General features: G+C 64.8%; 56 protein-coding genes and 1 pseudogene. 38 read left to right on the forward strand and 19 right to left on the reverse strand.

Annotated elements, in window-relative coordinates; genetic code table 11:
* The first annotated feature begins 120 nt into the window (after nucleotides 1-120).
* Nucleotides 121-1,308 (forward strand): amidohydrolase family protein, encoded by a 1,188-nt coding sequence (locus CEX88_RS04900; protein WP_094292609.1) that lies wholly within the window; start codon nucleotides 121-123, stop codon nucleotides 1,306-1,308.
* A gap of 73 nt (nucleotides 1,309-1,381) precedes the next feature.
* Here CEX88_RS04900 and CEX88_RS04905 read toward each other — a convergent pair whose 3' ends face one another.
* The 4 genes from CEX88_RS04905 to CEX88_RS04920 are packed head-to-tail and all read right to left on the reverse strand — an operon-like array spanning nucleotide 1,382 to nucleotide 5,289.
* On the reverse strand, nucleotides 1,382-2,206 hold the full coding sequence (locus CEX88_RS04905; protein ID WP_066847812.1) for an enoyl-CoA hydratase/isomerase family protein: 825 nt from the start codon (nucleotides 2,204-2,206) through the stop codon (nucleotides 1,382-1,384).
* A 1-nt stretch (nucleotide 2,207) separates the two neighbouring features.
* Nucleotides 2,208-3,281, reverse strand: coding sequence for a hydroxyacid dehydrogenase (locus CEX88_RS04910; RefSeq protein WP_094292610.1), 1,074 nt, complete (start codon nucleotides 3,279-3,281; stop codon nucleotides 2,208-2,210).
* Nucleotides 3,278-4,393: a TauD/TfdA family dioxygenase gene (locus CEX88_RS04915; protein ID WP_066847818.1), complete on the reverse strand. Its 1,116-nt coding sequence runs from the start codon at nucleotides 4,391-4,393 to the stop codon at nucleotides 3,278-3,280. Before CEX88_RS04915 ends, CEX88_RS04910 begins: the two co-directional genes overlap by 4 nt.
* Before the next feature lie 32 nt (nucleotides 4,394-4,425).
* Entirely contained in the window at nucleotides 4,426-5,289 is an 864-nt protein-coding gene (locus tag CEX88_RS04920) for an HpcH/HpaI aldolase family protein (protein ID WP_202931375.1), read from the reverse strand.
* Between the two features lie 5 nt (nucleotides 5,290-5,294).
* Between CEX88_RS04920 and CEX88_RS04925 the strand changes: the two genes are divergently transcribed.
* Together CEX88_RS04925 and CEX88_RS04930 are read left to right on the forward strand one after the other, a co-directional pair.
* Nucleotides 5,295-6,440, forward strand: coding sequence for an acetyl-CoA acetyltransferase (locus CEX88_RS04925; RefSeq protein ID WP_094292612.1), 1,146 nt, complete (start codon nucleotides 5,295-5,297; stop codon nucleotides 6,438-6,440).
* Nucleotides 6,440-6,841, forward strand: coding sequence for a Zn-ribbon domain-containing OB-fold protein (locus CEX88_RS04930; protein ID WP_094292613.1), 402 nt, complete (start codon nucleotides 6,440-6,442; stop codon nucleotides 6,839-6,841). Before CEX88_RS04925 ends, CEX88_RS04930 begins: the two co-directional genes overlap by 1 nt.
* A gap of 75 nt (nucleotides 6,842-6,916) precedes the next feature.
* Here CEX88_RS04930 and CEX88_RS04935 read toward each other — a convergent pair whose 3' ends face one another.
* Nucleotides 6,917-8,476, reverse strand: a complete 1,560-nt coding sequence (locus CEX88_RS04935; protein WP_094292614.1) for a class I adenylate-forming enzyme family protein — start codon at nucleotides 8,474-8,476, stop codon at nucleotides 6,917-6,919.
* Between the two features lie 55 nt (nucleotides 8,477-8,531).
* On the opposite strand from CEX88_RS04935, the gene CEX88_RS04940 reads away from it, so the two are divergent.
* The gene (locus tag CEX88_RS04940) at nucleotides 8,532-9,398 is read left to right on the forward strand and encodes an SDR family NAD(P)-dependent oxidoreductase (RefSeq protein WP_094292615.1); all 867 of its coding nucleotides are present in this window, start codon (nucleotides 8,532-8,534) and stop codon (nucleotides 9,396-9,398) included.
* Nucleotides 9,399-9,401: 3 nt separating this feature from the next.
* Here the strand turns inward: CEX88_RS04940 and CEX88_RS04945 are convergent, their stop codons facing one another.
* Nucleotides 9,402-10,220: an enoyl-CoA hydratase/isomerase family protein gene (locus tag CEX88_RS04945; protein WP_094292616.1), complete on the reverse strand. Its 819-nt coding sequence runs from the start codon at nucleotides 10,218-10,220 to the stop codon at nucleotides 9,402-9,404.
* A gap of 105 nt (nucleotides 10,221-10,325) precedes the next feature.
* On the opposite strand from CEX88_RS04945, the gene CEX88_RS04950 reads away from it, so the two are divergent.
* The 10 genes from CEX88_RS04950 (at nucleotide 10,326) to CEX88_RS04995 (ending at nucleotide 19,551) form a co-directional block, all read left to right on the forward strand.
* Nucleotides 10,326-11,585: a hotdog family protein gene (locus CEX88_RS04950; RefSeq protein ID WP_238381949.1), complete on the forward strand. Its 1,260-nt coding sequence runs from the start codon at nucleotides 10,326-10,328 to the stop codon at nucleotides 11,583-11,585.
* A gap of 7 nt (nucleotides 11,586-11,592) precedes the next feature.
* Complete coding sequence (locus CEX88_RS04955) at nucleotides 11,593-12,399, forward strand: enoyl-CoA hydratase/isomerase family protein (RefSeq protein WP_094292618.1); 807 nt, start codon at nucleotides 11,593-11,595, stop codon at nucleotides 12,397-12,399.
* A gap of 7 nt (nucleotides 12,400-12,406) precedes the next feature.
* Entirely contained in the window at nucleotides 12,407-13,654 is a 1,248-nt protein-coding gene (locus CEX88_RS04960) for an acyl-CoA dehydrogenase family protein (RefSeq protein WP_094292619.1), read from the forward strand.
* Nucleotides 13,651-14,463, forward strand: a complete 813-nt coding sequence (locus tag CEX88_RS04965) for an enoyl-CoA hydratase/isomerase family protein (protein ID WP_094292620.1) — start codon at nucleotides 13,651-13,653, stop codon at nucleotides 14,461-14,463. Before CEX88_RS04960 ends, CEX88_RS04965 begins: the two co-directional genes overlap by 4 nt.
* On the forward strand, nucleotides 14,460-15,260 hold the full coding sequence (locus tag CEX88_RS04970) for an enoyl-CoA hydratase/isomerase family protein (RefSeq protein ID WP_094292621.1): 801 nt from the start codon (nucleotides 14,460-14,462) through the stop codon (nucleotides 15,258-15,260). Before CEX88_RS04965 ends, CEX88_RS04970 begins: the two co-directional genes overlap by 4 nt.
* Nucleotides 15,257-16,702 carry a class I adenylate-forming enzyme family protein gene (locus CEX88_RS04975; protein WP_094292622.1) on the forward strand — a complete coding sequence of 482 codons (1,446 nt, stop codon included), beginning with the start codon at nucleotides 15,257-15,259 and terminating at the stop codon, nucleotides 16,700-16,702. Before CEX88_RS04970 ends, CEX88_RS04975 begins: the two co-directional genes overlap by 4 nt.
* 397 nt (nucleotides 16,703-17,099) lie before the next feature.
* Nucleotides 17,100-17,759, forward strand: coding sequence for a hypothetical protein (locus tag CEX88_RS04980; protein WP_094292623.1), 660 nt, complete (start codon nucleotides 17,100-17,102; stop codon nucleotides 17,757-17,759).
* A 94-nt stretch (nucleotides 17,760-17,853) separates the two neighbouring features.
* A complete protein-coding gene (locus CEX88_RS04985) occupies nucleotides 17,854-18,198 on the forward strand; it encodes a hypothetical protein (RefSeq protein ID WP_420799193.1) in 345 nt (114 codons plus the stop codon).
* A 1-nt stretch (nucleotide 18,199) separates the two neighbouring features.
* On the forward strand, nucleotides 18,200-18,796 hold the full coding sequence (locus CEX88_RS04990; RefSeq protein WP_094292624.1) for an SDR family oxidoreductase: 597 nt from the start codon (nucleotides 18,200-18,202) through the stop codon (nucleotides 18,794-18,796).
* On the forward strand, nucleotides 18,793-19,551 hold the full coding sequence (locus CEX88_RS04995) for an SDR family NAD(P)-dependent oxidoreductase (RefSeq protein WP_094292625.1): 759 nt from the start codon (nucleotides 18,793-18,795) through the stop codon (nucleotides 19,549-19,551). Before CEX88_RS04990 ends, CEX88_RS04995 begins: the two co-directional genes overlap by 4 nt.
* A 252-nt stretch (nucleotides 19,552-19,803) precedes the next feature.
* Here the strand turns inward: CEX88_RS04995 and CEX88_RS05000 are convergent, their stop codons facing one another.
* Both CEX88_RS05000 and CEX88_RS05005 read right to left on the reverse strand, forming a co-directional pair.
* Nucleotides 19,804-20,448: a TetR/AcrR family transcriptional regulator gene (locus tag CEX88_RS05000; RefSeq protein WP_238381951.1), complete on the reverse strand. Its 645-nt coding sequence runs from the start codon at nucleotides 20,446-20,448 to the stop codon at nucleotides 19,804-19,806.
* Nucleotides 20,445-20,741, reverse strand: a pseudogene (locus CEX88_RS05005) (SDR family NAD(P)-dependent oxidoreductase); the annotation flags it as partial. The gene CEX88_RS05000 and the pseudogene CEX88_RS05005, both read right to left, overlap by 4 nt.
* A 179-nt stretch (nucleotides 20,742-20,920) precedes the next feature.
* On the opposite strand from CEX88_RS05005, the gene CEX88_RS05010 reads away from it, so the two are divergent.
* The 9 genes from CEX88_RS05010 (at nucleotide 20,921) to CEX88_RS05050 (ending at nucleotide 29,029) form a co-directional block, all read left to right on the forward strand.
* Nucleotides 20,921-21,148, forward strand: coding sequence for a hypothetical protein (locus tag CEX88_RS05010; RefSeq protein WP_238381952.1), 228 nt, complete (start codon nucleotides 20,921-20,923; stop codon nucleotides 21,146-21,148).
* A gap of 1 nt (nucleotide 21,149) precedes the next feature.
* Nucleotides 21,150-21,914 carry an SDR family NAD(P)-dependent oxidoreductase gene (locus CEX88_RS05015; RefSeq protein WP_094292628.1) on the forward strand — a complete coding sequence of 255 codons (765 nt, stop codon included), beginning with the start codon at nucleotides 21,150-21,152 and terminating at the stop codon, nucleotides 21,912-21,914.
* 25 nt (nucleotides 21,915-21,939) lie between these two features.
* Nucleotides 21,940-22,752: a sugar phosphate isomerase/epimerase family protein gene (locus CEX88_RS05020; protein ID WP_094292629.1), complete on the forward strand. Its 813-nt coding sequence runs from the start codon at nucleotides 21,940-21,942 to the stop codon at nucleotides 22,750-22,752.
* Between the two features lie 58 nt (nucleotides 22,753-22,810).
* Nucleotides 22,811-23,296 (forward strand): VOC family protein, encoded by a 486-nt coding sequence (locus tag CEX88_RS05025; protein WP_094292630.1) that lies wholly within the window; start codon nucleotides 22,811-22,813, stop codon nucleotides 23,294-23,296.
* The gene (locus tag CEX88_RS05030) at nucleotides 23,293-24,303 is read left to right on the forward strand and encodes a zinc-dependent alcohol dehydrogenase (RefSeq protein ID WP_094292631.1); all 1,011 of its coding nucleotides are present in this window, start codon (nucleotides 23,293-23,295) and stop codon (nucleotides 24,301-24,303) included. The genes CEX88_RS05025 and CEX88_RS05030 overlap by 4 nt, the downstream gene beginning before the upstream one ends.
* A 136-nt stretch (nucleotides 24,304-24,439) precedes the next feature.
* Nucleotides 24,440-25,684 (forward strand): alkyl sulfatase dimerization domain-containing protein, encoded by a 1,245-nt coding sequence (locus CEX88_RS05035; RefSeq protein ID WP_094292632.1) that lies wholly within the window; start codon nucleotides 24,440-24,442, stop codon nucleotides 25,682-25,684.
* On the forward strand, nucleotides 25,681-26,430 hold the full coding sequence (locus CEX88_RS05040; protein ID WP_094292633.1) for an SDR family NAD(P)-dependent oxidoreductase: 750 nt from the start codon (nucleotides 25,681-25,683) through the stop codon (nucleotides 26,428-26,430). Before CEX88_RS05035 ends, CEX88_RS05040 begins: the two co-directional genes overlap by 4 nt.
* An 11-nt stretch (nucleotides 26,431-26,441) precedes the next feature.
* The gene (locus CEX88_RS05045; protein WP_094292634.1) at nucleotides 26,442-27,626 is read left to right on the forward strand and encodes a sulfotransferase family protein; all 1,185 of its coding nucleotides are present in this window, start codon (nucleotides 26,442-26,444) and stop codon (nucleotides 27,624-27,626) included.
* A 224-nt stretch (nucleotides 27,627-27,850) separates the two neighbouring features.
* Nucleotides 27,851-29,029: an amidohydrolase family protein gene (locus CEX88_RS05050; RefSeq protein ID WP_420799186.1), complete on the forward strand. Its 1,179-nt coding sequence runs from the start codon at nucleotides 27,851-27,853 to the stop codon at nucleotides 29,027-29,029.
* Nucleotides 29,030-29,160: 131 nt separating this feature from the next.
* On the opposite strand, the gene CEX88_RS05055 is transcribed toward CEX88_RS05050, so the two are convergent.
* The 4 genes from CEX88_RS05055 to CEX88_RS05070 are packed head-to-tail and all read right to left on the reverse strand — an operon-like array spanning nucleotide 29,161 to nucleotide 34,078.
* Nucleotides 29,161-30,696, reverse strand: a complete 1,536-nt coding sequence (locus CEX88_RS05055; protein WP_094292636.1) for a class I adenylate-forming enzyme family protein — start codon at nucleotides 30,694-30,696, stop codon at nucleotides 29,161-29,163.
* Nucleotides 30,696-31,895, reverse strand: a complete 1,200-nt coding sequence (locus CEX88_RS05060) for an acyl-CoA dehydrogenase family protein (RefSeq protein WP_094292637.1) — start codon at nucleotides 31,893-31,895, stop codon at nucleotides 30,696-30,698. Before CEX88_RS05060 ends, CEX88_RS05055 begins: the two co-directional genes overlap by 1 nt.
* Complete coding sequence (locus CEX88_RS05065; RefSeq protein ID WP_094292638.1) at nucleotides 31,892-32,878, reverse strand: acyl-CoA dehydrogenase family protein; 987 nt, start codon at nucleotides 32,876-32,878, stop codon at nucleotides 31,892-31,894. The genes CEX88_RS05060 and CEX88_RS05065 overlap by 4 nt, the downstream gene beginning before the upstream one ends.
* Before the next feature lie 6 nt (nucleotides 32,879-32,884).
* A complete protein-coding gene (locus CEX88_RS05070) occupies nucleotides 32,885-34,078 on the reverse strand; it encodes an amidohydrolase family protein (RefSeq protein ID WP_066847891.1) in 1,194 nt (397 codons plus the stop codon).
* Between the two features lie 197 nt (nucleotides 34,079-34,275).
* Between CEX88_RS05070 and CEX88_RS05075 the strand changes: the two genes are divergently transcribed.
* Nucleotides 34,276-35,394, forward strand: a complete 1,119-nt coding sequence (locus tag CEX88_RS05075) for an acyl-CoA dehydrogenase family protein (RefSeq protein WP_094292639.1) — start codon at nucleotides 34,276-34,278, stop codon at nucleotides 35,392-35,394.
* Between the two features lie 14 nt (nucleotides 35,395-35,408).
* On the forward strand, nucleotides 35,409-36,305 hold the full coding sequence (locus CEX88_RS05080; RefSeq protein ID WP_094292640.1) for a TIGR03619 family F420-dependent LLM class oxidoreductase: 897 nt from the start codon (nucleotides 35,409-35,411) through the stop codon (nucleotides 36,303-36,305).
* Here CEX88_RS05080 and CEX88_RS05085 read toward each other — a convergent pair.
* The gene (locus tag CEX88_RS05085; protein ID WP_094292641.1) at nucleotides 36,295-36,732 is read right to left on the reverse strand and encodes a nuclear transport factor 2 family protein; all 438 of its coding nucleotides are present in this window, start codon (nucleotides 36,730-36,732) and stop codon (nucleotides 36,295-36,297) included. The two genes, CEX88_RS05080 and CEX88_RS05085, sit on opposite strands and share 11 nt — an antisense overlap.
* 50 nt (nucleotides 36,733-36,782) lie before the next feature.
* Here CEX88_RS05085 and CEX88_RS05090 point away from each other — a divergent pair, with 50 nt between their 5' ends.
* From CEX88_RS05090 to CEX88_RS05100, 3 genes are all read left to right on the forward strand, one after another.
* On the forward strand, nucleotides 36,783-37,415 hold the full coding sequence (locus tag CEX88_RS05090; protein WP_068192729.1) for a cysteine hydrolase family protein: 633 nt from the start codon (nucleotides 36,783-36,785) through the stop codon (nucleotides 37,413-37,415).
* Between the two features lie 89 nt (nucleotides 37,416-37,504).
* Nucleotides 37,505-38,701: an amidohydrolase family protein gene (locus tag CEX88_RS05095; protein ID WP_066847906.1), complete on the forward strand. Its 1,197-nt coding sequence runs from the start codon at nucleotides 37,505-37,507 to the stop codon at nucleotides 38,699-38,701.
* Nucleotides 38,698-39,171 (forward strand): MaoC family dehydratase, encoded by a 474-nt coding sequence (locus tag CEX88_RS05100; protein WP_094292642.1) that lies wholly within the window; start codon nucleotides 38,698-38,700, stop codon nucleotides 39,169-39,171. Before CEX88_RS05095 ends, CEX88_RS05100 begins: the two co-directional genes overlap by 4 nt.
* Nucleotides 39,172-39,283: 112 nt before the next feature.
* Here CEX88_RS05100 and CEX88_RS05105 read toward each other — a convergent pair whose 3' ends face one another.
* Together CEX88_RS05105 and CEX88_RS05110 are read right to left on the reverse strand one after the other, a co-directional pair.
* On the reverse strand, nucleotides 39,284-41,650 hold the full coding sequence (locus CEX88_RS05105; protein ID WP_094292643.1) for a CaiB/BaiF CoA transferase family protein: 2,367 nt from the start codon (nucleotides 41,648-41,650) through the stop codon (nucleotides 39,284-39,286).
* On the reverse strand, nucleotides 41,647-43,104 hold the full coding sequence (locus CEX88_RS05110; RefSeq protein ID WP_094292644.1) for an aldehyde dehydrogenase family protein: 1,458 nt from the start codon (nucleotides 43,102-43,104) through the stop codon (nucleotides 41,647-41,649). The genes CEX88_RS05105 and CEX88_RS05110 overlap by 4 nt, the downstream gene beginning before the upstream one ends.
* Before the next feature lie 278 nt (nucleotides 43,105-43,382).
* Between CEX88_RS05110 and CEX88_RS05115 the strand changes: the two genes are divergently transcribed.
* From CEX88_RS05115 to CEX88_RS05155, 9 genes are all read left to right on the forward strand, one after another.
* Nucleotides 43,383-44,555 (forward strand): cytochrome P450, encoded by a 1,173-nt coding sequence (locus tag CEX88_RS05115; RefSeq protein WP_094292823.1) that lies wholly within the window; start codon nucleotides 43,383-43,385, stop codon nucleotides 44,553-44,555.
* Nucleotides 44,555-45,736 (forward strand): acyl-CoA dehydrogenase family protein, encoded by a 1,182-nt coding sequence (locus tag CEX88_RS05120; RefSeq protein WP_094292645.1) that lies wholly within the window; start codon nucleotides 44,555-44,557, stop codon nucleotides 45,734-45,736. Before CEX88_RS05115 ends, CEX88_RS05120 begins: the two co-directional genes overlap by 1 nt.
* Before the next feature lie 15 nt (nucleotides 45,737-45,751).
* On the forward strand, nucleotides 45,752-46,309 hold the full coding sequence (locus CEX88_RS05125) for an FAS1-like dehydratase domain-containing protein (protein ID WP_094292646.1): 558 nt from the start codon (nucleotides 45,752-45,754) through the stop codon (nucleotides 46,307-46,309).
* 3 nt (nucleotides 46,310-46,312) lie between these two features.
* Entirely contained in the window at nucleotides 46,313-46,726 is a 414-nt protein-coding gene (locus CEX88_RS05130; protein WP_094292647.1) for a Zn-ribbon domain-containing OB-fold protein, read from the forward strand.
* 17 nt (nucleotides 46,727-46,743) lie between these two features.
* On the forward strand, nucleotides 46,744-47,856 hold the full coding sequence (locus CEX88_RS05135) for an acyl-CoA dehydrogenase family protein (protein ID WP_094292648.1): 1,113 nt from the start codon (nucleotides 46,744-46,746) through the stop codon (nucleotides 47,854-47,856).
* A complete protein-coding gene (locus CEX88_RS05140; RefSeq protein WP_094287179.1) occupies nucleotides 47,853-48,302 on the forward strand; it encodes a MaoC family dehydratase in 450 nt (149 codons plus the stop codon). Before CEX88_RS05135 ends, CEX88_RS05140 begins: the two co-directional genes overlap by 4 nt.
* Nucleotides 48,299-49,468, forward strand: coding sequence for a lipid-transfer protein (locus CEX88_RS05145; RefSeq protein ID WP_094292649.1), 1,170 nt, complete (start codon nucleotides 48,299-48,301; stop codon nucleotides 49,466-49,468). Before CEX88_RS05140 ends, CEX88_RS05145 begins: the two co-directional genes overlap by 4 nt.
* A gap of 29 nt (nucleotides 49,469-49,497) precedes the next feature.
* Nucleotides 49,498-50,100 (forward strand): TetR/AcrR family transcriptional regulator, encoded by a 603-nt coding sequence (locus CEX88_RS05150; protein ID WP_066848347.1) that lies wholly within the window; start codon nucleotides 49,498-49,500, stop codon nucleotides 50,098-50,100.
* A 116-nt stretch (nucleotides 50,101-50,216) separates the two neighbouring features.
* Nucleotides 50,217-50,771: a hypothetical protein gene (locus tag CEX88_RS05155; RefSeq protein ID WP_126315909.1), complete on the forward strand. Its 555-nt coding sequence runs from the start codon at nucleotides 50,217-50,219 to the stop codon at nucleotides 50,769-50,771.
* A 9-nt stretch (nucleotides 50,772-50,780) separates the two neighbouring features.
* Here the strand turns inward: CEX88_RS05155 and CEX88_RS05160 are convergent, their stop codons facing one another.
* From CEX88_RS05160 to CEX88_RS05170, 3 genes are all read right to left on the reverse strand, one after another.
* Nucleotides 50,781-52,010 carry a cytochrome P450 gene (locus CEX88_RS05160; RefSeq protein WP_094292650.1) on the reverse strand — a complete coding sequence of 410 codons (1,230 nt, stop codon included), beginning with the start codon at nucleotides 52,008-52,010 and terminating at the stop codon, nucleotides 50,781-50,783.
* Nucleotides 52,007-53,227 (reverse strand): CaiB/BaiF CoA transferase family protein, encoded by a 1,221-nt coding sequence (locus tag CEX88_RS05165; protein ID WP_094292651.1) that lies wholly within the window; start codon nucleotides 53,225-53,227, stop codon nucleotides 52,007-52,009. Before CEX88_RS05165 ends, CEX88_RS05160 begins: the two co-directional genes overlap by 4 nt.
* A gap of 72 nt (nucleotides 53,228-53,299) precedes the next feature.
* On the reverse strand, nucleotides 53,300-53,830 hold the full coding sequence (locus CEX88_RS05170; RefSeq protein WP_082961811.1) for a nuclear transport factor 2 family protein: 531 nt from the start codon (nucleotides 53,828-53,830) through the stop codon (nucleotides 53,300-53,302).
* Nucleotides 53,831-53,966: 136 nt separating this feature from the next.
* Between CEX88_RS05170 and CEX88_RS05175 the strand changes: the two genes are divergently transcribed.
* Nucleotides 53,967-55,577, forward strand: a complete 1,611-nt coding sequence (locus CEX88_RS05175) for a class I adenylate-forming enzyme family protein (protein WP_094292652.1) — start codon at nucleotides 53,967-53,969, stop codon at nucleotides 55,575-55,577.
* A 27-nt stretch (nucleotides 55,578-55,604) separates the two neighbouring features.
* Here CEX88_RS05175 and CEX88_RS05180 read toward each other — a convergent pair whose 3' ends face one another.
* Nucleotides 55,605-56,702: a dihydrodipicolinate reductase gene (locus CEX88_RS05180; protein WP_202931377.1), complete on the reverse strand. Its 1,098-nt coding sequence runs from the start codon at nucleotides 56,700-56,702 to the stop codon at nucleotides 55,605-55,607.
* Nucleotides 56,703-56,731 lie beyond the last annotated feature (29 nt).

Consider the following 56,731-nt stretch of genomic DNA (forward strand, 5'->3'; position numbering starts at 1 on the left):
CGGTCCGACGGTCTCGGCGTGCCGAGCGGGGCCTGTACAGTATTGTGGAAATATCGATTCTCGATTGCGAAAACAAGGGTTTCGCGATTGTGCCGCAAGCCGTTCCTAAGGAGTGCAGCGTTGACCGCAGACATCCTGATCGTCTCACCCGACGACCATCTGGTGGAACCGGCCGATCTGTGGACCAGCCGGTTACCCGAGCGTTATCGCGATGTCGGACCACGGATCGTCCGGCACCGGGGACGCATGGACCCGTCGATCACCTCCGACGTCGCGTTCATCGAGGATGACGACGGCCGCGACGCCGACATCTGGCACTACGAGGATTCGATCATCCCGATTCCGCTCATCAGCGCCGCTGCCGGTTACGAACTCGACGAACTCTCCACCGACCCGATCACCTACGACGAGATGCGACCCGGCTGCTATCGACCGGCCGACCGCCTCGCGGACATGGACCTCGCCGGCATCGAGGCCTCGGCTTGCTTCCCCAACACGCTGGTCCGGTTTTGCGGTCAGCGATTCCTCTACGCCAAGGACAAAGAGCTCGCGTTGCTCTGCGTGCAGGCCTACAACGACTTCCAGATCGACGAGTGGGGCGGCGGCTCGAACGGCAGGCTTATTCCGCTGGGCATCATCCCGCTGTGGGACGTCGAGCTCGCCGTCAAGGAGGTCGAACGGGTAGCGGCCAAGGGCATGCCTGCGGTGTGCTTCTCGGAGCTGCCTGCGCGACTGGACCTGCCGTCCATCCACAGCGGTTACTGGGACCCGTTCTTCGCCGCGTGCGAGAGCAACAATGTCGGGATCATGCTGCACATCGGGTCGAGTTCGTCGTTGACGAAGTCCTCCCCCGACTCTCCGCACGTCGTCACCAGCGCACTGATGGCGGTCAACTGCACCATCGCCCTGGTCGACTGGCTGTTCTCCGGCAAGCTGCGGCAGTTCCCCAAGCTCAAGCTCGCGTTCGCCGAGGCGCAGGCCGGGTGGATCCCCTACTACCTGCAGCGCGTCGACGAGGTCTGGGAGGACCGTCGGGCGTGGGGCGGCATCCATCCGCTGCTGACCGAGCCGCCGAGCACGCAGGTCCCCGGCCGCGTGTGGTTCTCCACCTTTGGCGACCCGGTCGCGTTCCGCATCCTCGATCTGGTGGGACCTGACCAGCTGATGTTCGAGACCGACTACCCGCACAACGACACGAATTGGCCCAACAGCATGGACGTCGCCAACAAGGCGACGGAGGGCCTCGATGAGGAGACCAAGCGGAAGGTGTTGTCCACCAACGCGAAGAACTTCTTCGGTTTGGCCTAGGCTTAACCGCCGAGACTACGGTTTCTGACGTATTCCGGGCCGATTCCGTCATAAAGCGTAGTCTCGCGTAGCTCTAGCGCGCCTGCCAGTCGGGCTTGCGCTTCTCCAGGAATGCGCGCGGGCCCTCGATCGCGTCTTTGGTCAGGGCCACCTTCATCCGATAATTCTCGGCGAGCAGCTCCGCTTCGTATATCGGCAGCGTCAGCCCCTTGCGCACCGCCATCCGCGAACCGCGCACCGCGAGAGGCGCATTGGAATTCACGATCTCGGCGACCTCCCACGCCCGGTCCATGAGCGTCTCGTGGGCCACCACCTCGGTGAACACGCCGAGGTCGTAGGCGCGCTGGGCGTCGAGCTGCTCGTGCCTACCCATCAGGATCAACCGCATCGCCACGGGGAGCGGCAGGATCCGGGCTAGCCGGACTCCTTCACGCCCGGACGTGACACCGATGCTGACATGCGGGTCCATCAACGTCGCGCGTTCCGACGCAATCGTGATGTCGGCCGTCGTGACGAGGTCCATGCCCGCACCACACGCAATGCCGTTGACAGCACAGATGATCGGCTTGGTCATCTGCAGCCACGGGGGTGTGGCCTCCTGCGGCGCATCCCATTGGCGCATGGAGCTGAGGATGGGCTCGCCTTGGTTGTCGATCCCGGCCGCGTTCTCCATGTCGTGATCGGCCGCCTTGTTGACGTCGGCCCCGACGCACAGTGCGCGGCCGGCACCGGTGATGATGACGGTCCAGATGTCCTGTGACCGTTCGATTTCGGCGTACACCTCGGCGAGTTCGGCGATCATCTCGTCGTTGATCGCGTTGAGCACCTCGGGCCGGTTCAGCGTCACACACGCGGTGTGACCGGAGACCTCGAACGTGACGGTGTCGTAATTGCTCATCTCACTCCGCAGCTGCCGTGTCGCGGGCGGTCGGCCGGACCCCCAGGATTTCTTCGAACCGGTCGCAGTAACGCGGCAACACCTCCGGGTTGAGTAACCGCGGCGGTATGGCGCCCGCGAAAATCGTCTGCCACTGGCTGGCGGTGGCGACTGCGATGTCGCGAGCCGCCTCGACGGTGATGCCCGCGACATGTGGTGTCGCGACGACGTTGTCGAGCCTCAACAGCGGGTTGTCGTGTCTCGGCGGCTCCTCGTGGAACACGTCGAGGCCCGCGCCGGCGATACTCCCGCTCACCAGGGCGTCGTAGAGCGCCTCTTCGTCGTGCACCGGGCCACGCGCGGTGGTGATGAAGTACGCGGTCGGTTTCATCGCGGCGAATTGCGCAGGCCCGAAAAGCCCCCGCGTCTCGGCGGTCAGCGGACATGTGACCTGAACGAAGTCCGATCGCTCGACCAACTCGGAAAGCCCGACCCGGACCGCGCCCCTGCCGCGGGCGGTCGCGTCATCGACGTAGGGATCGAAGACCAGGACCTCCATCCCGAACGGAGCGCACAACTCGACGAGTCGTCCACCGATGGCGCCCAATCCGACGACTCCGATCGTCTTTCCGAACAGCTGAGTGCCCCGCAACACCAATCGATCTCCGAGGGGACCGCTGCGCAGCGCCCGGTCGGCGGCGGTGATTTTCTTGGCCAGATCGAGCATGAGTCCGAGTGCATGTTCGGCGACGGCTTCGGCGCCGGGACCGGAGTTGTTGCACACCGCCACCCCCGCTCGGGTACACGCCGCGACGTCGATCACGTCGTAACCCGCCCCCGCCGAACACACGGCAAGCAACTGTGGGCAACGATCCACCAGCTCCGGCCCCGCCAGCCACTGCACGCCATCCTCGATCGAGGCGACGTCAGTTCTGGTGGCGACCTGATATCCGTGCGCCGATTCCAATGCTGCCCAACCCCGTTCGACGGAAGCTCCGAGGTCGAGCATGACGAGCTCGATGTCGGCCCCCGCCAGTATGTCTCCTGCGACCTGATCGGTCCATCTCTCGTAGACCAGTCGCGGACGGGTTGTCATCGCTTGATTTTGGGCTTCGCTTGAGCCGCCTTGAACATGTCGGCCAGTGCGGGGTCGACGTTCTTGTAGTCATTGCGTGCGATCGCGCCGTCGCGTCCGGCAACGGGGTCATAGCCCAGGCGCAGATCCTTGTTCTCCATGTGGAAGTACTCCCGCCCGAGGGGGAGGCGGCGATCCTCGCGCGGAACTTCCATCCACGCCCGCAGGAAACAGCGTGCCTTCTTCGGGTCGGTGCTGCTGACGAAGTCCGAGCGCGAGTGGCACATTGCGAAGTTGTTGGCCACGGCGGCTTCACCGGACTCCAACCGGAACTCCACCTGCTGTTCGACCAGGACGGTGCGCAAAAACTCGATGGCGTCGTTCTGTTCGGCGGTGAACTCCCGGCCGAGGGTGTGCATGGCAGGCAGGATGCTGCTGTAGGTGAAGTTGATGCAGATACGACCGTCGATCTGAGAGAAGACCGGAACGTCGTATGGGGTCACGTCCGGTTGATCGTCGGGTTGCTCGCTGCGCCGATGGTGCGGAAACCCCTGGTAGAGCACGGGGAGCAGGTCGGGCCGTTCGTTGAGAATCCGGTTGTGCGCGGCGGGGCCGCTGGCGAACTGGCTCTCGCCACCTTCTGCGGCCGGGTACACGCAGAGCAGCGAAAGGATGTCCGCCGCATCGTTGTGCATCGCGAGCTCGGCCCTCGACTTGGTCCCGCGTGCCGGTTGTACGCCGTTGGGCAGCACCTCTTCCTGCACGCGCACCATCCGGTGACCGAAGGAGTTGTTCGACACCAGGTAGCCGAGGTGGGTACAGAATGCCCAGTAGATGCGTTCCAGGTCCTCGATCGAATGCTGTTCGACGGGGAAACCGCGCACACACGCCAGGCCCCTGCCGAACATCAACTCCCGGTACAGCCGCGCGAGATCCTCGTCGAGATCCGGATGCCGGGCGTCCTCCGGCGTGATGTCGTCGCGATCCTTTCGGGCGGTTTTGGCCAGTATGGATTCCAGCGCGGCCACATTGCTCGACGACAGGTCGAAGGCGAAGTCCTCCTTGCTGCTGAAGTCGGCACCGGTCCATGCCATGGGATCGGTGACTTGCTCGGTGTAGATCGCGGTGGGCATCCGTCCTCCTGTTGTCGTGACGAGGCTCTCGGCTATCGGCTCGCCGCGCGCCTCTCGAGCTCACGCAAGGCGTGCGCACGGGCAGTGGCGGCTTCGGTCATCATCCCGACGTCGGTTCCCGCCGAAATGAATCGCAGCCCCAGCCCTGCAAAGCGTTCCAGCAGGTCAACGGACTTGATCCCGGCCACTCCCAGCGCCACGCCGTGTGCACGACAGGCCGCTGCGACAGAGTCTACTGCACGGTGGAAATGCTCATTCTCATATTGCCCGTGGATCCCCATCTCGGCCGTCAGATCGCTAGGCCCAAGCAGCACCATGTCAACCCCCTCGATGGCTGCGATCTCCTCGGATCCCGCCACCGCGTCGGGCGTTTCGATCATCACCGCCACCACGGTATGGCGCTCGAGTTCCCCCGTGAGTTCGGCGGTTGGACGGGGTGCGTATCCGCTCACCGCGTTGGGTCCGGAGATGGACCGATGGCCGAAGGGCGGGAAGCGAGCGGCGTCGACGACCGCCTGTGCCTCGCGCGCCGAGTTCACGTGCGGCACAATCACTCCGACCGCGCCAGCGTCGAGTACGCGCGCGATCATGGTGGGGTCGTGCGACGGTACCCGCACGAGACCGGAGATGCCCGCACCGAGCGCGGCCACACAGAGCATCCCCGCCGTTTCGAGCGAGCACGAGGTGTGCTCGAGGTCGACATAGACAGCGTCGTATCCGCAGGCCGCCGCGATTGCCGGGACGTCGGGCGTGCGGGCATTCAGCAGAGCGAGGCACAACACCAGGCGATCGCCCTTCAAGGCATCCCGCAGCGGTCCCGGCACCCACCCACGGTAACCGAGCGAGAACGATGATTCCACTACAGCGTTAATGACATTATCGCCTGTGGTAACCATTACTCATGTCCGAGAACCGGGTCGCGGTGGTCGGCGCCGCGCTGTCCGATTGCGGGCGGGTGCCCGACAAAACGGCGATGGCGCTGATGGCGCAGGCCGCGCGGCGGGCCGTAGCAGACGCCGGCCTCACCAAGGACGACATCGACGGCTTCGGCGGCCACGGGACACTGTTGCCACCCGTCGAGGTGAGCGAGTACCTGGGCCTGCGGCCGACGTGGGTCGACGCCACCAACGTCGGTGGATCATCGTGGGAGGTCATGGGACGGCACGCCGCCGCGGCCATCGCGGCGGGCGAGATCGACGTGGCCCTGTTGACCTACGGTTCGACCGCACGCTCCGATGTCAAGCGCCGCGTGCGGGCATCGGCCGCGGCGCTGAGCACCGGCGGCGCGATGCAGTTCGAAGCACCATACGGCGCCACGCTGATCGCCAAGTACGCCATGGCGGCCAGGCGCCACATGATCGAGTACGGGACAACCGAGGAACAGCTGGCCGAGGTTGCCGTCGCCGCGCATGAATGGGCTGCCATGAACGAGAACGCCTTTGAGCGCGATCGGATCACCGCAGAGGATGTCGCCGCGGCGCCGATGCTCGCCGACCCATTCACGTCCAAGCATGTGTGTCTACGAACCGACGGAGGCGGGGCGGTCGTGCTCGCCAGCGAGCGGGTGGCGAAGGACTGCGCGAAGGAACCGATCTGGATCCTCGGCGCGGCCGACGCCGCATCGCACGTGAGCATGAGTGAATGGCCCGACTTCACGACATCAGCCGCCGCAGAATCGAGTCCGCGTGCGTTCGCGCAAGCGGGTGTCACCCCGGACGACATCGACGTCTGTCAGCTCTACGACTCGTTCACCTCGACCGTCCTGCTGACGGTCGAGGATCTCGGGTTCTGCGCCAAGGGTGAGGGTGGTCCGTTCATCGGCTCCGGCGCGCTCCGTCCGGGCGGTGCGCTGCCCACCAACACCGACGGCGGCGGGCTGGCGTCGTGTCATCCCGGGATGCGCGGGATGTTCCTGATGGTCGAAGCGGTTCGGCAACTGCGCGGCGAATGCGGCGAACGACAGGTCGAGGGTGCGCGCCTGGCGTGCGTGCACGCGATGGGCGGCTTCTTCACCCACAGCGCGACGATGATCCTCGGGAGGCAGTGATGCAGTCGCCGAGCGGTCCGAACCGCCCGACCATGGACAGCGACAGTGAAAGTTGGTGGGCGGCGGTCCAGGATCGCACTCTGCTGATCAACGAATGCGGCTCCTGCAGCCGAAATTCGTTGTACGCCCGCCCCTTCTGCCCTTACTGCTGGAGCGAGGACGTGTGCCTCGCGCCGGCGTCCGGACGGTCGCGCCTCTACACCTGGAGCGTCATCCACCAGAACGCCGCACCGTTCGACGCCGTGCCCTACGTCGTCGCGATGGTCGACCTCGAGGAGGGTCCCCGCCTCATGACTCAGATCGTCGACTGCCCGGTCGATCAACTCTGCGCCGGAATGGAGCTCGAGATCGCGTTCCGCGAGGACGACGACGGATTCGTCGTACCGGTTTTTCGGCCGTAATCTTCCGCGAAATTGCATTCCAGCAGGAAAAGTTCGAGAGAGCGCCTGCTGGAATGCCATTTCGCGAAACGGGTGCTACGCAAGGCGGGCGGCGAGTACCCGCGGCCGACCCTTCGAACGCGCCTCGAGCGTATTGCGTTGCACCTTGCCGTTGGCGTTGAGCGGCAATGGTCCATCCCAGAACACCAGCTCCTCGGGCAGCTTGTACTTCGGCATGCCGATTCCGACCAGAGCATCCGCCACATCGGCGAGCGACATCTCGACGCCGTCGTCGAGTACCATCGCCACCGCCAGCCGTTCGCCGGTGGTCGCGTCGGCAACCGAATAAGCCGCGCACTCACGCACACCTGGGATTCGAGCCACGGCCTCCTCGACTTCCGCCGCGGGAATCTTCATGCCGTTGCGGATCACGATGTCCTTGATCCGCCCGACGATGCGCACGCGGTGATCGCTGACCTCGGCCACGTCACCGGTTCGGAACCACTCCCCGTCGAACGCGTCGATGTCGTCCTCGGTATCGATGTAACCGAGAAATGCATGCGGACCCTTGATGCAGCACTCGCCCGGGTCCCCGGCCGACCCCACCCGCACATCGACATCCTGCAGCGCCACACCGTCATCCGCGTGACGCACCGCCCTGCTCTCGGTGCGTAGCCCCGACGTGCTGATCGGCACCTCCGACGATCCGTACGCCCGCATCACGACGATGCCGAAGTCGTCCTCGACCCGTTCGACGATGCGCCTGTCGAGCATGGTGCCACCGAGATAGACCGCCCGCAGCGGCACGACGCTCCCCCTGGCGACCGCTTCGTCGAGCAGACGGTCGAGCAACCGATCCGGACCGCCGTACCACGTTGCGCCGGAGGACAACAGAAGATCAGACGTCGCGGCGGGCTCCCAGCGATCCTCCAGCACCACCGGCACGGCGAGCATGGGTCCGATGAACAGCGCCTGCAGCACACCGGTCACCGAGGCGAGCGGGCTGATGAGGAAGATGCGGTCATCCCCGCCAAGTCCGGCGGCGGCAATGTAGTTGGCAGACGCCTTGGCAAGCGTGCTCAGCGAATGGATGACGCCCTTGGGCCGAGACGTCGTGCCGGAGGTGTAGAGGACAAAAGACGGCTCGTCGGCGGGCCGCATGGGCCCCTCGCTTACCGACATGTCCGAGGCGCGGAAGATGTCGATCCAGGCACACGCGTCACGCAAGGGTCCGTCGACGACGGGAGACCAATTCGGGGCCAGGCCGAACCGGGCCCCGGTCCGGGCCACGATGTCGGCGACCTGTGTCGCGCCCGCGCTGCGCGGCACGAGCAGTACCACCGCGTCGACACGGATGGCGGCGTGTACGGCGACGACCGAACCGATGTCGTTGCCGACCACGACCACGACAGATGTCGACGGGCCGACACCGCCGTCACGAAGCGCACCGACCGCCTGATCGACCTGTCCATCCAGTGCTGCGTAGGTGATTTCGGCACCGCGACCGATCAGCGCCGGTCGTGTCGGATACCGCAGGGCGGCCGACCGCACGACGTCGAGCGGCCGGTCCGACCAGACGCCGGCGGCACGATACTGGTTCCTGAGACCGCTCGCTCGTTCCCGCGCGTGTCGCAGCAGCTCGGTGGCCGCACTCATGGTGTCCTCCGATGCAAATACCGATTCTCGTCTACGTAAATGTAACCTCTCTGGCATGTCACCTTTGACCTTCGATGATCAGGTTGCCGTTGTCACCGGTGCGGGCGGAGGGCTCGGGCGCTGTCACGCACTCGAACTCGCCCGTCGCGGTGCCCGCGTCGTGGTCAACGATCTCGGCACCGCCGTCGACGGAGAAGGCGCCTCGATTACGGCGGCGCAGGCGGTGGTCGACGAGATCACCACCGGGGGCGGCACCGCGATCGCCAACGGCGACTCCGTCGCGACGGAGGAGGGTGGTGCGGCGATCGTCGCAGCGGCGATGGACGCCTTCGGACGACTCGACATCCTCGTCAACAACGCGGGCATTCTCCGCGATGCAGCGTTCAAGAACATGACCGCCGAGCAGGTGGACGCGGTGATCTCGGTCCACCTGGCCGGCGCCTTCAACGTGACGCGCGCCGCGTGGCCCGTCATGCGCGAGCAGAATTACGGGCGGATTGTTCAAACCACCTCTGGCACAGGTCTGTTCGGGAACTTCGGGCAAGCTAATTACGGTGCCGCGAAGATGGGGCTGGTCGGGATGATGCACGTGTTGGCGATCGAGGGCGCGCGAAACGGCATCGCCATCAATGCCATCGCGCCGATCGCTCGAACCCGGATGACCGAGGACATCATGGGCGAGGCCGGCAAGGCGATGGACCCGGAGTTGGTGACACCCGTGGTGGTCTATCTGTCGCACCGGGACTGCGATCGCACCGCTCACATCTACTCCGTGGGTGCCGGCAAGGTGTCGCGGGTGTTCATCGGTGTCACCAAAGGTATCGAGAATCATTCACTTACAGCTGAATTGGTGGCAGAGACGATCGACGAGATCGACGACAGCACGACCTTCACCATTCGCGGGGGCCCTGCGACCGGTTGATCGTCAACGGCCCTGAAAGTTCGGCGGGCGGCGCTCTGCGAACGACCGCAGGCCCTCCTGCAGGTCGGCCGTCCACGACACCACCTCCTGCGCCCAGGCCTCCTGCTCAAAGGCCCGGTCCCGCCCCGATTCCGACGACACCGACAGCAGGCGCTTGGTCAGTGCCAGCATGACGGTGGGGCCCGCGGCCAGGCGGCGGGCCAGTTCCTCGGCGACCGCATCGGTCTCCTCGGGTGCCACGACACGGTTGACCAAGGTGAGTCGCTCGCAGGTCGCGGCGTCGACGGGTTCTCCGAGCATCAGGAGTTCGGTGGCCTTGCGCAGTCCGACGATCCTGGTCAGCAGATGTATCGCGCCCGAGTCCGGCAGGATTCCGCGATGCACGAATGCCTCCACCAGGCGCGCCTCGGTGGACATGACGACCAGATCGCAGGCGAGCATCAGGCTCGCGCCGGCACCCGCCGCCACACCCTTGACCGCGGCGACCACCGGCTTGTCACAATCGAGCACCGCGGAGATCAGTCGCTGATAGCCCTTCTGCAGCATCAGAGCGACGTCTCCGGGCTTCTTCTCCTCGGTGGGTCGCGCCGATTGCGGGCCCAAACCCGCACCCGAGCAGAAGTGCCGATCCCCCGTCGCTCGCAACAACACGCTTCGCACCGAAGGATCATCATCGGCCTTCTCGAATGCTTCCGTGAGGGCTTCACGTGCCAACGGGGACAACGAGTTCGCAGCATCTGCGCGGTCGATGGTGATCCGGCAGACACCATCGGATCCAACCGCGCTCTCGATGCCCGACTGCTCTTGAGTCAACTCGATCACCCCTGCGTTAACGACGTTTCCGTTTTTCGGGTATCTTAATTTCCGCCGACGTTCCCCACTGACGTTATGTGCCGAACTGAGGAGGCCCAAACTGAGGAGGCATGCGTGACCCAGTCCTCGGCAACGGGCCAAATCACGGAGGAGGGTTTGGCCAAGTTGCGCGCCCGCATCGGCGTCGCCGTCCCGCACACTCAACCCCCGCATTACCGTCGGCCCAACGAGGACACGTTCCGGATCGTGGCGGAAAGCTACGGCGACGCGAACCCGCTGTGGTCAGATCCCGAATACGCGACGAAGTCGGTCTGGGGTGAACCGATCGCGCCGCCCGCGCTGATCGGTGGCGACACCTTGATCGGCGAGGACGAGGTCTCCGAACTCACCGACGAGGACCGGCAGCTGACCGCCGGTGACCCGTTGCGCGGCGTTCACGCGTTCTATGGCGGATCGTCGCGCGAGTGGTGGGCGCCGCTGCGCGCGAACCGCCGGGTCTTCCGGCGCAACGCCCTTGTCGCCGCGCTGGACAAGAGCAGTGAGTTCGCCGCCCGGGCTGTGCACGAATGGTCGGCGCAGGTGTTCTGCGACGAGGACGGCGTCCTCCTCGGCGGCCAGTACCGGAACATGATCCGCACCGAGCGCAGCAAGGCCAGGGGACGCAAGAAGTACGAGTCCGTCGACCTCGGAACGTGGAACTCCGACGAGATCGCCGAGATCGACGCGCGGTACGCCCGTGAGGCACCCCGGGGCGCCGAACCGCGTTGGTGGGAGGACGTCGCGGAGGGAGACCAGATCGGCCCGCTCACCAAGGGTCCGCTCACCGTCACCGACATGGTGTGCTGGCACGTCGGAATGGGCATGGGCATGTACGGCGTGCGGCCCCTGAGGCTGGCCTGGCAGAACAGGCAACGCATTCCGCGCTTCTACACACTCAACGAGCACGGTGTCCCCGACGTACAGCAGCGGGTGCACTGGGACCCGGGCGCCGCGCGCGACGCGGGCAACCCGACGACATTCGACTACGGCCGCATGCGCGAGACGTGGCTCATCCATCTGTGCACCGACTGGATGGGTGACGATGCGTCGCTGTGGAAACTGGACTGTGAATTCCGGTTGTTCAACTACGTTGGCGATCTGCACACCATCACCGGCACCGTCACCCGCAAATACCTGGCCGACGGGGCCCGTCCGGCGGTCGACCTGGACCTCGCGGCGACCAATCACCGCGGCCAAATCACCACGCCCGGACACGCCACGATCCTCTTGCCCAGCAGGCAGCGGGGCCCCGTCCGCCTGCCGGAACCGCCCGGCGGGGCGACCGACCTCGCCCGTCTGCTGGCGGTCATCTCCGACCGGTTCGCCGAACATTGAGCCAGCCGTGACCTATCCGAGCGTTCCCGGACTCCGAGCCGAACAACAGGGCCCGGTTCTGCGGCTGACCCTGGACCGCGCCGAACGCCGCAACGCGGTCAACGACACCATGCTCGACGCGATGATCGGGCACCTGTCCCGGTCTGGCACCGACGAATCGGTTCGCGTCATCCGCGTCGACGCCGAAGGTCCGGACTTCTGCGCCGGCGCCGATCTGGTGGCCAACAACGCCAAGTCGGAACGCAAACCGCGCGTGGGGAGCACGCAGCGGCGACTGCCCAATAAGGCCAACAGGCTCATTCCCTTGCTGCTCGAGACTCAGGTGCCCGTCGTCACTGTGGTTCGCGGCTGGGCGGCCGGCCTGGGTTTCCACCTCGCCTTGGCGTCGGACTTCTGCCTGGCAGCCTCGGACGCGGTGTTCTGGGAACCGTTCATGGCGCGCGGCTTCACACCCGACAGCGGTGCGGCCTGGCTGCTGCCACGACTCGTCGGGATGGTTCGCACGCGCCAACTGTTAATGCTCGGCGAGGAACCGTCCGGGACCACCGCGGCGCAGTGGGGCATCATCCATGGCGCCTGCCCCGAGGCTGAACTCGAGGGTGCGGCAACGGATCTCGTCAGCCGGCTCGCCGCCGCACCCACGGTGGCGCTCGGCCTCACCAAGTGGCTGCTGCACAGCGGCAACGGTCTTGATCTCGATCGTCATCTTCAGAATGAGGCGATGGCACTCGAATTATCCAGTCGCAGCGAAGACTTCAAGGAGGGCCTGGCCGCCTTCCAGGACAAGCGGCCCGCGGAATTCAAGGGTCGATGAGCCGAACATGACAGCACTACCGATCACCGCCGACACCACCACCGAAGACGCCGTCGAGGTGGTGCGGCGGTGGGTCGAGGCAGAGGTGCCGGCCGACTGGCGCGCGGCGTCAACCGAGGGCCCCGCCGCGCTGAGAGCGGCGCGAAGCTCGGCCGATTATCGGCGGTGGTATCCGACCTTTGCCCGAACCGGCCTGGTGGCGCCGACCTGGCACCCCGAACACGGCGGCCTCGGTATCGGCAACGACGTGGCTCGCGCCATCGAGAGCGTCCTCGCGCCACTGCGGCTCACCCGACTCAATCCGTTGGGCCTCAACAACACCGCGGCGGCCCTGTTCAGCCACGGCACCGAAGAGCAACGGCGGCGCTTCCTGCCGCCCATCGTCCGCAACGAAGAGAAGTGGTGTCAGCTCTTCAGCGAGCCCGGCGCGGGCTCCGACCTCGCGTCGCTGGCGACCCGGGCGGTGCGCGACGGTGACCAATGGGTGATCTCCGGACAGAAGGTCTGGACGACCTGGGCGGATGAGGCGGACTTCGCGATCCTGCTCGCCCGCACCGATCCCGATCAGCCGAAACACAAGGGCATCACATACTTCCTGCTCGACATGCACCAACCAGGCGTTCAGGTGCGGCCGCTGCGCCAGATCACCGGCGAGGCCGAATTCAATGAGGTCTTCATCGACGGCGCGCGGGTGTCGGACGCCCACCGAGTCGGAGAAGTCAACGACGGGTGGCGGGTCAGCGCGTCGACCTTGTCGAGTGAGCGCCAGATGGTTTCGGGCTCCGGATCCGGCGGTATGGGCAGGCTCGGTGGGTCCAGTGCGGAACGACTGATCACACTGGCCAAGGAAACCGGACGATGGGACGACCCGGTGATTCGCGACAAGGTCATGAGGCTCTGGGCACAGGAACAGATCCGCGGATGGACCAACGCCCGTGTGCGCGCGGCACTCTCGGCCGGCCAATCCCCCGGTGCTGCTTCCTCGATCGGCAAGGTCCACCAGGCCACGCTCAACCAGCAGATCCAGGATCTCATGGTCGACCTGCTGGGCACCGCCGCAGTGGCGTGGCCCGCCACCGACGATCCGGACGCGATGCCCCGCGAGGTGCAGGGCATGATGCGCAGCCTCGCCAACGGCACCGAGGGCGGTACGACCGACATCAACAAAAACATCCTCGGCGAGCGCGTACTCGGGTTACCCAAGGAGACGGACCCGTGGAAAGGAAAACCCTGGAAGGAGATTCCGCGCTCTTGACCGAATACGAGCGGTTGATCGTCGACAAGTCGGACCACATCGGGTGGCTTGTGCTGAATCGGCCCGAGGCAGGCAATGCATTCGACGCGTTGATGCTGGACGAACTCGAGGCCGCGTGGGCACAGCTGGATGCCGACCCCGACGTGCACGTGATCGTCAACGTCGCGAACGGCAAGGCGTTCTGTACCGGAATGGATGTGGTCCAGGTCGCCCGCGACAAAAAGGCCATGCGGCGTCACTCACGCCGCACGCGCGACGCCGAGCTGAAGATCTCCTCGTGGCACTGTGGTGTGTGGAAGCCGGTGATCGCCGCGGTGAACGGGGTGTGCGCGGGAGGTGGTCTGCATCTGGCCGCCGACGCGGACATCGTCATCGCTGCGGAGGCGGCGACATTCGTCGACCCGCATGTCTCGGTCGGGCAGGCGGTCGCGTACGAGGCCATCACCCTGCTGCGCAAGTCGCCGATGGAGGCGATCACCCGGATGGCGTTGAGCGGCAAAGGCGAGCGGATCTCGGCCCAACGCGCATATGAGTTGGGTATCGTCTCGCAGGTCGTGGCGGCCGATGAGCTACGGGCGGCGGCCGGGCAGCTCGCGGCCGCGATCGCGACCAACTCGCCCACCGCGATGAGGGCGACCAAGAAGGCGTTGTGGCATTCCCTGGAAGTAGGACTGTCGGAAGCCAAAGCGGCGGCCTCAGAGACGATCTGGCGACTGCGGAACCACCCCGACCATGCCGAGGGAGTACGGGCGTGGCGGGAAAAGCGCCCGGCCGACTGGCGACCCCTCGCACCGGTGGAGGCTTCGTGAGCTATCAGAGGTTGATCGTCGAACGTCGGGGCCCCGTCGGCTGGATCATCAACAACCGGCCCGATCGCCTCAACGCGTACGACGCGCTGATGCGCAAGGAATTTCCCGCTGCCTGGGCCGAGTTGGAGGCCGACCCCGAGGTGCGGGTGATCGTGCACACCGGCAACGGCAGGGCCTTTCAGGTCGGCGCCGACGTCGACGATCTCGATGGCGAGGGGATCAAGCAGTACCAGGAGACCATGCAGACGCTGGACTTGAAGCTGACGGGCTGGCATTGCAATGTCGGCAAGCCCGTCATCACCGCAGTCAACGGGGTGTGCGCCGGGGGCGGATTGCACTGGGTCGCCGACGCCGACATCGTCATCGCGGCATCGGATGCCACGTTCGTCGACCCGCACGTATCCATCGGTCAGGTCAGCGCCCTGGAGACGATCGCGCTGATGCGCAAGATGCCCGCCGAGGCGGTCTTACGGATGGCACTGGTCGGCAGCCACGAACGACTCACCGCGCAGCGCGCATATGAGCTCGGCATGATCAGCCAGATCGTCGACCCGCCAGGCAAACTGCGCGATGTTGCGCAGGAGCTCGCGGAGAAGATCGCCAGAAATTCACCCGCCGCGATGCGGGCCACCAAACGCGCGCTCTGGGGAGCGCTCGAGCACGGCCTGACCGATGCTTGCCGTGAGGGGGCCAAGCACCTGACGTCGATGTGGGGCCATCCCGACCAGGACGAAGGCCCGAAAGCGTTCGCCGACAAGCGAACACCAGCGTGGCTTCCTCTGGAGCCGAACCCATGAGCCTCTCCGATCTGCTCAACGATCTGCCGGAGGTCGCGGTACACACCTTGGCCGTCGACGTGTCCCGGGCAGACCTGATCGCGAGTGCAGACCGCCTCGCCGCGGTTCTCACCGAAACCGGGCTGATGACCGGTCAGGTGGTCGCGGCGATGCTGCCCAACGACGCCACCACGGTCGCGGCGCTGTTCGGCGTCTGGCGCTCCGGTGGTGTCTACACACCGCTCAACCCCAGGGCTGCCGACGCCGAGGTGGCCGCTCAGCTCAAGACCCTCGAGCCGGTCGCGGTGATCACGACGCCCGAACTGGCCCATCGCTTCTCGGACTTCGCGTTGCCGGTCGTCACCGGGTCGAACTTGACGTGGTCGCTCACGCCGCACTCCAACTCGGCTGACGAGGCTCGGCGGTACGACGCCGATGTGGCGCTTCTGCAGTTCACCTCGGGGACGACAGGTCCGCCGAAGCCGGTGCCGCTGCGTCACTCCACCGTCCTGGACCTGATCGACCGGCTACTGGAGAAACTTCGCGGGTCGAAGCGTACCCCCCGGAGCGGGACGCCGATGCCCAACCTGGTGCCGCTCTCACTGTCCTTGTGGGCCGGTATCTACCAGGTGCTGTTCGCTTTTCGCGCGGGCTCCGGCGTCGTGTTGATGGACAAGTTCTCGGCCGCGGACTTCGCAGCCTTGGTGAAGCGCCACCAACTGCGGTCCACGGTCTTGCCGCCGGCCGCGTTGACGATGGTGCTCCACGACGATTCGGTCACCGACCTGTCCCCCCTGAAGATCGTCCGTTCCATCACCGCTCCCCTGTCCCCCGTCCACGCGGCCCGATTCCGCGACAAGTTCGGTGTGCTCGTGCTGAACTCCTACGGCCAAACGGAACTCGGCGGCGAGGTCGTCGGCTGGTCGGCCGCCGATGCCCGCGAATGGGGTGAGACGAAGCTCGGCTCTGTCGGACGCCCACTTCCGGGCATCGACGTCATGATCGCCGACGACGAGGTGATGGTTCGCACGCCGACGACGGCTGCCCGCAAGATCGACCCCGCGTTCCTGGACAGGCTCACCGACGATGGGTGGTTCCACACCGGCGACCTCGGTTGGTTCGACGAGGACGGTTTCCTGTGGCTCGACGGGCGCGTCTCGGACATGATCAACCGCGGCGGGCTCAAGGTGTTCCCCGGCACCGTCGAAGAGGTGCTGCTGGCCGCGGCCCACGTGCGGGAGGCCGCGGTGGTGGGCGCCCCCGACGAGCGCCTGGGCGAGGTGCCGTGGGCTTTCGTCGTACGCGCCGACGATCGGGTCAGCAAGGATGAACTGATCGCGTGGTGTCGCGAGCGCCTGACCCCCTACCGGGTTCCTGTGCGGGTGGTATTCGTCGAGCGCCTGCCGCGCAACGACGTCGGCAAGGTCGTCAAGCGCGAACTTCTCACCCTGGCCGACGCGTAATCCGAGGCCGGCACGGCCGACCGGGGTCCCGGTGACCCGACTGGAAACAGATCTTCTCGATTCTGAGAACGGTGCTACTCTCGTTCAGCATTGTGCTTTTCGCGGACGAAGGAGCCGTCGATGTGGCAGGAACTTGTCCGACTGACCGTGACCTGGGTCGTGATGTGCGGACTCGTCGCATTCTTCTACTGGATGCTGGGCAACATCGGCACATTCTGATCGAGCCCGGTTAGGAGAATCATGGATGATCAGGATCGACGCCGTAAGCGCGGTTTGATCGCGTTTCAGATCTTCATCTACGGCGTCCTGATCGCGATGTTCGCGATTCAGGTTCAGATGTTCTTCACCCGGGACTGGTGACCCGATGACATCGATAGGCGGGAATCCGTCGCTCACCATGGATGAGCACGAAGAGCAGACGCGCGCGGCCCAACGACGTGCCGATCGATGGTGCATCGCCGGCACCGCGCTCATGGGCACACTTGTCCTCGGCATCATCGGCCTACCCGTGTTCTGCCGCGGCATCTACCTGTTGCGCAAGGCCCAGCGCGGCGGCTTGTCGGTCCGGCCGATGATGGTGACACTGATCGGATACGTCATCATCCTCGACGCCGCGCTCAACAGCATTGGTTGGGCTCTGGACCTGTTCGCCAACCACGCGCTGATCACCCGTACGGTCTTCACCGCGTGGGGCAATCTCATCGACGCGGGCTACTTCTGGCATTACAACGAACTCTGGATCGGCGGTGCAGGCGCACCGGGTGAGAAGGCGTGGGTGATGGTGTGCGTGCTGATCGCCTTCCCCATGCGGATCGCGGCCGCGATCGCGCTGCTGCAGATGAAACGCTGGGGTCACCAGTGGACGATCGTGACGTGCTGGTTCGGAGTCATCGTATGGACCGGTTACATCCTCAACATGACGATGTACGCCGACGTCCGGTACACGGCGGTCGGACTGCCGGTCTTCGGGTGGTGGGCTTTCAACATCTTCTACATCACGCCGTTCCTGGCCATCCCGTACCTGCACACCGTCAACCGCGAGATCTTCTCCGACTAGCAGCCGAAAAAGGACCATCGTGACCAACTCCGCTGTGGAACCTAAGGATTCGCCCGAGTCGCTGCCGCTGGGCACCACCCCCACCTGGGCGCGGATGCATAAATGGCTCAAGCGCGGGCTGTACGTCTGCCTGTTCGGGCTGGTCATCGAGGGGTCGCTGACCGTGCCGGTGATGGCGATCTGGTACGGGTGGCCGACGTTGTCGCTGAACGAGATCTGCAGCGAGCTTCTCAAGGTGCGCTTCTCCGACGACAGCCTGGAGTGCCAACAGCCCTATCCGATCGGCGGCCCACCGTTCGGTGGCGCACCCGAAGCGGCCGGCCAGCAAACCGCGCGCGACGAGTGGGGCATTCAGCCCAAGCCCAGGTACGAAAGCATTGGGTTCCGTGAACTGGTCAAGATCCACGAAGAACGCGTGGCATCCCAGTCGAGCCGGTGACGTGACCTCGTCCACAGTGGTGGTCGGTCCCACCGGTGAGCTAACACGGACGCTCGCAACGGAACTCGACACCGTCACCGTGGCGCCGGGAGGCGAGCTACCGGCGGGTATCACGTGCGTGGTCATCGTCGTCGATTTCTGCCCGCGGCCGGTCGACGTAGCAGCTCTGAGCGGTGATGATTGGCATCGCCTCGTCGACGATTCGATGTGGCGAACGCTCACCGCGCTGCAACAGGCGCGGTCGGGTTTTTCGGGCGGCGGGCGAATCGTCGTCGTCGTTCCGACGATTGGGATGGCGGGTGCCCCGGGGCTCGTCGCGTATACGACCGCGGTCGAGGGCATCCGCGCGATGGTGAAATCGGCTGCACGGCAGTGGGCTTCGCAGGGCGTCGGTACCAATCTCGTCGCCGTGCCGTTGTCCATGTTCTCCGAGGACGGAGCCACTGAGGCCGCTCATCTGACAGTCGCGGCCGTCACGGGCGATTCGACCCTGACGCATACCGTCGCCGAGTCGGTGAAGTTCCTGCTGCGGCCCGATCTCGACCATCTCGCCGGGGAGACGATCGTCGCCGACGGTGGATCGGTGATGCTGCCGTGACCCTCACCGGCTTGACCGCCATGGTCACCGGTGCCGGCGGTGGGGTCGGCCGCGGCATCGCGATGGCACTGGCCTTCGAGGGAGCCCACGTCGTTGTCGCTGCCAGGTCCGAGACCGGACAGGCGGTCGTCGACGAGATCGCCGCACGAGGTCATCACGCGACGTGGGCGCGCTGCGACGTGACCGACTTTGACTCGGTCGCTCAGGCCGTCGACCTTGCCGTGATGACAACCGGCCGACTCGACGCACTTGTGCACAACGCTACGAGCAATCGCAGCAGCCAACCGCACCAGTTGATCGACGTCGACCGCGCGCTATGGACCGACCACTCCTCGGTGTCGCTGAGCGGTGCCCACCACTGCGCGGCCGCCGCCTTTGACGCGCTCAAGGAGCGCGGCGGCACATTCATTGTCATGACCTCGCCCGCCGGCATCGAAGGCAGCGCGACTCTGCCGCTCTACGCCACGATGAAGGGCGCGCTGCGCGGCTTCGCCAAGAGCCTGGCGCGGGAGTGGGCGCCCTACGGCATCACGGTCAACGTCTTGTCGCCCCTGGCGTATTCGCCCGCGATGACCGCTGCCATCGAGGCCGAGCCCGCCATGGAAGAGCGGCTAGCGCGACGGATCCCGCTGGGCCGTATCGGGGACCCGGAGCGCGACATCGGTGCCGCCGTCGCCTTCCTCGTCGGCCCGCAGGCGCGCTACGTCACCGGACAAACCCTGGGTGTCGACGGTGGCCACTACACGAATCTGTAAGGCCGGTGCTATAAACGGGCGACTTGCGGTGAAACCATGCCACGCGCATTATCGCGTTGGCGTGTCGGTCGGTCTCCACTCGAGTTCGCGAGTCGCTTTGGAGTGGCCTGCTGGGGCCATGATGTGGAGCAGGCGAACTCCGTTGACGTTCATTGCAGATCTCGTCGCAGTAGTCGACTGGCGAGGTCGCACGGCGAGGGGGTAGGTGCACGCACCGCTATGCCGAATCGTGGGGGTGCGGCCCCCGTACGCTTAGTCTTTCGCGTGTTCGAGTGTTTGGGTGGCAATGCCAGTGACGACTGCTTCGAGAAGCCTCTCGATGTGCTTCGCGTCGCTTTTGGACCTATCGCCGGAGGCATACCGCGTGAACAATCCCGCGATGAATGTGATGACCGCGTCTCCCTGAGCGTTGCGTACATCATCATCAACCGGACCGAGATTGACTGCCGTGATGGCGTCGTGCGTCATCGCCACAATCCGGGACACGAACAATTCGAATGTTTCGGCTAGGGCGGGATCCCTCGCCCCAGCCAGAAGCAGTTCTTGACGCGCAATGTTGAGCAGCAGCCCGTCGCCTCTGGACTGCATGACGATCAGTTCCGCCAATCGACCGAAGGGAGAGTCAGTCTTGGTCGCGGCATCAGTGACCGAACGCAGATTCTCGCAGTCTATGGCCGCGACTCGTTCGCCCACGCCGCGCAATAGTGCAGCCCTGGTTCGGTAGTAGTAAGACGTCGTGCCGTCCGGAACGTTAGCGGCGCGATCCACCTGCTGGTGGGTGAGCCCGCGCGAACCCTGCTCGGCGAGTACGCGGATACCCGCATCGCAGAGTTCGCGTCTTCGCTCGTCGCCGTCGCGTTTTCGTGGTGTGGCAATGCGCACGAGTGTATCGGTCAACGCAGGACCGTCCCCCCGTCGACGTTGATGACCTGTCCGTTGATCCAGGCCCACTCGTCAGACAGCAGGAAGGCGACAAGGGCCGCGATGTCGGTGGGTCGGCCGACCCGCGCAGCCCGGATTCGCTTGAGCGCCGATTTCTCGAAGTCGGGCCACTGCGGCACAGCACGAATCGCCTCTGTCGCGGTGAAGCCCGGGGCCACGGCGTTGCATCGCACCCCCGTCTTCCCCCAGCGCGTCGCCACGTGCCGCGTAAGCGCGCCAACGCCCGCCTTCGAGCCGGCGGACGCCGGCCAAACCTTGCAGGCTCACGACCGCTCCTTCGAATCAAGGCTTTTCCTTGCACAACTCTACCTCTATAGTCATAGAGGTATAGCTCTAGGGACGTAGAGGGGATCAGATAGTGGGCACCCATCGCGAAAGGCCCGGCGCCGACGGGGCTCCAAGCGGGCGGGTGACGTGCGCCGCTCAGATGCGTGACCTGATTTCGGTGATGCGCAGTCCGTACGAGCCGGACGGTGACGAACTCATCGATGACACCGTTCAGCGGATTCGTCGATGGCTCGCCGAACATCCGCAAGATCGGTTCGGTTCTGCCGCTTGCCCATCGGAGAGGTACGGCTTGATCGACGACGGAATCGGGACCGCGTTCGACGAGTACTTCCCCACCTTCGACTCCGAATTACACAGGACTGAGTGACATGCCCGAAACCGAGTCGAAGACAACCGGCCGCAGGCGAGTCCTGGTGACCGGCGCGGCCACGGGTATCGGCGCAGCCATCGTCGACGTCTTCGTGAATTCCGACGCCGACGTGGTCGCTACCTTCCATGAGGCACCGCCCCCGGAGCGCTCGCAAGCCACCTGGCGTCACTGCGACGTCACCAGCGTCGACAGCGTGAACGACACGGTCGACGCGGCCGTCGCAGCGATGGGAGGCCTGGATGCCGTCATCCATGCCGCGGGCCTCTGGCTGCCGGGGATCGCCGGAGCCATTACCGATGCCGACATCGATCGGCTCGTCTCGATCAATCTGCGGGGCACCATTCACGTTAATCAAGCCGCTCACCGAGTCATGCAGGGCTCGGGAGGCCGGATCATCAACTTCGGCTCCGCAGAAGCGGTGATGGGCAGCCCCATTTCGGCGGTCTACGCGGCCACGAAGGGAGGGGTACACGCGTGGACGCGTTCCGCCGCCAAGGCGTGGGCCAGTGAAGGCATCACGGTGAACGCGCTAGCGCCAGCGATGCAAACGCCCGGAGCCGAGCGCCTGCGTACTTTTCTCGGCCCCGAAGGTGCGGCGTTCATGGACGAGAACCTGAAGCTGGCCATCCCGTTGCGCGGAGCTCTCGGCGACCCGGCTAAGGACCTCGGTCCCTTCCTGGTCTTCCTAGCCGGCGAGGGGTCTGGGTTCATCACCGGCCAACTGCTCGCCGTCGATGGCGGCCTCGTCATGCTGGGCGCTTGAGACACCACACCAATCGGAGTACACCATGGACCGGCTGGGCATCGAATTCCTGAGCATCTTCGGCATGCCGCCGATCGAATTCATCTCTCTCACCGCGGAATTGGGTTGCCACTACATTTCTACGGCGCTCTACGGGGTGCCGCTGCCCGAATTGGGTTACTCCACGTATTCGCTCAAGGATGACAAGCGTCTGCGGCGCGAAATGATCGGCGCCCTTTCCGATACCGGTGTGAAGATCTCGTTGGGTGAAGGATTGCTGATCCTGCCCGAACGTGACTCCGCCATTCTGGCAGACGACCTCGACGTGATGGCCGAGCTCGGTGCCGAAAAGGTCAATGTCGTGAGCTTCGAGCCCGATCTACGCCGAAGCTGTGACGAGTTCGCTGCGATCACCGAGATGGCTTCGCAGCGTGGACTGAGTACAGTCACCGAAGTCGTCCCGGGTTTCACCGTCGGAGACCTCAACACGGGTATGACGGTGGTTGAGTACGTCGACCGGCCCGAATTCCGCCTGCTGATCGACACCATGCACATCGCCCGGTTGGGCGCGCAGCCCGCCGACCTCGCAGCACTCCCCGGGGACAGCATCGGATACATCCAGCTGTCCGACACCACGTTGGTCAGTCGATTCGACGACTACAACTTCGAGGCCATGAACGAGCGCCTGGTACCCGGTACAGGTGAGGTGCCCCTGAGGGAGTACCTGGCTGAACTCCCCAAGGACGTCGTCGTCGGCCTCGAAATGCCGCAACGCGAAGCGGCCCTGGCCGGTGCCGGGGCAGCCGAACGACTGCGACCCGGCGTCGACGCGGCGCGGGAACTACTCGGATCCCTTTGATGGCCGTCCGACATTGTCCACGAGGAAAGGCAACGAATATGGAAGAAGGACAACGAGAATGAAGGCAGACGATCTGTACCACTGCGGGCTCGTCGTCGAAGACTTCGATGCCGAGATGGCATTTCTCACCGACGTAGTCGGTCACCGGTGGACTGAGACTATCGAGGTGGAGCAGACGGTCGAAATCGACGGCCGGGACGAGACCGTCCCCTTGCGGCTGGCGTTCTCGCTGAGCGAACCACGACTGGAACTCGTCCAGGCCGTTCCCAACACCGTGTGGACCCCTTCGACGTCGGGCCTACACCACCTCGGATACTGGTCCGACGACATCGATGACGACATCGCGACACTGCGAGGAAGTCACTTTATTGTCGAGGGCCGGGGTCTGACCCCCGAAGGCGAAACGCTCTGGGCGTACTGCAAAGGACCGATCGGTCCGCGGATCGAACTCGTCAACCGCGTGATGCAGCCCGTAATGGAGAGCTTCTTCGGCATGGGGGAAACCCAACCCACACGCGTGGACGGCGATCGGTCGATCCCATGAAGCAGGCGACAGTCATCGCCGTCGGCGAGACGGGGTTGATCGATGTTCCGAAGCCGCAAACCGGGCCGAACGACGTCCTGCTGCGCATGCGGGCTTGCGGTGTATGCGGGTCCGACGGAATCTACATATCCATGGGCGGGGTTCCACCCGTGGAGGGTCGCATGCCTCTGGGCCACGAACCCGCGGGTGAGGTCGTCGAGGTCGGCGCGCAAGTCGTAGGCATCCAGGTCGGGGATCACGTCGTGGTCAACCCGATGAGCGCGCCGAGCGGCATTATCGGAAACGGCGGCACCACTGGGGCGTTGGCGCCGTACCTACTCATCGAGAACGCGGTGCGAGGACGCAGCCTCGAGGTGATACCCGAGCACGTGCCGTGGGAGGTCGCAGCGCTCAACGAGCCCATGGCCGTCGCCCTACACGGCGCCAATCGCTGTAACCCTCGAACCGGGGACAAGGTCGTCGTCTTCGGTGCCGGACCGGTGGGCCTCGGTGCGATACTGGCCTTCAAATCACTTGGCGTGGGCCACGTGATTGTCGTGGATCCGATCGCCGGCCGTCTCGAAAAGGCGCTGCAAGTTGGCGCTGACGCCGTGATCAATCCCTCCGAGGAGGACGTCGTCGCTCGCCTGCTGGAACTGCACGGCGAGGGCGAGTCAATGTTTGGAGGTCGGGTCGGCACCGATGTCTACCTCGACGCGGCGGGCGCGAAAGTCGTCGTCGACACCGTGCTGTCGGCGGCGAAGCGGGGTGCGCGCTTGACGATCGTGGGCGTCCACAAGGAACCCGTGTCGGTGGAGCTGCTCAACGTGATGGGCAATGAAATCGAGATCGTCGGATCCTGTGGGTACCCTGACGAAATCTTCGAAGTGACAAAGGATCTGGTTGCCAACTGGCAGAAGTACGCCGTGATCGTCAGCCACAAGATTCCGTTCGATGATGTCGAGGAGGCGTTGCGGCTGGCGGCCACCGCCGGTGCCGCGGACAAGGTCATCGTGACGTTCCCCTGACGTTGCGCGCGACCATCTTGGGGCTAACCAATACGGGTCCGTGGTTCCGCCCAAGGCGCTGAGTTGCATCGGGGTCGGCCGGTTGATGGCCATTGTCGTTCACATGCAAAAACTCTAGAGACGAAGAGGAGATCACATGGTGGGCATACATCGCGAAAGGCCCGGCGTCGATGCCCTTGCGGTGGCTACTGGCGATCCCGCTACCGCGCTGAGCGACGACGTGTGGATGTCACCGGGTATCTCGAACTCGTATGCCGTTGGCACCGATGACGGTCGCGTGATCATCAACGGCGGGGTCTTCTTCGAGGGGGAACGCCACCGGAAGGCCTATGCCGAAGTGCCGGGGCCGACACGCGCGATCGTGATCACGCAGGGTCACGCGGACCACTGGGGCGGAGTCAAGGCGCTTCTCGAGCCCGGCACCGATCTGATCATGCACTCTAATTACCGGTACTGGCGCGATGACAACTTGCGACTCATGGGCTATCGCGGCGCCAAGGCCTCCTTCGCATTCCCTCAGTTCCTGGCCGCAACGCTCGAATACTTCAATACAACTGACCCGGCGACCATCGACCTGTCGTTCCCCGAGCCAACCACCACTTTCGACCGGCGTCACCCGATAACGATCGGCGGCCGCCGCATCGAATTGGCCTGGACACCGGGCGGTGAGACCACTGACGCGCTGGTGGTCTGGCTACCCGAAGAACGAATCCTGTTCACGGGCAACCTGTTCGGTCCCCTGTTTGGCCATGTACCGAACCTCATGACGATCCGTGGCGACCGCTACCGGGACCCCGTCCTTTACATCGAGTCGCTCAATACCGTGCTCGAGTTCGCCCCGAATCGATTGATAACAGGTCATTTCGACCCCATTGAGGGTGTCGACCGCATCGCCGAGGAGGTCACGGCCATGCGAGACGCCATGCAGTTTGTTCACGACCGGACCATCGAGCTCATGGCCGGTGGCGCAGATGTATACACGGCGATGCGCGCTGTGAGTGTGCCGGCCGATCTGGACGTGGGCGAAGGTTATGGAAGAACGCCGTGGAACGTCCGCGCCATCTGGGAGATGTACGCAGGCTGGTTCCAACACCGTTCCACCACCGAGCTGTTCGCGATTGCGCCGATGGCCGTCGCCGAGGACGTTGTGCGCATAGCAGGCATAGAACCGCTCGTCGAGGCGGCCCGTGCGCACGTCGCCGAGGACCGACCGCTGTCCGCGCTGCAGCTCACCGACATCGTGTTGGAGACCGAGCCGGGCCATGCGGATGCACGAGCCGTCGCCATAGATGCCCACCACGCCCTACTTGCGAGCGCCGAGAACTTCTGGGAACGAGCCTGGATCACCAAGACCATCGACGATTTGAGGACCGCCGAATGAACTCGATCGAATTCGACTTCACCGGGGCAAGTGTGTTGGTGACCGGAGGTACCAGCGGAATCGGCTACGCCATAGCGTCCGACTTCGCCGCCGCGGGCGCGAAGGTCACCGTCACCGGAACGCGGGCCAACGCATCGGACTATCCCGACGTCGATCTCGGGGGGCTGACGTTCACCCAGTGCCAGCAGTCCGATACCGAGTCGATCGACGCCCTCGCCGAGTCTCTCGGCGACCTCGACATTCTGGTCAACAACGGGGGCGCACCTTACGCCGCCCAGAAGGACGAGTGGGACCCCGACGGATACGTGGGTTCGGTGGCCGTCAACATGTTTGCGCACATGCGTCTGACCATGGCGTGCCACGAACGGCTCCGGGCGAGCACGCTCGCGGGCGGCAGCAGCGTCGTATCCATTGTTTCGATGTCCGCGTTCGTTTCCGCGGTGTTGGTGCCTGCCTACAGCTCGTCGAAGGCCGGCATGGTGGCCTTCACCAAGAACCTCGCGCGGCGCTGGGTCGACGACGGCATTCGCGTCAACGCCGCAGCGCCGGGGCTCATCAAAACGAGAATGACGGCGCCGGTCGCCGATTTCCCCGAAGCACTCGAGGTGGAGATGCGGCACACGCCGATGAACCGAATGGGCCGCGCCGAGGAAATCTCGCCGGCTGTTCTCTTCCTCTGCAGCGACGCTGCGTCCTACATCACCGGTACCACTGTTGCCGTCGACGGCGGCTACTTGACCGTCTAGGAGCACCCATCTTGAGTCAATTCGATGACGTGACAACGTCAGACGACGTGCTGCGCCTTGCTATGGAGGCGACCGGCGTTTCGCAAACGCAGTCCGAGTCGTGGCGCCCAGGACTCGACATCATGCTCGATGAACTCGCCACGTCGACTGCGTTCAGCGCGCATGGTCGGGACTACATCATCGACAACTGCGTCAAAGCGCTCGCGCGTCGCCTCAAGGTGGACGATTACGCCGAGAAACACCACGAGGTCCTCGACGCGCCTGTCGAGCGTCCGATCTTCGTCTTGGGCATGCCACGCACGGGTACCACCGTGATCAGTTACCTGCTCGATCAGGATCCGACTCGGCGGTCGCTACTGCATTGGGAGTGTGTCCATCCGATCCCCCCGGCCACCACTGACACCCTGCGCACCGACCCACGATGCCTGGCGCTGATCGAGGAACAAAACCAGCTGCTCAATGCGCTTCGCAGCGCTCATATGTCCGTCCCACACTGGGAGGACGCCGACGGTCCGACCGAGTGCATGTTCATTCACAATCAGGATTTCAAGGGCTTGTCGTGGGATGCCTTTCTGAAGACGTCGCGGTACACGGAGTGGTTGTTCGAAGAGGCGGACATGACGACCACTTACGAATATCAGAAGCGATATCTCCAGGTGCTTCAGTCCACCGCGCCGGGAACGTGGAGTCTGAAGATGCCGTCTCACTCCGTGCACATCGAGGCCCTGCTCAAGGTATTCCCCGACGCTCGACTCATCTGGGCTCACCGCGACCCCTACCGCGCGACCGGGTCGTTGGCCAATCTCTGGAGGCTGCCTAAACAGCTGACGCTACAACCTGATTCGATCGACCTCGCAGACATGGGGCGACAGGCTCAGTGGCAGATGTCCTACCACGTCGACAGGCCACTGCGGGCGCGCGAGCGCATCGGCGACGAACGCTTCTTCCACATGTACTACTCCGAGATGATGCGCGACCCGCTCGATGTCATGCGGCGCATCTACGCTTGGACGGGTGATCCGCTCACCGAGGACACCGAGCGCCGGATGCGATCCTGGCTCGCGGCTCATCCCCAAGATCACTACGGCACCAACACCTACAGCTTGGATGAGTATTCGCTGACCGTGAAGGCGCTCGAACCGACGTTCGCCGAGTACCTCGACACCTTCCCCATCGAACTGGAAGCTAAAGCGTGACGATTGTTCCGCTGCGACCCGCTGACTTCTATCACACTGCTCCCGGAAGCCGCGGAATGGCTTGCGCATAGCCCTACGATCGAACGTTCCAGTGCGAGAATGTATCCTCTCGTTTTAGGATAATGTCATTGCCAACGGGCAGGACGAGCGCCTTTGCTGGATAGATATCGCTGCCGACCCTGGCGGCCTGACCGCTGGACACAGCGATCGGAGAGGAATTGACGATGACCGAGTCCAAGGCATTCGAAGTGTGGGATGCCGACAACCACATGTACGAGACCATCGACGCCTACACGCGCTACCTTCCTGAGAAGTACTCGGAGGCGTTGAAGTTCGTCGATGTCAAGGGACGCAAAAAGCTGCAGATCCTCGGTGTCATCACCGAAACCATCCCCAATCCGACCTACGAGGTGATCCCCACTCCCGGCGCGTGGGCCGACTACTTTCGGGGCATAAATCCAGAAGGCAAGACGCTGCGGGAGTTGGCCGAGCCCATCCGGTGTCCCGACGAGTTCCGCCGCCCCGACCTGCGTCTGGCATTGATGGACCGTCAGGGCGTCGACGGGGCGGTGATGTTCCCGACCACAGCGGGCATGCTTGAGGAGCGCACGAAGTCGGACACCGAGCTCACCCACGCGGTCACGCATGCGTTCAACCGCTGGCTGCTCGAAGACTGGACGTTCAACTACCAGAACCGGATCTTCCCCGTCCCCGCTATCTCGCTCAACGATCCCGCACTGGGTGTGAAGGAGCTCGAATGGTGCCTGGACAACGGCGCCAGGACGGTACTGATCCGTCCGGCCCCGGTACCGCGCGAAGACGGCACGTCGCGCTCGGCCGCTCTGCCCGAGTTCGATGACTTCTGGCGACTGGTCGAGTCTTCGGGCATCTCGGTGCAAATGCACAATTCGGACTCCGGCTACGAGCGCTACGTCGACGACTGGGAGGACCCGGCGGAGTTCAACGGATTCGCGCTGAGCAAGCTACGAGGCTTCATCTACGAGGAGAGCCGCAACATCTTCGACACCCTCGCCGCCTTCATCGCTCACGGCGTGTTCGAACGCTTTCCCGGGGTACGCATCGGGGTGATCGAAAACGGGGGCTCCTGGGCGCACCGCTTGTTGGACGTCTTCGACCGCGTGTACCACAAGCGGCCGTACGACTTCAGCGAGCATCCCAGCGACGTCTTCCGCAGGCACGTCTGGGTCAACCCGTTCCACGAGGAAGACATGTCGCATCTCATAGAGATCCTCGGTGCCGACCGCGTGATGTTCGGTTCGGACTATCCGCATCCAGAGGGCCTCGCCGAACCAGCGGATTTCGTCAAGGAACTCCAGAACCTGCCGGCCGAGACCACCACACGGATCATGGGCCGAAATCTCAAGGAGCTGATCGGTATCTAGACCGGCCGTCGCCGGCGTTCGAGGCTTAGCGGGTTGATTGCACGCACCAGGTGCGGGCAATCAACCGGTTAATGGATACCGATGCAGCTCGGATGCAGTCTCCCGGCGGCGAAGCGGGCGAGTCAACGCGGCTATCCGAAGCGTGCGCGCAACTCGTTCTTCAAGACCTTGCCTGTGAGGTTGCGCGGCAACGCCTCCACCAGCTGCAGGCTCTCCGGACACTTGTGCATGCTCAGACCCTGTTCTCGGCAGTGCTCGGCCAGCATGGACAGCGTCACCTCGGTGCCGGGTTGAGCCACGACGACGGCGCACACCCGTTCGCCGGTGCGCGGGTCCGGCACCCCGATGACCGCGACGTCGTCCACAGCTGGATGGCTGGCCAAGACGCCCTCGATCTCGAGCGCTGAGATGTTCTCCGCGTTGCGGATGATGGCGTCCTTGATGCGCCCGGTGATCGCGACGTTGCCGTCATCGTCGATCCGACCTCGGTCACCGCTGCGAAACCAACCGTCGTCGTCGAATGCATCCGCGTCCAACGATGCATCGACGTAGCCGAGGAAGCACTGGGGCCCCTTGAGGCGCAGTTCTCCTTCCTCGCCCACACCCACCTCGCGCTCGTTCTCGTCGACCACGCGTATGGAGACCCCCGGCACCGGCCGTCCAACGGTGTGGTCGAGAACCTCCGGTTCGCCGTCCGGCGGCGGCGAGGTCACCACCGGAAACTCGGTCAGACCCCACGAGTTCGCGATCCCCGCCACCGAAAGCGTTTCGCGCGCTTGGCGTCCCAACTCGGGCGTGATCGGCGCGCCTCCTCCGACACACCCGCGTAGATCGGGAAAGAGCGGTTCGGGACCATGTTCCCGCTGCGCCGCCATGTAGGCGACGAAGAACGGGGTCGCCGAACCGAGCATCGTTGGACCGTGCGCGGCGACTGCCTTCGGAGTGTGGACCGGATCGAAGGTGTCGAACAGGACCAGGCGCATACCGGTCAACAGGCTGGCGGCCAGCATCGCGGCGCCGCCGATGTGCGAGACCGGAAACGCGATGGGGTTGATGTCGCTGTTCGAGGCGCCGAACATGCCCACCACCCCGGCCGACCCGGCGATCACCGAGCGGTCACAGTGCCGGATACCCTTCGGGGCCGCGGTCGTGCCCGACGAGTAGTACACCCACCGCGCCTCCTCGGCGTCCGTCGGCGGCGCCGGCAGAAGCGCCGGATCACCCGACGGCAGGCGGAGTTTCCCGGTGATCGGCGCGCTGTGGTCGACCACCACGATCGTCATCGGCCGCTCGCGTATCAACTCGTCGGCGAGCGCGACATGATCGAATCCGCGCCACACGCCGGGAACGATAAAGACCTCGGAACCGAGCTGCGCAGTGACGAAACGGACTTCACTCTCGCGCCAGATCGGCAACACAGGGTTCTGGACCGCGCCGAGACGGGCCAGGGACACCATCACGACCATCGTCTCGAGGGTGGTCGGCAACTGCCACGTCACCACGGTGCCTCTGGTGGCTCCACGTTCGAACAACCCGGCGGCGGTGCGCTCCGCCGCATCGTGCAACTGGCTGTTCGTCAGGCTGCGACCGTAGTCGTCGGCGAGTACGACGCGGTCGGGGTGGTTCTGAGCCGCCGCTTGGATCAGACCCCAATAGGTTTGCGCCATCAGCGAGTCGGCAGCAGCAGGCGTCGCTTGGCCAGGATGTTGCGCATCATCTCAGAGCTGCCACCGGACACGGTGTATGCACGGGACCATAGCCAGCATTCTTTCAGACGCTGTTTGGCAAGCGCCACATCCGAATCGGCGGAGACGGTGCAGACCATTGTCGACAGCTGCGCGCCGTAGGCCGAAACACGGTGATACGTCTCGGCAAAACTGAGCTTGGCGATCGAACCGTCGCCTGTCTGCTCGGCGCCGGCCACCAAGCGTTCGACATGGTCGTCGATGAAGGCTTTCGCCACCTCGACCTCGACGGCCAACTCCGCGACCTGGTGCCGGATGTCGGCGTGTTGCAGGGCCGGCTTGTCGTCGATGCGACCGTGACGGGCCACTGTGACCAGATCGTCGATCAGAAGTTCCAGCAGGATGACGTTGCCGCCGATGCCGAACCGTTCGAAGTCCAGGCCCGCCATGATGATCGACCAGCCCTGGCCAGGCTCTCCGATCAGGCTGTCGGGAGGGATGGTCACATCATCGAGGAAGACCTCGTTGACCTCGATCGCCTCGTTGATCGTGCGGATCGGGCGGATCTCGATGCCCGGTGAGTCCAACGGCACGATGAATGCGGACAGTCCGTGATGACGCGACGACGACGGGTCGGTGCGGATCAGGGCCAGGCCCATGTCGGCCCAGTGCCCGTCGGTGATCCACGTCTTCTGCCCGTCGATCACCCATGACCCGTCGGGCCGATGCGCGCCCTTACAGCGCACCGCGGCGATATCGCTGCCGGCATCGGGCTCGCTGAGCAGCTGGCACCAGACGTGCTCGCTGCTCCGGATCCGCGGCAGCAGAGCGGATTTCTGCTCATCGGACCCGAAATGCAGCAGCACATGAGCGGCCAGGTTGACCTGATCAACGGGGCGCGGGGCGCGGGCACGCAGGATCTCCTCGGAGACGATCCGATCGTGCAGTGGGTGGTGATCGGCACGGCCGCCGTATTCGACGGGCCAGTCCGCACCGATGAATCCAGCGACGAACAGCGAGGCGAACCACGTGCGCAGCAGGGCTTCCTGCTCGGCCGTCTCCGGTGCCCGGTGCCCCTCTCGGGCCTCGAACGGTGGTGCATGTTCAGCGATGTGTGCCCTGACGCGGTTGCGGAACTCGGCGAATTCGGCCTCTCTGGGCCGAGTCTGCGGGGCGCTCACCAGCCGACCCTATCGGCGAACAAAGCGCGGCTGGACCGCGCGGTGCCGAGTAGACACGCGTTCGTGAAAACCCGGCGCAATTCATGGTGCAGCGGGTATTCCCAGGTGAATCCGATACCCCCCGAAAGTTGCATGCACTCGTCGACCGCCGCTGTGGCGTTCGCCGCGATGAAGGAATGCGCCGCGACGGACAGGGTGACCGCGTCGCTCGTGGTGGTATCGGAGGACAGCGCGCGCGCGGCCTTGGTGAGGACCGCGCGGGCCTTGGCCTCGAACACCGACAGTTCCGCCAAACGGTGTTGTACCGCTTGGAAACTCGCGATCGGTGCACCGAAGGCGATCCGGTCCTTGAGGTAGGTGACCAGCCGGTCGAAGGTGGCCGATAGTGCACCGAGCGAATCCGCGCTCAGCAGGATTCTGGCCAGTGCGAGTAGTTGCTCCGCCCGTTCGGGTCCGCCGATGGGCACGCTCTGTGCTCCGGAGAGGTCGACACGCCACACCGGTCGGTTGACGTCCAACATCTCTTCGTCGGCTTCCCGCGGCAGTGTGTTCGCCGCCTCGAACAGATGAATCCCGTTGCCACCGAATGTGACGATGATGTCCACCGACTCGGCGCCCGAGACACGCGTGACATCAGCTGCGAGGGCGCAGGCCGCCGCACCGGTGCCGTCGAGCATGGCGGGCAACCACTGATCACGTATCTGCGGCGGCGCCGAACTCAGCGCCCCAGCGGCCGTGACGCTGCCGAGCCAGTGTGTCGAGTTTCCCGAACGTCCGAGTTCCTCGGCGATGACCGTGGTCTCAACCGGACGCCACCCACTGCCGCCGAGATCCTCGTTGACCAGCAGCCCTGTCCAGTCCATCGCCGCGAGGTCTTTGAGGGAGTCGTGCGTTCCGCACTCTGCCAGGAAGTCGCGCGCCGCGCCACGTACCAGTTCGATGTCGGCCGCATCGTCGAGGGCGGCATCTCCCTCAGTGCCCACCGGTGGTCAGCTCCGCAGCAGCAGATGTTCGGCGTTGTCGCGCATGATGCGACGCTTCGCCGCGTCATCGAGCGGGTCGAGGAGTTTGAGGAAGTCCGCCGGTTCGGCCAGCCCCTCGGCGTGCGGGAAGTCCGAACCCATCACCAACACGTCGTCGTACCCCAGGCTGGAAACGATGCCCGGGATGTCGTCCTCGGGGTACGGCACGACGCGGACGTGCTGTCGGAAGATCCTGGACGGCCGCTCGGTCAGCTTGCCTCCGATCCATGGGCCGTTGCGCCCCATGCCGCGACTCTTGTCCATGTGCTTGAGAAAGAACGGCACCCACTCGGCGCCGTGCTCGGCGACCAACGCGTTGAGTTTCGGGAAGCGGCCGAACAGATTGTCGAAGATCAACGCTGAGAGCGTGTCCTCGATCGGGCGCTGACCGTAGATGTTCATCCACTGCCACGCCGACATGTGCCAGGACGCCGGGTCGGGGTTATGCCCCCAGGCAGGCGAGATCGCGTTGAAGTACCAGAACGGCATGATGTGGTACACGAGCACGCAGCCGGCTTCCTGCAGCCGCGCGTAGACCGGGTCGAAATACGGATCGCCCGGCGACCGCCCGTAGGCGGGCCCGGTCGGCAGCATCACGAACTTCGCACCTTCAGCGATGATCGCCTCGGTCTCGGCGATCGCGGAGTCGAGATCGCGCAGAGACAACAGCGCGGTCGCATAGATGCGGCCCTCGAAGTCGAAGCCCCATTCGTCGTCGATCCAGCGGTTGAACGACCGCAGGTTCGCGTACAGCGCCGCTGTGTCGTCGACGTAGTGTTCGGCGGCCAGTGCCATTCCGCTCGGATAGATCACCATCCGTTCGACGTTCTGCTTGGCCATCACCGCGAGCCGCGCCGAACGTTCGACGTACTCCGGCTGCATGGGTTGCGGCTCGTAGGACTCCTCGGGGTTACCCGACCCCATCTGGCGGAGCATCTCCTTCAGCGAACCGGGGCGGTACGCCACATCCAGACCGAGGCCGCCCTCGCTGTTGAACGTCGCAACGCGGTGACCGGCGAGAATCACCTCAACGCCGTCGGCCCCCCGCACGGTCGTGATGGCACGGTCCTTGAACTCCGCGGGAAGGTACCTGGTGAAAGCATCGCGCGTCTCATAGCAGTGCGTGTCGCAGTCGAAAATGCCGTAATCAATGGTGGTCACCGCGCCGCCCCTTCGTGCGAGAATGATTATTCTCTCTTTCAGGAAAAGATACTATCCTCGATCGAGAATGCCTATCCGGGGTTGTCTCGATCCGATGTCGTCTCCGTTGGACCATTCGCCCCAGGAGAGGTTCACCGCGTCAGTGCGGAAGGAAAAGATGACTGCAGCAACGGTATTCGCCGCGGCGGGAGGTATCTATGTCCACCGCTGAGGCGGTCGATCACCACGACCTGCGCGAAGCAGTCCGCGATTTTCTCACCGCCAGGTCGCCGAGCAGCGCCGTTCGAGCCGCGATGGATTCTCAGCCCGGCTATGACGAGCGGGTCTGGCGCGAGTTGACCGCCGACCTCGGCCTGGCAGCGATCGCCGTGCCCGAGGAGTTCGGGGGCGCGGGCGCGGGCCTGCCCGAACTCGCGGTCGTCTTCGAGGAGATGGGCGCGGCCCTGCTGTGCGCCCCGTTCTTCTCCACCGTCGCGCTCGCGATCCCGACGCTTCTCGCCAGCGGTGACACGGTCGCAATGCGGGAGTATCTACCCGAACTTGTCGTCGGATCGAGGACCGCCACCGTCGTTCTGAACGGAACCCTCGATGCGTGGGAGCCGAACGCCGTCACGCTGACGGCACGCACTGACGGCGGCCACAGCCGGATCGACGGAGTCGCCGAACGGGTCCTCGACGGTTACACGGCGAATACCGTTCTCGTTGCGGCAAATACAGCTTCAGGCATCTCGCTGTTCGCGGTGGACGGGGACGCCGACGGGCTGGGCCGCGAACCGTTGACGACGCTCGACCGGACACGCAAGATCGCCAAGCTGAGCTTCGACGGCGTCGCCGCGCGGCTCATCGGCACCGACGGCACCGTCGCGGCCGCCCTCGAGAGCGCATACCGGGTCGCCGTCATCGCCCTGGCCTCAGAACAACTCGGAGCGGCGCAGCGCTGCCTCGATATGGCCGTGGACTACGCGAAAGAACGCATCCAATTCGGCCGTGCCATCGGCAGCTTCCAGGCCGTCAAACATCGGTGCGCAGACATGCTCGTGCTGGTCGAGGGGGCGCGATCGGCCGTGTGGCACGCCGCCGGACTGCCTGAAGGTGAGGAGCGAGCGGTGGCGGCTTCGGTGGCCAAGATGGCCTGTTCAGAAGCGTTTCTTCAGGTGGCGCTGGACAACATGCGGATTCACGGCGGCATCGGATTCACCTGGGAGCACGACGCACACCTCTACGTCCGTCGCGCGAAGGCCAGCCAACTGATCTTCGGTACCCCCGCCTACCACGCACAACGCCTGGCGGACCTCGTCACATCATCAAGCCACTAGCCGGAAGGACGACCGTGACCGTTTCATATTCGCTTGAACTCCCCACTCAGCGGGTGGAGGAGGCATCGGAGTTCGTCAATGCCGAAGCGATCGCCGAGATCGCGCGCGCCGCCGAGTCCAGCGGATTCGCCGCTGTACACGTCACCGACCACCCGGCACCCGATGCCAAGTGGCTCGACCACGGCGGGCACCACGCCCTTGATCCGTTCGTCGCGCTTTCGTTCGCCGCCGCGGCCACCACCGACGTGAAACTGCTGACCAACGTCTACATCGCCGCCTATCGCAACCCGTTCCTGGGTGCGAAGTCGATTCAGAGCCTCGCTGTCCTGTCCGGCGGCCGCCTCATCCTCGGCACGGCCGCCGGCTATCTGAAACCGGAGTTCAGAGCGCTCGGAATCGATTTCGACGCCCGAGGTGCGCTGCTGGATGAGGCGCTCGACGTTCTAAGCCACGTGATGACCGGTGATGACGTCGCCTACGAAGGGACATCGTTCGCCGCGCGCGGTGTCCGCCTGCGCCCGGTGCCTGCGGCCCCGCCCGTCTGGGTGGGCGGGAACAGCAAGCCTGCCGTGCGTCGCGCGGTGTCTCGCGCCCAGGGTTGGGCGCCGTTCAACACGTTCGGCTACGCGGCGGCGTCACGAACCGCGGAGATCTCCTCCATCGAGGACCTGGAAGCCGCGATCGTGTGGGCGAAGAAATACGCTGCTGAAGTCGGTCGAACCGAGCCGCTGGACATCTGTTTCTCTGCGGGCAACCTGCTCGACGACAGCAAGTCCTCCGACGAACGGCACGCCACCATCGCGAAGCTCGAAGCCATGGGCGTGACGTGGCTGACCATCGCCCCTCAGGGTGCCGATCGCCCCGAGGTGATCGATCACGCGCGGGCGTTCGCCAAGGAATTCATCGCATAAGGCTTCCCGTTGCAAACCCGTCGACACTGATGCGCCTGTGCGCGAACAGCCATCGGGTGTCGCGGGGCACCAGGACGTCTCGGTACCGGCCCCAATGGTCGAGTCCGATGTCTGTGTGCACGGCGAAATAGCTGCTCACTTCGACGCGATCACGCGCCACCTGCCCGAACCGGATACTCGATACATGGTGGCGGACGTGAGACAGCGCTGGGCGCCCGGTATCCGGCTCCCCGGCGATGGCGGCACCGAGACCCGCTTCGATCGCGTCTGGGCCCTTCAGCGGCTCGTCACCACCGCTGAACTCGAGGACGCCGTCGGGCTCGAAGCACTGCGCCAGCGCACGGAGATCGAACCGATCGGTGGACGCGGTGTAGTCGGATAACGTCTGCCGAACCGACTCTCGAACCTCGAGCTCCCAGGTGTCCATTTCTCCTCCGAAGTAAACACAATTGCCGCTGCACGATAACGTGTGTTCTCATGCCGCAACCACGCCTGCAGGACCTCCTCAATCCCGCCACGACCGCGCTGGTCACCCAGGAGTGCCAGGGGGGAGTGATCGGCCCGCAGGCCGGTCTGCCGATGCTCGCTGAAGAGGCACGCCGCGAGGCGATCCCGAACATTGCGAGGCTGCTCGATGCGGCCCGCGCGGCCGGGGCGACAGTGGTGCATTGCCTGATTCAGAAGCGCCCGGACAACCGCGGTTCGAACACCAACGCCAGGTTGTTCATGGCGGGTAAGTCTTTCGCCGCAGACCTGACCCCCGGAAGCCCGGGCGCCTCCGTGCTGCCCGAACTGGGTCAGGCACCCAGCGACATCGTCCTCACCCGCCTGCATGGCGTCGGGCCCATGACCGGCACGGACCTCGACTCAGTTCTCCGGAACTTGAACATCAAAACTATTGTGGGCGTCGGCGTCTCGGTCAACATAGCCATCCCGAACTTCGTCATGGATGCGGTCAACCGCAGCTACCAGTTCGTGCTGCCCCGCGATGCGGTGAGTGGGTATCCGCGCGAGTACGCGGAGTCGGTCATCGACAACACGCTGGCGCTGCTCGCGACGGTGACGACGACGGACGACGTCGTTCAAGCCTGGAAGGAGATCGGCACCTGAGCCGATATGGATGTCGCGATCGCATGGTGATAACGTCATTCTCACTAGCCGTAAATGCTCATATTCGCTGCTCCTAGGAGGTCGGCCACATGCCTACTCGGTCCCTGCCGTACCCGGTCTTCGACATCGACAACCACATGTACGAGACCACCGACGCGCTCACCAAGTACCTGCCGAAGGAGCACCGCGGCAAGGTCGGCTACGTCGAGGTCAACGGACGGCCCAAGTTGGTCGTCAAGGACCACATCAGCCACATGATCCCGAACCCGACGTTCGAGCGGGTGGCCAGGCCCGGCAGTGCCGAGGACTACTTCCTCGGCAACAACCCCGAGGGGCTGAACTTCCGCGAATTCATCGGGGAGCCAATGGATGTCATCCCAGCGTTCCAGGCGCCCGCACCCCGGCTGGAGCTGATGGACGAACTCGGCATCGACCAGTGCGTCATGTACCCCACGCTGGCGAGCCTCATCGAGGAACGCACCACCGACGACGTCGTCCTGACCCATGCGATCATCCACGCCCTCAACGAGTGGATGCACGAACACTGGACGTTCAATTACCGCGACCGGATCTTCGCCACGCCGGTGATCTGTCTGCCGCTGGTCGACGAGGCCATCAAGGAGTTCCGCTGGTGCCTCGAGCGCGGCATGAAGACCTTCCTCGTGCGGCCCGCGCCGGTCCCGAACCGGTTCGGGGGTTCGCGATCGATGGGCCTGCCGGAGTTCGACCCGTTCTGGCAGGAGGTCGTCGACGCCGGCATTCCCGTGACGTTCCACGCGGCAGACAGCGGCTACCAGAAGCACCTCATGGAATGGGAGGGCGGCGACGAGTACCTGTCGTTCAAGCCCAGCGCGCTGCGCGAGGTGGTGATGGGCTTCCGGGCGATGGAAGACACCCTGGCCGCCCTGATCTGCCACGGTGCGCTCTCGCGCTTCCCCGACCTGAAGGTACTCGTGGTAGAGAACGGCAGCGGCTGGGTGCGAAACCTTCTGCGCCTGTTGGACAAGGCCTACCGGACGATGCCCAAGGAGTTCGACGAGCATCCTGTCGAGGTGTTCAAACGCAACGTCTACATCCACCCGTTCCTCGAGGACGACATCAAGGGAATCATCGAGATCATGGGTGAAGACCACGTGATGTTCGGCTCGGACTTTCCCCACCCCGAGGGCATCGGCGACCCGCTGAGTTTTGTCGACCGCCTCGACGGCATCTCCGAGACCGCCAAGGCAAAGATCATGGGCGGCAATGCCATCGAGCAACTGGGCCTTCAAACGGTCCCGGCATGACGCAGACAACCGCTTCGCCGACGGAGTACGACGGAATCGCCGCCTTCGAAGAGCACGTGGGCGAGCATCTGGGGTACAGCGAATGGCGCCAGGTCACCCAGAAAGAGATCGACCTGTTCGCCGAGGCGACGGGGGACCACCAGTGGATCCACGTGGACGCCGAGAAGGCGGCGAACGGGCCCTACGGCAAGACGATTGCCCATGGCTATCTCACACTGTCGCTGGTACCCGTTCTCGTCCAACAGATCTACAAGGTGACCGGCTTGTCGATGCAGGTCAATTACGGCGTGGACAAACTGCGGTTCCCGGCACCCGTTCCGGTCGACTCACGCATCCGCGGAGGCGCCGAGTTGATCAAGGTGGAGCGCACCAACAACGGCGCCAGGGCCACGGTGCGGGTCACCGTCGAGGTCGAAGGCTCCGAACGGCCGGCCTGCGTCGTCGACACCATCGCCGCGATGGTCGACTAGGTCGTCATTGCGCGCAGCTGGGCAGCCGCGATTGTGCGGTTTCATACGGCTGGCCCGGCGCGTCGCGTATGAAACCGCAAAACCGGCAGAAGCAGTTGCTCGCGCAGGGAAGTCAGGCGTTCAGGATCCGTTCGCCGATGACGCGCCGATCGCGCAGGGACGAGATCTCCTCGCCGGTAAGGCCCAGCGCGCCGAGTACCTCGTCGTTGTGTTGCCCGAGAGTCGGTGACGGGGTGCGGTGGTGGCGCGACGGCCCCGGCGTGATCCGAAAAGGCCATCCGGGGTACCGCTGCCGACCGGCGATCCGATGGTCCAGGTCTTCATAGAACCCGCGCGCGTCGAGTTGGTCGATGTCGTACATCCGGTCGGCCGTCATCAGCCGCTGCGCAGGCACGCCGCGTTGAAGCAAGGCTTCGGCGAAATCGTCGGCCTGCCGTGTGGCCGCGCACTCGGCGATCACCTCGTCGAACTCGTCGTGGTGGCCCAACCGTGCCTCCGCTGACGCGAATCTTGGGTCCTCGCGCAATTCGGGGCGGCCGATCACGTCGGTCACGGCTGCCCAGTCAGCGTCGTCGCGCACCGAAAGTGCGATCCAATCATCCTCTCCCGCAACGGCGTAGACGCCTTGTGTATAACGGCGGTGCCGGTTGCCCTCGCGTTCGTGCACACGTCCCGTCAACGAATACTCGATCACGGGTTCGGCCGTCACCGCCGCGCCGACCTCGATCTGCGCCACCTCGATCAGCTGGCCCTCACCGGTTCGGCGCCGGTGTTCGAGCGCTGCGAGGAGCGCCACCGTGGCATGGACACCTGCGATCGGGTCGGCCGGACCCTGCAGGTTGCACGGGGGACCGTCGGCGTAGCCGGTCACCGCGGACATCCCGGCGAGCTGTTCGATGTTCAGGGCCCAGCCGACGTAGTCCCGCCACGGACCCTCGAGCCCGAACCCGGGCATGCGCACCATGACCACACCCGGGTTGATCTGGACCAGTGAGTCGTAGTCCAACCCGAACTGTTCGACCACCCGCGGCGAGAAGTTCTCGATCACCACGTCGGCGTCGGCCGCGAGGCGCAATGCCAACTCCCGGCCGGCGTCGGTCCCGAGGTCGAGGGTGATGTCGCGCTTGTTGAGGTTCGTGCCCTGCCACAGCGGCCCGATCTCGTACCAGTCGTCGCTGTTGCGCAGTAGCGAACCCGAATACCGATGCCCATCGGGCCGCTGGATCGACTCGACCTTGACGACGTCGGCGCCGAACGCGCCGAGATAGCAGGTGAGGTACGCACCGGCCCAGAACGTGCTGAGGTCAAAGACTTTCAATCCGGAGAACGGGCTTGTCGCGTCGCCGACATTCGCAGTGTCGCGTTCCCCGCGGGTCTCCCACTGCACGGTGGCCTCCGCGCCGAGGGGCGGCGCGGGCCGCGACGCACCCACTAGCGTCCTCGACAACCGAAACGGCGCCCCTGGCCGTCGAAACCGTGCGTCCTCGGGTCCGCCGTCGACGAAGAAGCCGCGGTCGCGGTACTGCGGGCAGTCCTGGATCGATGAGCCGTCGTTGATGGGGGCGGCCGGAATCCGCATGGCCTGACTCAGCTCGACGAGATCGCCAACCGAGATCGAGTCCAGCCAGGGCTGCGCCTTCGCGAAGAACTCATCGCGCTCGGGCCCCCCCAACATGATCGCGAGCTGGTGTTCGCCGAATTCGGGGAGCCCCATCATCGCGCAGACGTCCAGCCAGTGCTGTCCGGTCAGACAGTTGATGCCGATCCAGCCGTCAGCCGCGCGGACGATGCCCAACATCGGTGCTGCCTTCGAGTTGGTCGGCAGCCCCATGCTTTTCAGCCGCTCGGCCAGCAGCATCGGATAGGGCAGCGTACACAACAACGACTCGAACGCCGAGACGTCGACCTCCACGAGCCGACCCGGTTCGACGTCCGCGATGCGTAGAGCGGTCAGCGCCGCGAGTGCCGCGTAGCCTCCCGCGATGTATTCGGGTATGCGCGCTCCGGCCTGCACGGGCGTTCGGCCGAACTCCCTGACGTTCACCCACCCCGACGCCGCCTGCAGGGTCAGTGATGTCGACGGGCGGTCACGCCGGGGACCGTCCTGCCCGTAGTCCGAGATCCTCACGACGGCGAGGCCGGGGTTGATCCGTTGCAACGAATCGCGATCCAGCCCCCAGTCGAAACGCTCGGCTGACCCAGCGGCCAGATCCTCGACCAGGAGGTCGGCCTGGGCGATTAGCTCGTGAGCTTGTTCGATACCCGCTGCTGTACTGAAATCCAGTGTCAGACCGTATTTTCCGGCATTGAGGTACTCGAATAGTCCGCCGCCGGGCCCCCAGGCGCGCAGCGGATCACCCGTCGGCGGCTCGATCTTGCACACATCGGCACCGAGATCGGTCAGGAGCTTGGCGCAGTACGGCGCCGCGATGTCGCTGCCCAGTTCGACGACCCGCAGTCCGGCCAGGGCTTCGCTCACGCCGGAACCCCGATCGCCTTGGGCTCCATATACGCACGTAATCCCATGACCCCGCCCTCACGACCGATGCCGCTCTGTTTGAAACCGCCGAACGGAGCGTCGCCGGGGATCGTGCCGTTGATCGAGACCTGGCCCGTCCTGATACGTCGTGCGATGCCGACGGCGCGTTCGATATCGGCGCCCCACACCGCACCGCCGAGCCCGTACGCCGAGTTGTTCGCCACGGCCACCGCCTCGTCGTCGCCGTCATAGCGCAGAACGGTCAGCACCGGCCCGAACACCTCCTCCTGCGCAATGTACGAATCGGGGCTGGTGTCGGTGAGAATTGTCGGCTCGAAATAGAAGCCCTGCGAGTGGTTTTCGGGGCGCCCTCCGCCGGCCACCACCTTCGCGCCGTCGGACTCCGCCCGTCGGACGAAACCCTCCACGCGCTCGAGATGCTCCCTGCTGATCAGCGGCCCCATGCCCACCCCGTCGTCGGCGGGATTGCCGACCGTCACCGCACGCGCCAGATCGGCGAGCCGGGTGACGACGTCGTCGTGCAGTGCGGCGGGCACCACGAGCCGGCTGTTGAGGATGCACGCCTGCCCCGCATGGAGCGTGCACCCTTCGAACAACAGCCGTTCCAGGAGTTCGTCGGTGACTTCGACATCGTCGAGCAGAACCGAGGCCGACTTGCCGCCGCATTCGAGCAGGATCCGTTTCATCGTCCTCGCCGCGCCCGCCATCACGTCGCGGCCGACCGCGGAGCTGCCGGTGAAGCTCACCATGTCTACCCGCGGGTCCAGGGTCAGCGCCTTGCTCGCGTCGATGCCGGTGGGAGTGACGACGTTGACGACCCCGGGCGGAATATCGGTCTCGTCGTCGATGATCCGTGCCAGGGCCAAGCCGGCGAGCGGCGTCAGCGGTGACGGCTTCAACACGACAGTGTTGCCCGCGGCCAGCGCCGCACCCACTTTCATCACGTTGAGGGTGTGGGGAAAGTTCCACGGCGTCATGATCGCCACCACGCCGAGAGGTTCGTACCGCAATAGCGTGGTACCCGCCGCCCCCCACGCGTCCATCGGCGCCTCAGCCGGCTCGAGCGCGAGTTCCGCGGAGTGCCCCGCCATGAATGCGGGGCCGTCAACGTGGATCAGACGTTCGTTTGCCGTGCAACCCCACTCAGCCCGCGCGAGCGCGTAGATCTCGTCGCCATGGGCGAGGAGCGCGTCACTCAATTGCTGCAGGCACCGGGACCGCTCCTGCGGTGTGGTCGTCACCCAGGGCCCGGTGTCGAATGCGCTTCGCGCGGCGGCGATCGCCTGTCCGACCTGCGCAACCCCGGCGTCGGGCGCCGACGCGATGACAGCCTCCGTGGCCGGATCGACGACTGCATATCGGCCGCTTTCCGGTTTCACCCAGCTGCCGTTGATGTAGAGGTCATAGTCGTCGACGAGGGTGGATGCGGCCATCAGATCACTGGACCTTCCTGCTTTACGGCTGCGGGCTGTCGAGTCGTCCCCGGGTTATCGAAATGCCCGACATCTGCGCCTTGTGTGTACACCCGCGAGGTTGGCCGAGTCAACGTCTGGGGCGGTTGTCCTGCGGTGATGTGCATTGACACGGTGATCTTATGTGCTGTAGACACAGTTCGACCGGACATTTGTGTTTGATCTGTCCGATGCCCGATGTGTTGAGGAGAGTCTGCGTGCCTACGGAATCGACGCCCCGACCCACCTCCGCTCACCCTCTGCACTCTCCGGACTTCTACGCCGGCGACCCGTACCCGGCCTACCGGGAATTGCGCGAGACGAGTCCGGTGGTGTGGAACGACGTCACGAACTTCTGGGCGCTGACCAAATACGAAGACGTGCGCTTCGTCTCCGGCCATCCGATGTTGTTCTCGTCTACGCGCGGCATCACGATTCCGGATCCCAGCCAGCCCGAGCCCGTCCAAGAGGGCAACCTGATCTTCACCGATCCGCCGCGACACCGGCAGCTGCGCAAGCTCATCAACGCGGGGTTCACCCGGCGTCAAGTGTCGTTGCTGGAGCCCACGATCCGCAGCATCGTCGACGGCATAGTCGACGGCATCGACCCCTCCCGCGAGTATGAGTTCGCCGAAGAGATCGCGGCTCCCCTACCCACCCGGATGATCGCCGAAATGCTGGGCGCCGCACCGGAAGACTGGGAGAAGTTCCGCACCTGGTCCGATGCCGCCGTCGGCACCGCCGACCCCGACATCGAGCTGGACCACCTGGTGGCGCTCGGTGAGCTGTACGAATACTTCACCAAACTGATCGAGGCCCGGCGCTCCGGCGAGGTAACCGGACAGGACGATCTGTTGAGCATCCTGGCCGCCGCCGAAGTCGACGGGGAACGCCTCACCGATGCCGACCTGCTCAACTTCTCATTCCTTCTCCTGGTGGCAGGCAACGAGACCACCCGCAACCTGATTGCGCTCGGTACGGCGATGCTGCTGAATCATCCCGATCAGTTCGCACTGCTTCGTTCTGATCCGACACTGCTGACATGCGCGGTCGAGGAGATGCTGCGCTTCACCAGTCCGGTGACCCACATGGCGCGCAGAGCCACCGCCGACGTCGAAATCCGAGGACAGAAGATCCGGGCCGGTGACACGGTGGTGATGCTGTACGGCGCGGCCAACCGGGATGAGGAGGTCTTCGGACCCACGAGCGAGGAGTTCGACATCACCCGGAACCCGAACCCGCACATCGCCTTCGGCGCCGGTGAGCATGCGTGTCTCGGCGCTCAACTGGCAAGGCTCGAAGCCAGGATTATGTTCGAGGTGCTCTTCGGTACCTATCCGAGCATTGAGCTCACCGGGGACGTGACCCGCCTGCGCGCCACGATGGTGCCGGGCGTCAAACGCATGCCGGTGCGCCTGAAAGCGAGCGTGTGATGGACTTCGACTACACCCCCGAACAAGAACGACTTCGGGCCGAGTTCCGGGAGCGCCTCGAGGCGGTGATGACCCCGGAGCGGCGTGCGGCGGTCTCCGGCCTGATGGAGGGCGGCGCGGCGATGACCGAGTGCAGGCGCACGCTCGGCGAGGCCGGTCTGCTCGGTGTCGCTTGGCCGGTGGAGTACGGCGGACGGGGGCTGACCGCGCTGGAGCAGTACATTTTCAGCGAGGAGGCGCGCCGCGTGCATGCGCCGTTGCCGATGATCACGCTCAACACCGTCGGCCCCACCCTCATTCAATACGGCACCGAGGAACAGAAGCAGAAGTTCCTTCCCGCGATACTGAAGGGCACCGTTGACTTCGCGATCGGCTACTCCGAGCCAGGGGCGGGAAGCGATCTCGCCTCGTTGCGAACCACCGCGGTGCGTGACGGCAATGAGTTCGTCATCAACGGCTCGAAGATGTTCACCAGTGGAGCGGAGTTCGCCGACTACATCTGGCTGGCGGCGCGAACCGATCCAGAAGCCAAGAAGCACAAGGGCATCACCGTGTTCATCGTGCCCACCGACTCGCCGGGGTTTTCGTGGAAACCCCTGCACACCATGCCGGGTGTGTCGACCTACTACACGTTCTACGACGATGTGCGGGTACCCGAGAGCGCGATCGTGCTCGGCGAGAACCAGGGCTGGAAGCTGGTGACCAACCAGCTGAACCTGGAGCGCGCCGCGCTCGGCAACCTCGGCGCGCTGGAACCGTTGTTCGCCAAGACCGTCGAATGGGCCAGGACCACGCCGCTCGACGACGGACGCGTCATCGACCAGCCGTGGGTCCAACAGGCCCTCGCGCGTGTCGAGGCGCAGGTCGCTGCCTACCGATTGTTGAACCTGCGGGTCAACAGCAACATGAGCTCCGGAGCACTGGGTATGGGAGAAGCCTCTGCGGCAAAGGTTTTCGGAACCGAACTCACTCAGCAGGTGGCCCGTGAGCTTCTCGATGTCGTCGGGCAGACCGGAACCCGGAAGGGCCCCGACGCGCCTCTGAAGGGTGACCTCGAAAGCGCTTACCGTCTCGCCGTCATCAACACCTTCGGTGGCGGCGCAAACGAACTGCAACGAGACATCATCGCCATGGCGGGTCTCGGAATGCCACGCGCACCCCGCGACATGCGAGCGTCCTGAGAAAGGAATCCTGCAGTGACCGACACGACGAAAGCCGATCTGCGCGAGCGCCTCGACGCGCTCATCGGCAAGCCCACCGACGGTGTCGGCAAGCCGGTACGTGCGCCGGATCCGGTGAATGCCGCGATGATCCGGCACTGGGCGTACGCCCTGGGCGACATGAACCCGGCCTACCTGGACCCCGAGTTCGCGAAGAACTCCCGCTACGGCGACATCGTGTCACCGCCGGTGATGCTGCAGACCTGGACGATGCCGCCACCAAAGCTGCAGGGCATCCACGAGCGCGGCGGTGTGCCGATCGAGATGAAGGGTGAGAATCCCCTGCAGTTTCTCGCCGACGCCGGCTACACCGGCATCATCGCAACGAACTCCGAGTTCGAGATCGAGCGCTATCCGCGAGTCGGCGATGAGATCACCTCCGAGACGGTCTTCGACTCGATCTCCGATGAGAAGAAGACGGCCATGGGCAACGGGTTCTTTGTCACATGGGTGACCACATACCGCGATCAGAACGGCGAAGTCGTCGGTCGCCAATGGTTTCGCACCCTGCGGTTCAAGACGGGCGGCGAGTGATCGATGGCCAGCAGACTCGCTCCCAGCATCAGTCCGGACACGGAGTTCTTCTGGTCAGGGCTCAAGGAGCAGGAGCTTCGCATCCAGCGCTGTACCGACTGCAAGACCTTCCGTGTTCCGCCGCGACCGATGTGCGGTAGCTGCCAGTCACTCAACTGGGACTACGTCGTTTCCAGCGGACGGGGCACGGTCTACAGCTTCGTGATGCCGAAGTACCCGCCGCTGCCCTTCCTCGAGTATCCCTACGTCGTCGCGCTGATCGAACTCGACGAAGGCGTTCGCATCGTGTCGAACCTGTGCGACATAGAGCCAGAGGCGATCGAGGTCGGAATGCCCGTCGAGGTCTTCTACGAGACCTTCGGGGCACTGCCAAGCGGCGAAGAGCTGGTGTTGCACCAGTTTCGACCGGCGCGCTGAACTAGAGGAAGCCACTCATGGATTTCACCTTCACCGAGGAGCAGGAGACCGTCGCCAAGGTCGCCCGACAGCTCTTCGAGCACCGCGCCACACCGGAGCATTTGACCGAGCTCGAAGCGGCCGAGGTGCGGTACGACGCTGCACTGTGGGCCGAGTTGGCGGCGGCCGACCTGCTCGGAATCGCGCTGCCCGAATCCGTCGGCGGTACCGGCGGTGGTTTCCTCGAGTTGGGTGTGCTGCTCAGCGAGGTCGGGTACAGCGTTGCGCCGGTCCCGGTGTACGCGACGCTCGTCCTCGGCGCCGATACCATTGCCCGGCACGGCGATTCGGAGCTTCAACGGCGGTGGCTGTCCGGGGTCGTCGACGGCAGCCGCCTGTTGACCGCGGCGCTGGCCGAACCGGGCAGCTCGGATCCGGCCACACCGCGAACCACCGCACGAGCTGACGGGCAGGGCTGGCGGCTCACCGGCGTCAAAGAGTTGGTGCCCGCGGCGCAGATCGCTTCGGCCATCGTCGTATCGGCCGCGACGGACGACGGACCCGGCTTGTTCGTCATCGAAACCGATGGCAGCGGCGTGGATGTGACGCCTGTCTCCACGACCAACGGCGAGCCGTTCGCCGACGTCGAGTTGACCGATGCCATCGGGTCGCGGCTCACTGAAAATGCCGATGCCGACATCGTCCGCGCGTTGTACAGCAGAGCCCTGGTGGGTTTGTGCGCGATGCAGGTCGGGGTCGCCGACCGGGCGCTGAAGCTGGCCGCGTCGTACACCAGCGAGCGTGAGCAGTTCGGCCGCCCTATCGGGTCGTTCCAGGCCGTACAACAACGTCTGGCCGACGCATTCATCGACACCGAAGCGATCCGCTGGACCACCTGGCACGCGGCCTGGCTGATCGCCGAGGGCAGGCCCGCCGAGCGCGAAGCGGCCATCGCCAAGTTCTGGGCGGCCGAGGCAGGCGCGCGGGTCACCGCGTCCGCTCAGCAGGTACACGGCGGCATGGGCATCGACGTCACCTATCCCCTGTCCCGCTACTTCTTGTGGGCCAAGCAGATTGAACTCGCGTTCGGATCGGCGTCACAGCAGCTGGCCCGCCTCGGCAATGCATACGCGGAAGGACCAAACCGATGACCTCCACCCTGAATCGCACCACCACGCTCGCGTGGAACGACGTCACCGTCGGCGACCAGGTGACGCCGCTGGACGTTCCCGTCACCACCACGCTGATCGTCGCCGGCGCAATCGCATCGCGTGACTACATGCCGGTGCACCACGACCGTGACTTCGCCAATTCCCAAGGCTCCAAAGACATCTTCCTCAACATCCTGACGACCAACGGGCTGTGCGTGAAGTTCTTGCATGACTGGGCAGGGCCCGAAGCCATGGTCAAGAAGCTGTCCATCCGGCTCGGCGTGCCCGCCTATCCGAACGACCCGCTGCGGTTCGAGGGCAGCGTCACCGACAAGTCGTCGGCGGACGGCGAGGGGCTCATCGAGGTCACCTTCAAGGGCACCAACAGCCTGGGTGATCACGTCAAGGGCACGGCTGTGTTGAGCCTGCTCGAGGGTGTCTCGTGACAGACGGCATCGGCGGCCGGGCTGCGCTCGTCGGCATCGGACAGACAGAGTTCTCCAAGGAGTCCGGCCGGACCGAAATGCAACTGGCCTGCGAAGCGGTCAAGGCGGCCATCGAGGATGCGGGCCTGAGCCCCAAGGACATCGACGGCATGGTGACCTTCACCGTCGACGAGAACGAAGAGATCGAGGTCGCCCGCAACGTCGGCATCGAGAATCTCACCTTCTTCACCCGCGTACCGCACGGAGGGGGCGCCGCGGCGGGCACCGTGATGCAGGCCGCGATGGCGGTCGCGACGGGTGCGGCCGAGGCGGTGGTCTGTTACCGGGCTTTCAACGAGCGCTCCGGGTTTCGGTTCGGCGGCGCCGGACGTCAACCCGGCGTCACCCCGCTGTGGATGGCACCGTATGCCCCGTTCGGATTCATGACGCCGGCGGCCTGGGTGGCCCTACACGCGCAGCGGTACATGACGACGTATGGCGTCACCAACGCCGACTTCGGCAAGATCTCCGTCATCGACCGCAAGCATGCGGCCAAGAACCCCGACGCCTGGTTCTATGAGAAACCGATCACCCTCGAACAGCACCAGGAGTCGCGCTGGATCATCGAACCGGTGTTGCGTCTGCTCGACTGCTGTCAGGAGAGCGATGGCGGGGTGGCGATGGTCGTGACCAGTGTCGAGCGGGCACGCGATCTCGCCAAGCCGCCAGCCGTGATCACGGCCGCGGCCCAGGGCGCCGCGTACGACGGCGAGGTCATGACAAGTTACTACCGTGACGACATCACCGGCCTCCCTGAGATGGGCGTGGTCGGCGACAAGCTCTGGCGCAACTCCGGATTGAAGCCCGACGACATCTCGACCGCGTTCCTCTACGACCACTTCACCCCGTTCGTGTTCACGCAGCTCGAGGAGCTCGGGTTCTGCGGACGCGGTGAGGCCAAGGACTTCGTGTCCGTCGACGAGCTTTCGCTGGGCGGCAGGATGCCCATCAACACCAACGGCGGCCTGCTGGGCGAGGCTTATATCCACGGGATGAACGGCATCACCGAGGGCGTCCGTCAGGTCCGTGGCACCTCCTACAATCAGGTCGACGATGTCGAACATGTGTTGGTGACCTCGGGCACCGGTGTACCGACCAGCGGCCTCATTCTGGCACCGGACCGCTGAGCGGTTAATGTCATGCGGTGGCGTCGGACATGACCCAATCGGTGGAGGTCGACACCCGGGATGTCATCATCTCGGCCGCCTTCTCCTGCTTCCGCACGCGGGGGTTGGCCAAGACGACCATCGTCGACATCGCCCGCACCGCCGACGTGTCGCGCAGCACCTTCTACGAGTACTTCCGGGACAAGGAGACGATCGTCGAAGCGTGCGCCGAAGCGGCGTCGCAACGGTTCTACCGCAACATGGCCAAGGCCATCGACCGGCACGGGGGCAGCACGCTGGAGGGGCGGTTGGTGCGCGCCGCGGTATTCGTCGCCCAGGCGCGTCGGGTGGTCGAACCCGAGGTGTACTTCGACGCAGCGGAAGTCAGCCTCATGATGACCAAGAACGCCGCCACACTCCTGAAGGAATGCGCCGATTTTCTGGCCCCTTACGTGACCGCAGCCAAGCTGACCGGCGAGGTTCGTTCGGACCTTGATGTGGCATCTGCATGTGAGTGGTTCGCCCGAATGTTGTTCTCACTGTTCACGACTCCGTCAGCGGTGATCGACATGCGCAGCGACGATGCCGTGGCCGAATTCGTGCGCGCATACGCCGTGAACGGATTCGTCGACAGCGGTCGACGCCGGCGCTAGCAGGATTCGCTCATGGACAAGCCGGACAGGTGCGACCTGCTGGAAATCTGTATTCTCAATTCTGAGTATTTCTGCTTCCGCCAGTACGCACCAGGAGGGTCAAGGTGAAACCCACCGTGGCGACCGCAACGCCGATGCCGACCTCGAAACGGACGGGACACCCGCCGGACCGGGACCACGCAGCGCCCTACAGGCTCGTCGTCCTCGCGCCGGATACGGCGGACGCGGTATCGGCGGCAGGCGGACTCATCGTCGACGCCCTACGCGCGGGCTGGCGCGTCGCGATCTACCTCGAGACGCAAACCCATGCACAGGCACTGCAAATCCTCGGTGCCACAGGCCATGCCCTGCCGCCCACCTTCGATATCGAATCGTATCGCCCGGACGCAGTCGTGTTTGCCGCCGCGATGTACCACCAGCATCGCGGAGTGCGCCGCTTCATCGCCGATGCCACGCGGCGGTACGGCGCCGACGTGGCGTCATGGGGCGGAACCTGGCCTGCCGCACCCGCTTCCGCGGCCGACTTCAAACACCGTCTCAGCTCCGCCGCGTACGCCTTCAAGCACCATGCGCTCAAAGCGGTGGGTACAGACGCACCTTCCTCGAACAACGAAGCGTTCAGGGGTCGGCTCAACCGTCTCACCGCAGTCCAACCGGCGCTTCCGGACTGATGGACCGCCTCAGCGCGTCCTGCGCACAGGGACATTCGAATAGCCGCATACGTTTGACATCGCCACCCGCCGGAGACCGTCGCGGTCAACCTCATACTCGGGGAGCAGGTCGAGCAGCGCCTCGAACGCGATCCGGCTTTCCATGCGCGCCAATGCCGCCCCCAGACAGCTGTGTATGCCGTAACCGAAGGCGAGGTTGAAGCCCATCTTGCGTTCGCGGTCGATGTCCACTCGGTCCGGATCGGCGAACATCCGCTCGTCGCGCAGGGCAGACCCCGTCACGAGCAATACGGCTGCATCTCTCGGGATCGTGGTGCCGTAATAGTCGATATCGCGTGTCGCCGTGCGAACCTGGTACTGCGATGGCGCTTCGTAACGCAGTAGTTCCTCGACCGCCGCGGGAATCCTGCTGCGGTCTGTGCGAAGCTTCCGCCACTGATCGGGAAAGTCGGCGAATGCGACCATCGCGTTTCCCACCAGCTTGGTGACCGTTTCCGCGCCGGCGCCGCCGAGCATCGTGGCGAATCCCGTGATGTCGACGTCGGTGAGCTTTTCGACCACTCCGTCGCGCTCGATCTCCGTCTCGATGAGACGGCTGATCATGTCGTCCTGTGGCGTTGCCCGACGCTGCTGTACGAGGTCGTAATAGTAGAGCCCGGTGTTCATCGAGGCTTCGTAGCCCTCTCTGGGAACGGCGATCTCACCGGGACGGCGTTCGAGAAGGAGATCCAGCCACCGGCGGATCTGGTCGCGATCTTCCTTCGGCACGCCGAGCATGGTCGTGATGACCTCGTTCGGAAACAGCGCCGAGAAGTCGGCGACGACGTCGAACTGCTCCGGGTCCAGCGCTTCGATGCGTTCGTAAACCTTCTCGCGGACCATGTCTTCCAGCGCGGCGATCGCACGGGGGGTGAAGACGTTGCTGACCAGTCGCCGCATCTTTTGATGCTCCGGTGGATCCATCGAGATGATCACCTTCGGCACCGGGATGGCGTCGTCGTGAGCCTTGACCATGTCGAGAGTGGCGCCCTTGGCCGACGAGAAGGTCTCGTGGTCCTTCGTGGCGGGTGCCACGTCGTCGTAGCGCGTCAGCGCCCAGAAGTCCCACTTCTCGCTGTAGTAGACCGGCGCCTCGTCGCGCAGGCGGCGGTAGGTGCCGTATGCGCCGTCGAAGAAGTCCTGCGAGAACGGGTCGAATTCGACGGGCCGTCCATCGACCTCGCTCGAGGGCGCATTCACAGGATCGCTCCGGATTCCTTGAGTTCTTCGATGGTGTCCCACTCAATTCCGGCGTCCATGAGGATTTCCTCGGTGTGCTGACCGTGCTCGGGCGCGCCACCGGGAGTAACCGAGCGCTCGTTGAACTGAACGGGATTGGTGGGGAGCGCGAACGGCACGCCGTTGACCGTCTGGGTATGGGCCACATATCCGTTGGCTGTGACGGCGGGGTCCTCGCAGAGTTCGCCAGGGGTCTGCACAATGCCCCACGCGCCCGAGAGTGCTGCCAGAGTCTCCCGCCATTGCGCAAGCGTGCGCTCGGCGAACGCCTCGTCGAGCAGGGCGATGAGGCTGACCCGGTTCTCGAACCTTGATGCGGGGTCGGCGAATCGCGGGTCATCGATCAGTTCCGGAAGCCCGATCACGCGCATCGCTTCGGCGTAAAACTTGTCGAGTTGCAGCATCATCAGCTGGACGTAGCGGCCGTCCTTGGTGCGGTACGTCCCCACCAGCGGGTTGGGGGCATCCGCGTGCCCGAACTTGGGAATCGCGCTGCCGCCGTGAATCTGACTCACCGCCACGTCCGGGCTGAGGTTCCAGGCCGCAAGCCCGAGTAGCGATACGTCCACCACCGATCCCTCGCCGGTCGTCACCTTCTTGTACAGCGCAGCGGCGATACCACCGGCTATGGTCATCCCGCCGAGAAGATCGCCGAATGCGGGACGTGAGCGTACGAGCTCATCAGCGTCCTCGGTCAGGACGGTGGCGATGCCACCGCGCGCCCAGTAGGAGACACCGTCGTAACCCGGCTTGTCGGCGTCCGGCCCCTTGGGGCCGTGACCCGATCCCCGCACGTACACGATGCTCGGATTGACGCGCCGGATGTCGTCGACATCGATGCCGAACTTTTGGCGGCGATCCGGCAGATAGCTGGTCAGAAACACATCGCAGGTCTTCGCCAGTGCGTGCACCACATCCCGGCCGCCCGGCGTGCTCAGATCTATAGCGATCGATTTCTTGCCGCGATTCGGGATCTCGATCATGTAGTTGACCGCGCCACCACCTTCGTCGACGATCCCCATGGTGACGAGGCCACGCTGCGGATCACCGCCGTCACGCGGCTCGACCTTGATGACTTCGGCACCCCACTCGGCGAGCACCGCACCTGCCGACGGCACGAATGTCCATGCGGCGACCTCGAGCACCCGAACTCCGCTGAGTACGTTGTCGACGGAAATGTCGTCCTCCTATTAGCGTTAACGGGCATTTTCAGATTTGAGAATCACACTATCGTGGGGCCTCCATGAGTGCTACGGCCGCCGGGACAGGCGCTCGGGAAGCGTCGGGTCACCGCTGTCCCAGAATGCGCGCCAAGTCGGCATCCGGTGTGGCATCTGTGCGCGGAGCAGTACGTCAGCGGGCCACCGGATGAATTCCGGTCCGGGCCGCTCGGTCACGTCGACGGAGTACCAGGGATGTTCGCGCCGCCTGACGAAGTACCAGGCACCGTCGCGACGCTCGTAGACATCGTCGTATCGCATCGTGATCACGTACCAGCCGTCACCGTCCTCGTGCTCGGCCCGACAGTAGGTCGACCCGGTCGCGTGGTCGGCATCAATGAAATCGACCATATGTCCGCAGATCAGGTGGATGCTTCGATAGAACCTGCGCAGCACCTCGTCGTACCACCGTTTCAGGGCCGCCCTGCCGATGCCTTCCGTCCCGGCGGCAACGTCATCGACGAACAACCCCACCAGCGCATCGAGATCTCGCGCATCGAGCGCCATGGCGTAGCGACTGGGCAGTTGGGCGATCTCGATGCTGGACTCGAGCCGATCCACCCGGTCGAACATCGACATGGCTGGAGTCTAATCCCGTGGACTAAACAGCGAGAACCAATATTCTCGTTTTGGGTGAGGATGGCTATCCTGTTGAGGCCAGCCCGTTCGAGCGCAGGATTGCTAAGGACTTCACCTCGTGCCCTTCCCGACACTCACGCCAACGATTCCCGCCCTTGTCAGGTCGTCTGCGGCGCAGTTCGGAGACAAGCCGTTTCTCATCTCGGATGGTCACACGCTGACCTACACCGACCTGGACCAGCAGTCCGCGCGGTTGGCGATGGTGCTGCTCGACGAAGGCTTCGGAAAGGGCGACCACGTCGGCATCCTGATGCCCAACAGCGTCGAGTGGGCGATCGCCTGGTTCGCGACCACCCGTATCGGCGCGGTCGCGGTGCCGCTCAATACGTTCTACAAATCGTCTGAGCTGGCGTGGACCGCCCGTCATGCCGATCTACGCGCGATCCTCGCCCTCTCGAGCTTCCGGCACCACAGTTTCCTCGACCGCCTCGAGGAGGCGCTGCCCGGCCTCGCCGACCAGGGCAATCCCGGCAGGCTGGCCGTGTCGAACGCGCCGTTTCTACGCACGATCGCGGTGTGGGGACGCTGCGACCGCCCGTGGGCGACGGCGCTACCGGTCAGCACCGCTGGGAGATATGACGACGACTTCCTAGCCGAGGTCGAGTCGTGCGTGACGCCGGCCGACGACGCGATGATCATCTACACCTCGGGCAGCACCGGAGATCCGAAAGGCCCTGTGCACACGCACGGCACGTTGGTGCGCCACACCTACAACCTGACCTTCGACTACGGCGTCACAAACACCACGGTGATGTTCACGGCGATGCCGTTCTTCTGGGTCGGCGGTCTGATCACCGGCATCCACGCGGTGATCCACCACGGCGCGACCCTTGTCACCCAACCGGCGTTCGACGCCGCTGACGCGTTGGAGTTGATCGAGCGTCATCGCGCGACCATCACGCTGGGTTGGCCGCAGCAAGGGAAATCGCTGGCCGAACACCCTGACTTCGTGCGGCGCGACCTCAGCTCGGTGCAGCGCACCAGCATGCCCGCCATGGTGCCCCCCGAACGACGCCCTGAGGGCCCAAATGCGCTGGGGATGACCGAACTGTGCGGTAACCACATCGGCGTCGACCCGTATCCACCGCAGCCAGCCGATCGCTCGGTGACGGGCGGATACTCGATCGAAGGGTTGACGCATGTTCTCGTCGATCCCGCGACGGGAGAGCCCGTGCCCCCGGGTCGTGATGGTGAAATCTGGGTACGCGGTTACTCGTTGATGCAGCGGCTGTACAAGCGTGAGCGCGAGGACGTGTTCACTCCGGACGGCTACTACCGCACGGGTGACTGTGGAGTCCAGTACGACGACGGCTGGATCAAGTTCACCGGGCGGTTGGGCGACCTGATCAAAACGAGCGGCGGAACCAACGTCACTCCGGGAGAAGTGGAATCGGCCCTGTCCGATTGTGACGGCGTTCTCGAGGCATACGTCGTCGGCGCCGAGGATGGCCACAACGGAACGATCGTGGCCGCGGCGGTGGTTCCGCGCGGCGACGCGCAGCTGGATGCCGAGGCTTTGCGGGCAGACATCCGCAGTCGCCTTTCGGCATATAAAGTTCCGAAGTTCATTTGGGTGACAGACAAAGAGTCGCTGCCGTTCACTGCCACGGGAAAGGTCAAGAAGTCGGACCTCGCAAAGCGGCTCAGTGATCGCTTGTCAGGAAGGTGAGCGCGGCAGGCGTCAGCGGTCAAGCAGCTAAGCGCTGGACTGCCGGGTGACGACCGACGGCCCAGACAGGGGGCTGGTGATCACGCCAGGTGGCGCTTTGACCACGCTCGGGATGGCGTTCACCGCCGCGAACGCCGTGGCCGCGACGCCGGGATTCACCCGGTCGTCGTGCGACTGCTCCAGGTGCAGTTCGAGGTTCATGTTGGGATTGCCGTTGACGCGGAAGACCATTCCACCTTGGCCTTCACGCGCCGGTTTGGGCCAACGATCGGGCCACGGCGTGCTACTGACCGTCGCGAAATACTGAACCGCGACGGCGGGGCGACCGCCCACGATGCCGGCGAGCTGCCACCGATGCGCACAGATCGTCCCCTCGGGGATGGCACCGAGTGCGGTCGGGAGGTCGGCCGGCGCGAGCAGCGTCTCCCAATCCAGTTCTATTCCATCGAGTTCGAATCCGAGGATGTCGGCGATGTAGGTCACCACCGTGCCCCAGTCCTTGTTGACCTTCCCCGACGCGATCCTCACCGGCACATGGCCGTCGGGCTTACCGAATCCCATCGACTCATGCAGGACGTCCCATATCGGGTATGACTTGTCGAGGTCGACCGCGTACTCGTCCATCCGGTACGAGTCGACCCGACCCGCTCCGGCCAGCAGCGCTGTGGGGATGTTCAGGCTGATGAACCCCGGCTCGCTGCCGGTGGCATAGAACGTTGAATTACCCTGAGCGGCCGCCTTTTCCAGGGCTTCCCGCCATGGCGCGGGAGCGGCTCGGGGATAGATCATCGGGATCAGCGAGAACGTGACCACATTGACCCCGGCGTTGAGGTACGTGGCGATGTCGGAAATCACCTCTTCTTCGCGTCGAACGGCGGTCGCGCAATAGGTCACGCAGTCGGGTTGCAGCGCGAGAACGGCCGAGAGGTCATCGGTCGCACGTACTCCGACCGACGGCGCCCCGCACAGTTCGCCTGCGTCCATCCCGGCCTTTTCCGGTGTCGACACCTTCACCCCGACGAGATCGAGCGAGGGGTCCCCGATGACGGCGCGCAACGCCTCCCTACCGGTCAACCCGGTGCCGACGTGGACAACTCGATAGCGACGGCCGGAGAAGTCGGTCATGGTTGTCTCCCTCCTCACCCCTGCGGGGC

The organism is Mycobacterium neumannii, assembly GCF_002245615.1.
Classification (GTDB): domain Bacteria; phylum Actinomycetota; class Actinomycetes; order Mycobacteriales; family Mycobacteriaceae; genus Mycobacterium; species Mycobacterium neumannii_A.

What these genes read in the sequence shown, in the direction of transcription:
- CEX88_RS05040 (WP_094292633.1), top strand. Translation starts at nt 25,681, where the DNA reads ATGAACTCGATCGAATTCGACTTCACCGGGGCAAGTGTGTTGGTGACC.
- CEX88_RS05035 (WP_094292632.1), top strand. Translation starts at nt 24,440, where the DNA reads ATGGTGGGCATACATCGCGAAAGGCCCGGCGTCGATGCCCTTGCGGTG.
- CEX88_RS05150 (WP_066848347.1), top strand. Translation starts at nt 49,498, where the DNA reads ATGACCCAATCGGTGGAGGTCGACACCCGGGATGTCATCATCTCGGCC.
- CEX88_RS05135 (WP_094292648.1), top strand. Translation starts at nt 46,744, where the DNA reads ATGGATTTCACCTTCACCGAGGAGCAGGAGACCGTCGCCAAGGTCGCC.
- CEX88_RS05130 (WP_094292647.1), top strand. Translation starts at nt 46,313, where the DNA reads ATGGCCAGCAGACTCGCTCCCAGCATCAGTCCGGACACGGAGTTCTTC.
- CEX88_RS05095 (WP_066847906.1), top strand. Translation starts at nt 37,505, where the DNA reads ATGCCTACTCGGTCCCTGCCGTACCCGGTCTTCGACATCGACAACCAC.
- CEX88_RS05010 (WP_238381952.1), top strand. Translation starts at nt 20,921, where the DNA reads ATGCGTGACCTGATTTCGGTGATGCGCAGTCCGTACGAGCCGGACGGT.
- CEX88_RS04905 (WP_066847812.1), bottom strand. Translation starts at nt 2,206, where the DNA reads ATGAGCAATTACGACACCGTCACGTTCGAGGTCTCCGGTCACACCGCG.
- CEX88_RS04915 (WP_066847818.1), bottom strand. Translation starts at nt 4,393, where the DNA reads ATGCCCACCGCGATCTACACCGAGCAAGTCACCGATCCCATGGCATGG.
- CEX88_RS05015 (WP_094292628.1), top strand. Translation starts at nt 21,150, where the DNA reads ATGCCCGAAACCGAGTCGAAGACAACCGGCCGCAGGCGAGTCCTGGTG.
- CEX88_RS04935 (WP_094292614.1), bottom strand. Translation starts at nt 8,476, where the DNA reads ATGAGTGCGGCCACCGAGCTGCTGCGACACGCGCGGGAACGAGCGAGC.
- CEX88_RS04985 (WP_420799193.1), top strand. Translation starts at nt 17,854, where the DNA reads ATGCATAAATGGCTCAAGCGCGGGCTGTACGTCTGCCTGTTCGGGCTG.
- CEX88_RS05055 (WP_094292636.1), bottom strand. Translation starts at nt 30,696, where the DNA reads ATGGCGCAAACCTATTGGGGTCTGATCCAAGCGGCGGCTCAGAACCAC.
- CEX88_RS05030 (WP_094292631.1), top strand. Translation starts at nt 23,293, where the DNA reads ATGAAGCAGGCGACAGTCATCGCCGTCGGCGAGACGGGGTTGATCGAT.
- CEX88_RS04975 (WP_094292622.1), top strand. Translation starts at nt 15,257, where the DNA reads ATGAGCCTCTCCGATCTGCTCAACGATCTGCCGGAGGTCGCGGTACAC.
- CEX88_RS04940 (WP_094292615.1), top strand. Translation starts at nt 8,532, where the DNA reads ATGTCACCTTTGACCTTCGATGATCAGGTTGCCGTTGTCACCGGTGCG.
- CEX88_RS05085 (WP_094292641.1), bottom strand. Translation starts at nt 36,732, where the DNA reads ATGGACACCTGGGAGCTCGAGGTTCGAGAGTCGGTTCGGCAGACGTTA.
- CEX88_RS04920 (WP_202931375.1), bottom strand. Translation starts at nt 5,289, where the DNA reads ATGGTTACCACAGGCGATAATGTCATTAACGCTGTAGTGGAATCATCG.
- CEX88_RS05110 (WP_094292644.1), bottom strand. Translation starts at nt 43,104, where the DNA reads ATGGCCGCATCCACCCTCGTCGACGACTATGACCTCTACATCAACGGC.
- CEX88_RS04960 (WP_094292619.1), top strand. Translation starts at nt 12,407, where the DNA reads ATGACAGCACTACCGATCACCGCCGACACCACCACCGAAGACGCCGTC.
- CEX88_RS05050 (WP_420799186.1), top strand. Translation starts at nt 27,851, where the DNA reads ATGACCGAGTCCAAGGCATTCGAAGTGTGGGATGCCGACAACCACATG.
- CEX88_RS05120 (WP_094292645.1), top strand. Translation starts at nt 44,555, where the DNA reads ATGGACTTCGACTACACCCCCGAACAAGAACGACTTCGGGCCGAGTTC.
- CEX88_RS05100 (WP_094292642.1), top strand. Translation starts at nt 38,698, where the DNA reads ATGACGCAGACAACCGCTTCGCCGACGGAGTACGACGGAATCGCCGCC.
- CEX88_RS04980 (WP_094292623.1), top strand. Translation starts at nt 17,100, where the DNA reads ATGGATGAGCACGAAGAGCAGACGCGCGCGGCCCAACGACGTGCCGAT.
- CEX88_RS04930 (WP_094292613.1), top strand. Translation starts at nt 6,440, where the DNA reads ATGCAGTCGCCGAGCGGTCCGAACCGCCCGACCATGGACAGCGACAGT.
- CEX88_RS05075 (WP_094292639.1), top strand. Translation starts at nt 34,276, where the DNA reads ATGTCCACCGCTGAGGCGGTCGATCACCACGACCTGCGCGAAGCAGTC.
- CEX88_RS04910 (WP_094292610.1), bottom strand. Translation starts at nt 3,281, where the DNA reads ATGACAACCCGTCCGCGACTGGTCTACGAGAGATGGACCGATCAGGTC.
- CEX88_RS05090 (WP_068192729.1), top strand. Translation starts at nt 36,783, where the DNA reads ATGCCGCAACCACGCCTGCAGGACCTCCTCAATCCCGCCACGACCGCG.
- CEX88_RS04925 (WP_094292612.1), top strand. Translation starts at nt 5,295, where the DNA reads ATGTCCGAGAACCGGGTCGCGGTGGTCGGCGCCGCGCTGTCCGATTGC.
- CEX88_RS05180 (WP_202931377.1), bottom strand. Translation starts at nt 56,702, where the DNA reads ATGACCGACTTCTCCGGCCGTCGCTATCGAGTTGTCCACGTCGGCACC.
- CEX88_RS05020 (WP_094292629.1), top strand. Translation starts at nt 21,940, where the DNA reads ATGGACCGGCTGGGCATCGAATTCCTGAGCATCTTCGGCATGCCGCCG.
- CEX88_RS05025 (WP_094292630.1), top strand. Translation starts at nt 22,811, where the DNA reads ATGAAGGCAGACGATCTGTACCACTGCGGGCTCGTCGTCGAAGACTTC.
- CEX88_RS05140 (WP_094287179.1), top strand. Translation starts at nt 47,853, where the DNA reads ATGACCTCCACCCTGAATCGCACCACCACGCTCGCGTGGAACGACGTC.